This window comes from Streptomyces sp. NPDC030809 (assembly GCF_055572195.1).
The window spans coordinates 1-56,870 of the sequence record NZ_JBVIDV010000029.1; the positions used below are offsets into that span (position 1 = coordinate 1).

The following is a 56,870-nucleotide window of genomic DNA, read 5'->3' on the forward strand; positions in this document are numbered from 1 at the left end:
CTGCGCTCCAGAGCATGGGAAGCCCTCCGACTGCGTCGGAGGGCTAGGGCCGCTTCGCGGCCCTAGCAGAGATGCCAAGCGCTGCGCGTTTGGCAAGGGAACGGCCTCCGCTGTGCTCCGGCCGGCCTTCGGCCGGTTGCTCCTCCGCTGCGCTCCAGAGCACGCGAAGACCGCCTTGCTTCGCTCGGCGGGGCAGGGCCGCGAAGCGGCCCTAGTTGTATTGCCCTGTGAGGTTGGGGACGCGGGTGGCGGGTGGTTTGCCTGCGAGCGCGGTGTGTCCGCGGTGGTGATTGTAGGTGTGCAGCCACTGCGGGAACGCGTCGCGTCGTTCTTGTTCTGACTGGTAGGGGCGGGCGTAGGCCCACTCGTCCAGGAGGGTGCGGTTGAGGCGTTCGACCTTGCCGTTGGTCTGGGGCCGGTAGGGTCGGGTTCGCTTGTGGGTGATCCCGGCCGCTGCCAGCAGGTCGCGCCAGGCGTGGGACTTGTAGCAGGAGCCGTTGTCGGTCAGGACGCGCTCGACGGTGATCCCGACGCCGGCGTAGTAGGCCTGGGCCCGCTGCCAGAACGCGGTGGCGGTTTCCTTCTTCTCGTCGGGCAGGATCTCGCTGTAGGCCAGGCGGGAGTGGTCGTCGACGGCGGTGTGGATGTACTGGTAGCCTACACCGGTCTTCGTCTTGCGGCCCGCTTGCCGACCGAGGGTCTTGTGGCCGCCTCCGTCGGGGATGTTGCCGAGCTTCTTGATGTCGACGTGGACCAGTTCGCCGGGCCGGTCGCGTTCGTAGCGGCGTATGGCGGTCCCGGTGGCCCGGTCCAGATGCGTGAGTCGGGCCAGGCCGAATCGGGCCAGGACGCGGTGGACGGTCGAGGGCACCAGGCCCAGCAGATGCGCGATGCGGGCAGGTCCCCACCGCCGCGCGAGGCGAACCTTGATGATCCGGCGCTCGGTCCGTGTCGGTGTCCGTCGGGGGCTGTGGTGCGGGCGGGAGGAGCGGTCGTTCATCCCGGCCTCACCCATGGCCCGGTAGCGGGCCGCCCACCGCTGGGCCGTGGTCGGTGAGACCTGGAAGCGTTCGGCGGCCCGCCGCAGCGGCCAGCCGTCCTCGACCACGCAGCGGGCCAGCCGCAGCCGTCCGGTCTCGGTCAGGGGTGCATTACGGTGGGGCACGAGGGCCTTTCTGGTCGCCGGTGCAGATGTCGCAATCCACACCAGGCCAGAAGGCCCTCGCCCATTTCAAGATCCCTCAGCCGAGGCCTACATCACCCGCCCACAACCTCCCGGGACAGAACAACTAGTGAGCCATGCGCTGCGCGCTTGGCAGTTGAAACCGCCTCCGCTGCGCTCCAGCGCTGGAGACTGCCTCGCTGCGCTCGGCTGGGTTCGGCAAAGCCGAACCCAGCGGCTTCTGAGCATCTGCGCGCTCAGCAGAGAACCGCTTCGCTACGCTCCGCGGGGCTCGGCTTCGCCGAGCCAGTGAGCTCCCCAGCGCTGTGCGCTGGAGAGTCGGTTCCTCCTCGCTGCGCTCGGGCATGGGAGCACTTCGAGCTCGTCCGATTGCAGTGCTTCAAACTGGGCTCGGATGAACTCTGGAAGGACGCATCCACGACCGCCCACCGGGCTGCTGCTGTCGTATCGCGGAACCCCGAGCCCGAAGCCACAAAACGGGCCACGCGCCCAAAAGTTGTGAAGATGAGACAACACCCAGCGGCCTGGGGTGCAAGCACAACCGCACCCAGCTCAGCCACTGGACCCCTGGCAGCCCGTTTCTGACGGATCACCACGCAGAACGGTTCGGCGTGATCTGATCAGAGCATGGCTGACGAGCACTGCGTGACGCGGGCCCACATCGAACTATGGAACGAGCGAGTGCTACCGGACGGGCTGATACCCGTCAGCTACAGCACTGTTCTCCGCGGCTCGATACTGCCCATCACCATCTGGCTAGGAATCGCGGCCTTCGTGTCCTTCGTCTACAACCCAATCGTCGCTGCAGGCGAAGGAGGCCTCTTCCTCCTGTTCTTCCTGCTCGGCTTCACACTCCGACGAAGGTCCGGACACTCCGCAAAGTGCAGCCTGTACGGCGCCACAGGCGGGGTGCTCGACAAATCACTGGCAGGGTTCTGAAGGCCGCACAACAGCACGAGTCGGGCCCGAGGTCGGCCCCGCAGACCCTCCCTCCGACCCAATGACCAGCCGGACAGATCCCAGTGCTGTGACCGTGAACGTTCACCGGGTTGCTCGTTGTGCTGGTTGGAAGTGACGACGAGGACTTCCTCGTGGCGACGGCCACCACCCGCCCCACCAAACTCGGCAAACTCTTCACCCGCTGGTCGATCCGCAAGCTCGCCGATCACCTGCGCAGGAACATATCCCGGCCCGTCCGGATCGACCGCGAAGCCCTGCGCTGCTTACTGGCCCGCCACGGGATCTCCTTCCAGCACCCGAAAACCTGGAGGGAGTCCCCGGACCCGGACTTCGACGCCAAGCTCGCCCGCATCGAGTACGCGATGAACGAGCGGCCCGACTGCACGTTCGCCTTCGACGAGTTCGGGCCGCTGGGTATCCGCCCGACCCCCGGCTCCTGCTGGGCCGAGCGAGGCCGCCCCGACCGGCTGCCGGCCACGTTCCGCCGCACCCACCGGATCACCTACTTCCACGGCTGCTACTCCGTCGGGGACGCCCAGATGTGGGGCGTCAACCACAGATGCAAGGGCATCGACCACACCTGGGCTGCCATGCGAACGATCCGAGCCGCCCGTCCGGACGGCGCCCCGATCTACGTGATCCTGGACAACCTCTCCGCCCACACGAACTGGCGGATGAAACGCTGGGCGGCCAGGAACGAGGTCGAGCTGTGCTTCACCCAAACCTACGCGTCCTGGGCCAGCCCCATCGAGGCCCACTTCGGCCCCCTGCGGCGGTTCACCCGCGCCAACTCCCACCACCCCAACCACACTGTCCAGACCCGGGCCCTGCACGCCTGCCTGCGCTGGCGCAACCAGAACGCCCGCCATCCCGATGTCCTGGCCGCCCAACGACGAGAGCGAGCCCGCATCCGAAGCGAGAAAGGCGTCCGCTGGGGCGGCAGACCACTACCAGGCGCAGCCTGACGACGTTCCCGCTCACAGCCCTTAGCTGGTCCAAGGCAGGCGGACGGCTTCGAGTTCGATGTCTGCGAGCAGCGCCTCGACGAGCGGGCGGGGGCCACAGACCTTGGTGCCCCAGAGGTCGTAGTCGGTGCAGACGACCCAGGAGCGGTCCGCGGCCCACAGGTTGGAGGGGGTGTACAGGATGTCCGGGTTGTCGAAAAGGGCCTGGGCGTCGCCCAGGCGGCCGGAGCGGACATGCCCGTTTTCGAGATCCTGCACGATGATCGGGTTGTAGTACGCCAGGCAGGGGGTGTCCCCTCCCTGGGGGCTGTGCACGGTCAGGAACCGGATCAGCTGGTCCCATGTCGGCCTGTCGAGACTGCCCTCGGCGGGCCACTCGATGGAGCCGGGCCGGATGCCCGCCGCTTTCGCGGAGGGGAAGCAACGAAAACAGGGGTACAAGCCCTGTGGCACGACCGGATCACCGATGCGGGCGGCCAGCTCCACCCAGCGCAGCCGCTCCCAACCTGGGCCGGGGTGCTCGTCCCGGCTCTGGCTGTCGTTGACCGAATCCCCGGCGGTTCCCCTGCGCTCATACATGCCGCCGAGCACCCAGGCGGCGTCGGGCCGCCCGGGTGCCTCGTAGCCGGTGAGGCCGTCGTCCTGCGCAAGCCCGGCGAGCCAGTCAGTCTCGGACGCAGGCGCGAGGGGCCACAAGGCGAGGATGTTATCAAGCATCCGGCCAGGCTACGGGCCCGGGTTTGACCAGCTCCGGCGACCCGGTGAACCTTCCCGGTCACAGCACTAGGGTCTGTTGCGAAAGTGGATCCTGTTCGTTCATGATCACGTCTCGTGGGACGTGGAGATCTGACGAACGGCCAGTGGGTTCGGCTTGAGCCGCTGCTGCCACAGGGCATCAAGCCGAGCCGGCCGCAGGTGTGGACGCGCCGTCAGCTGATAGACGGCATACGGTGGCGGACCCGCACCGGCGCCCCCTGGCGGGACGTGCCGGAACGCTACGGACCCTGGGACCGGGTCTATGACCTGCTCCGGCGCTGGCAGCGGGACGGAACGTGGGCCGGGATCCTCACCCGGCTCCAGGCCGAGGCGGACGCCAAGGGCCTGATCACCTGGGAGGTCAACGTCGACTCCACCGTCTGCCGGGCCCACCAGCACGCCGCCGGGGCGGCGAAAAGGGGGATCTCCAAAAGGAACCGCCCGGCGGTGTCTTCGTCGAGCCGGCCGACCACAGCCTCGGACGGTCCCGAGGCCGCCTGACCAGCAAAATCCACCTCGCCGTCGAGCAAGGGCAGAAGCCGTTGTCGGTGGTGATCACCGCCGGGCAGCGGGGCGACTCCCCGCAGTTCGAGCCGGTCCTGGAAGCGATTCGACTGCCCAGGCTCGGGTTCTGCAGGCCGCGCATACGCCCGGACCGTGTGCGGGCCGACAAGGCCTACGACTCTCGTAGTAACCGCTCCTACCTGCGCAGACGCGGAATCAAAGCCACGATCCCCGTGCCCGCGGACCGTGTCCGCAACCGACTGGCGCGTGGTTCACGCGGCGGGCGGCCGCCGAAGTTCGACCGGGACGATTACAAGCAGCGGCATGCGGTCGAGTGCGGGATCAACCGCCTCAAGCGCCACCGTGCCGTGGCCACCAGGTACGACAAACTCGCGGTCCGCTACGAAGCAACCGTGCTGGTCGCAGCCATCAACGAATGGCTCTGACCTCCGTAAATGCTTCGGCGGCACCAACTGTCGCGAAGTAGCGTGCCCGCATGGGGATCAGCGTTCAGGTTCGGACATTCACAGGCGCGGTCGAAGCCACGTGCATGCATCCATCCATCGCTGACCTGTGCAGGCGGGCCGCGAGCCAAGGCCTGCCCCTGCTCGGATACGTCGATCCCTGCGACGACACCGTGTTCAACCGGTCACAGCTCAGGGGCCTCATCCCCGAACTCCGGGCTTTGGCGGACGGCTCAGCCGCCGAAGAGGCCGAGGCGGTGCACGAAATCCTTGCTCTGACTGCTCGAGTCGAACGCAAGACTCACCGGTATCTCGTCTTCAACGGCGACTGACGACACCACTAATTCATTAGTAATTAGAGGTCCTGGATCTCTAATGGGCCCGGGGCGGCGTTGTCCAGCCTGGGGCAGGACGTGTGTGGTCCGGTCGGTGCCGTGGTGACCCCTACGACACCTCCGACCGTCGAGGTCTGTTGAAAGACTGGTGGCGCTGGGCGCCGGCCGGTCCTCGCACGTTCTGCCCCCACGGGCCCGTCAGGTTCGGGATCCTCGATGGATGAGCTGCCGCACGGTGACGCGTTCTTCCTCACGAGCCTTGAGCTCTGGACACGGCGTGCGCCCGTGCGGTCTGGCGGTGCCGCGCACGGCTGATGAGGTGGCGGAGCTTGGAGTCCTGGAATTAGTGCGCCGTGCGGTCCCGCGTGCTCGTGTTCGAGAACGGCGCCGGCGAAGGGGCGGGATCCATGGACGTGTTCTGCGGGATTGACTGGGCGGAGGGGCATCACGACGTCGCGCTCGTCGACGGCACCGGCAAGCTGCTGGCCAAGTGCCGCATCGGCGATGACCTGGACGGCTACCGTCTGCTGCTGGACCTCCTGGCCGAGCACGGCGACACCGCCGAGGCGCCGATCCCGGTGGCGATCGAGACCAGCCGCGGCTTGCTGGTCGCCACGCTGAGGCAGGGTCCCCGGAAGATCTACGCGGTCAACCCGATGGCGGCCTCCCGCTACCGCGACCGGCACGGAGTCAGCCGCAAGAAATCCGATCCCGGCGACGCCCTCGTGCTCGCCAACATCATCCGCACGGACATGCCGATGCACCGACCGCTGGCCGCGGACACCGACCTGGCCCAGGCGGTGGCTGTCCTGGCCCGATCCCAGCAGGACGCGGTCTGGCGCCGGCAGCAGCGATGCAACCAGCTGCGGTCGCTGCTGCGTGAGTACTTCCCGGCGTTCTTGGAGGCGTTTAAGGACAAGCAGGGTGGTCTGGCCCGCGCCGACGCCCGTCGGATCCTGGCGGTGGCACCGACGCCCGCACTGGCCGCCAAGCTGCCGATCTGGCGCCTGACGGCCATGATGAAGCGGGCCGGCCGCCGCAGGAACATCGAGGCCGACGGTCGCCCCACACTGGAAGGAAGCACTGAACCGGTTCTCACTTTCTTCGAGGACCGGCTCAGCATCCAATGACACCAGACGACTTACACAAGATCGCTGACACGTCCCCGCCCAGTGGGCTCACGCGGAGCTCCAGGCCGTTCCGGGCGATCGCGACCGGCAGGGTGGGGTCATTCGGGGCGGCTGAAGCGCCTGGTGGCGTAGAGGAGGGCGAGGACGCCGGCGGTGAGGAGGGCAGCGGCTTCGAGGAGGAGCGGCGGCTGGTGGCCGAACCATTCGATGCCGGCGGCGGTCGTCGGGTGGGGTACGCGTACAGCGATGGAGCGGTGCAGCACGTCCACGCCGTAGGCGAGGGGGTTGAGGGAGGCCAGCCCGCGTGCCCAGCCGGGGAGGTCGTCGAGGGGGAAGAAGCCGCCGGAGAGGAAGAGCATTGGCATCATCACCAGGCCGAGGAGCATGTGGAAGAGCTCGGCGCGGCCGAGGCTGACGGCCAGGGCCAGCGCGAGGGCGGTGATGGTGAAGGAGGCCAGGATCATGCCGGCGAGGAGCAGGGCCAGCAGCAGCGGGTCGTAGGGCAGGCCGACCGCGCCGGCCAGGGCGAGGAGGACGGCGCCCTGGACTGTGGCGACCACGGTGCCGCCCGCGCAGTTGCCCAGGAGCAGGGTGGCGCGGCTGACCGGGGCCATCAGCAGTTCCCGGAGGTATCCGGTCTGCCGGTCGGTGATGAGGCGGATGCCGACCATGATGGCGGGGCTCTGGACGGTCATCATCAGCATGCCGGGGAAGAGGTACACCTGGTAGCCCACGCCGAGCGTGGCGCTGGGGATCAGGGTGGCCAGACCGCCTCCGAGGATGAACAGGTACAGCACCGGCTGGATCAGCATCAGCACGGTGTGGGTGCGCTGCGATGACAGGCGCAGCAGGTCGCGGTGGACCAGGGCGTGGATCGCGCGCAGTTCCCGGCGCAGGCGGGCCGGGGGTGCCGGATGCGGGTCGGCGTGGCCGTCGGGGTTTCCCGGCGCGGTGACGGCGGGGGCGGTCACAGGTCCTCACCCGCCGTCTCGGGTCCTGCGGTGTGGATGCTGCGGCCGGTGTGGTGGAAGAAGACATCGTCGAGGGTCGGCGGGGTCGCGGAGGCGGCCCGGACGGGGATGCCCTCAGCATCGAGAGCCGCGCACAGGCGGGGGATCCAGGAGCTGCCGTCGGGCAGGCGCAGGCTGATCCCGTCTGCGCCGAGGGCCGTACGGGTGCCCGGTGGTGCGGTACGGCGCACGACGCGGTCGGCGGCCGGGTCGTCGTGGGTTCGCAGGACGACCCGGTCGTTGCCGATCGCGGCCTTCAGGGCGGTGGGCGTCCCCTGCGCGACCAGGCGGCCGCCGTCGATGATGGCGAGGCGGTCGCAGTTCTCGGCCTCGTCCAGGTAGTGGGTGGTGATGAAGAACGTGGTTCCCTGCCGCTCGCGCAACCGGCGCAGGTAGTCCCAGACCTGGGCGCGCGCGTGGGGGTCGAGTCCGGTGGTCGGCTCGTCGAGGAAGAGGACCCGCGGCTCGTGGAGCAGGCCCCGGGCGAGTTCGAGTCGGCGGCGCATGCCGCCGGAGAGGGTGCGGACCGGGGCCCGCCGCCGGTCGCCGAGGCCGATGGCATCGAGGGTCTCGATGGTACGCCGGAGGGAGTTGCGGCGGCTCATGCCGTACAGCCGGGCGTGGACGCACAGGTTCTGTTGCACCGTCAGCTCCATGTCAAGTGCGCTGTGCTGGAAGAGCATGCCGACCTGACGGCGGACCTGGCCCGGGTGGGTCAGGACGTCGACGTCCGCCACCGTGGCCGTGCCAGCGGTGGGGCGGGCCAGGGCGCACAGGAGGGAGATCGTGGTGGACTTCCCCGCGCCGTTGGGGCCGAGGAACGCGAAGGTCTCGCCCTGGTGCACGTCGAGGTCCAGGCCGCGCACGGCGGGAGTGACGCTGCCGTCCGGGCCGGGGTAGCTCTTCACCAGGCCCCGGGTGCTGATGGCGTACGGCCCGGGCGCTCCGGGCTGCGCGCCGTCCGAGGCCGTGGCGGAGGTCGGAAGGAGGGCCCGTGCGGGGGCATCGGCACCGGCGTGCGGCTGCATGGTCACTCAGGTCCTCGTCTGCTGGGAGTCGTCCACGGACTTGGGCGCGTGATACGTGAGGGGCGGTGTGGTGCTCGGGGGCGGGTGCTTCGTGCCCCGCGGAGGCGGGGCCGGACGCTCCGGCCGGTGGCTGCCGCGGGGGTGGCCACCGGCCGGAGGTCGACCGGGATTCCTCGTGCTGCCCTGATCGGATGGCGACGCGGCCGCAGGCGCACTGGGTGTTGCCGGCCTACGGGTGACCGGCGTTCAGTGCCTTGTCAGCAGCGGAGCGGTTGACGAGGCCGCCGGGCGGTGTCGGATCCGAGGGGGCTGCGGCCTGGTCAGGCGCAGCTGATGCCGACGCAGACGGTGTTGAGGAGCGTGAGCAGGCCGACACACGCACACGTGTCGGCGAACGCGGCTCCGTCGGCGCCGATCGGGTCGGTCTCCGGAAGGGCGTGCAGGTGAGCCAGCAGTTCGAGGTCGTGGTTCTTCATGACTGTCTCCTTGCTCTTCGTGGTGTCGACAGGGGTTCCTGTCAGCCCGGCCGCTGGATCATCCAGAGACGGGAGTCCGTGTGGCGGGTCCGCAGGAGGAACGCCAGGATTCCTGCGGACCCGTCGCTCCAGCCCGTCGAGACGTCCCCGTACTCGTTGGGGAAGACGACGTGGCCGTCGCGGCGGATCTGTTCGGTGGTGATGAGGCGGGCCAGGACCTCGGCCGAGGTGCGGTGGGCGGGATCCCCGGTGGCGGCGGCCATGTCGAGGAGGAAGTCGCCGTTGCCCGCCAGGCCGTGGCATTGGGCGAGGGGGGCACGACAGGCGCGTTCCATGACGGCCCTTGCCGCACCCAGGGCGAGGTCGCCGTAGCGGTCGTCGCCGGTGGCCTGCCACAGCCGGAGCAGGAAGGAGCCGATTCCCGCCGAACCGTGGCACCAGTACGGGGCGGTGGGCACGTCACCGGCTCGGGACGGCCACTGTGCCGCCTCGCCGACCGTCAGGGCGGCGGCCGCCAGTGCGTCGCCCGCCGCCAGGGCCAGGTCCCGGTATTCCCGACGGCCCGTGACGGCTGAAGCGGTGAGCAGGAAGCATCCGATGCCGGCCGTCCCGTGGGCGAAGCCGAGATAGCGCTCCCCGACGCTCCCGGTGACCACTTCGGGAGGCGCGGGCCAGCTGACTCCGGACGGTTCGGGCGTCGCAGCGGCGGCCAGCGCGTCGGCCGCCTCGACGACGCGTTCGGCGAAACGCTGGTCACCGGTGCGGTACCAGAGGTGGGCGGCGGCCAGCCCGCTCCCCGCCCGGCCGTGGGTGATGTCGTGGTGGGGCGCCGGTTCCTGGGGGGCCAGCGCCAGGGCCGTCGCATGCTCGACGAGCACGCGGTCGTCGAGGACACGGCCGGCCTCGTACAGCGCCCACGCGGTCCCCCGGCCACCGAAGTGCAGTCCGGCCCGGGTGGAGTGGGTGTCCGTCCGGGCCGCTATCCAGCGTCCTGCGGTGGAGAGCACCTGAGGCAGACGCTGGTCGCCGGTGAGCTCGAAGTACCGGGTCAGGGCCGCGAGGACACCGGCGGCACCCTGCTGCACCGTGCAGGGGTCGCTCTCCCCCGCCATGGTGGACACCGGCCACAGCCGGCGTTCGTCCCGCGGGGTCATGGAGCCGATGAGGTGGTCCACGATCCCCGCCACCGCACCCTGCGTCGCGTCGGCCACGGGGGTCCGGCCGGCCGGGCCCGCGGCGGGCCTGCCGGGAAGTCCCCGCACTGCCCGGCGAAGGGCCGTGCCGGCCCGGCCGGGGTCCCAGCGTTCGGCGGGATCGTCACTCATCAGGCCGAGGACCATCTCGGGCAGACCGTCGGGCAGGCGCAGGACTTCGTCGCAGGCGGCCAGCCACTCGGCGAGCCGCTCCTGCGCGGTCTGGACCGCGGGCTCCTCGGGCAGCAGGCTGGGGACCTTTCCGGTGAGGACGAAGCACACGACGGCACCCAGGCTGTAGTAGTCGGCCGTCGGTGAGACCGGCGCGCCCGCCAGCCGCTCGGGGGCGCTGAAGCCGGGTGTCCCCACCGTGGTCGGGAGCGGGACGTCGTCCTTCAGGACGGCGAGCTCCAGGTCGATGAGGCGCAGTTCGCCGTCCGGCCGGACCATGATGTTGCCGGGCGTGAAGTCCCGCAGGACGCAGCCCTGGGCGTGGGCCGCGGCGAGCAGGTCCACCAGACGTCCTGCCTGGGCCAGGGCTTCGGCGCGGTAGCGCTCGCCGCCGATGTCGCGGAAGCGCTCGGCGACCCAGTTGCGCAGCGGGACACCCTGGATCTCTTCCTCGGCCAGGAACAGGTGTCCGCCGTGCTCGAACACGGCGAGCAGCCGCGGAGCCAGCCCCGTGCCCTCGAGGAACTCCAGAACCCGGGCCTCGACGCGCAACCAGTCCCGCACGTCGGATCCGGAGGCGTCGGCTTCCACATGGGGCCGGGCCTCCTTGATGACCACCGGCTTGTCCGAGGTGACGTCCGTCCCCCGGTAGACGCCGCCCTTGTTCGTGTGGCGGATCGCCTCCCGTACGGAGAAGCGGCCGCCCAGCAGCACCGGGCCCGTCGCGGCCGCCTCGGGCGGGGCGGCCACGGCGGCGGGGAAGGGGCTCACCGCCCAGGACGGAGGGGAGTATCGCCCGGTGCGCACGTCTTCCACGGGATGGCCGTCCGGGTCCTCGATATACCACACGAGCAGGCCCGAGTCCGACAAGCGCTGCCGACCGACGAAAGCCCCGTAGCGGTAGTGCACCAGGCTGTCCACGGCGTAGGACTGGTCCGACAGGATCCGAGGGCCGGCGAGTCCCTTCGTGGCCCGGTGCAGGTCCAGTGCGATCGCGGCTGCTTCGGCATCCGAGGTGGGGTAGACGGTGATGAACTTGCCCGAGCTGCCCCTGGGCGTGGCCCGGGAGTTGAGCGCACCCACCTGTTCCAGAGAACGGGCGAACTTGAACACGCAATCCCGGAGCAGCAGCACGCCCAAGGACTTCGCCAACACCGCGGGAGCGGAGGCGGACGTCGCCGACACGTGCAGCTTCCAGCCCTGCATCCGCTGCACCGCGGAGGCTGGCGTGAGGCGGCACCACATCTCGTCTGTATCCACGGTCCACCGGGCGGCCTGACCTGTTGCGTCCAGCGCCCGGCCGAGCAGGTCCTGGAGATCGACTTCGCTTGCCTGGCTCGTCATGACCATCCTCTCCGCTGCGGGGACCGCAAGTCGGACTATGCCTTTGGAACGTATAGACCGGGTGTGCCCACGTCACCTGGCGCATGGAGCGCACTGAGTCGTCCACAGCGCCGGATGGCTTCGAACGGCGCGCACAACGGAGTGCGCGCGGGCGCATCCGGACTCGCGTCCTCATGCTTCTTCAGATTTCCTTGCGGCAGCCGTCTGCGGATGCCGACAGCGGAATCCGGCCGCAATTGAGGCCCCCTTAATTTCAGATCACAAATCACGTCTGCCTTGAATTGAGATCACCCCACCCACGCACCTGGCTCCTAAATTGACCGCAAAAATTATCCCTACCGTCGGCGGTGAACGTGACCGCCCGTGCCCCCATTGTGTTCGAAATGTTTGAACCGTTACCGAACTTTCCACCCCCCTCGTTCAGCACAGCGCGCGCCATGAGAGCGCCGGGTTCGGGCCGCACCGTGGCAGCTCCACCGGTGCAACGCTCCGGCCCCAAAGCTTCGCCGCCTAGCGGCCCGGAGTAAAGGGCCCGATTTCGCCACGCTATTGACCAGCTACGGAAGGTGAAGGGTGACTGCTTCATCAATCGCGATCACGGACCTGGGCTGCGTTCCAGCAAAATCTCCGGCGCCTGGACATTTCGCGCGGCCGGCCAGGTTCGGCCGAAAACCGCGAAGGTCGACCCTTCGGGGCTGATCGATAAGGGAACAGGCGGCCGGACGCCAGGTAAAGCAGAGACGCACAGTTCCTGGACTTTCCCTTGGGGAAAGAGGTGACCGTTGCAGCGGCTATAGGCGTTTGGGGGCTGGCGTGACGACCTGTGGCGGCGGGGCGGCCGCGGGCGGGCGGCGGGCGGGCGCGCGCGAAAAGGGGGCCGGCGGCCTACACCCGACACGGGCATGGTCAGCACCCACCGGCCCCAACCCGTCAGCACCAGGGGTGCGATTGGGGCAGTCTAGAGCCCGCACCGGACAGACAGGGGCACACCGCCCGTGATCCCCCACGGCCGCCCCGCACTCACCGAGGACGACATCGCCACCCACCGCGGGGTGTCCCTCAGGACATGGCGACGCAACGACGCCCCCGCCTTCCGCGCCCGCGTACCCATGCTCGCGCCCGGCGGCGGACTCAAGCTCTACGTCCAGGCCCAGACCCTCGCCTACTACCAAGGCGAACCCCTGCCCGCCCTCCCCACCACCCCGCACCCCCACGACCTGCTGTCGGACCGGGAAGCCGGCGAGCTTCTCGGCGTCAGCGAGAAGACCGTGCGCGCGTACGCCGCCACCGGCTACCTCCCACCGCCCATCGAGGTCTACGGGCGGAGCTGGTGGACCCGCGCCGCCATCGATGCCCGGCACACCGCCGGAGACCAGCGCACCGCCACCAGCACCGCAGCCGTCAACGCCCTCACCGCCGAACCCGAGACACCGACCGCGGCCGAGCTGGCCGCACGCGACGGCATCAGCACCCGCACCGCACGCCGCCGCCTCAACGCTGCACGCCAACACACCCCAACCACCGAGACCACCGAGGAGAACCCGTGAACGACAACGCCCGTCACCGGCCAGCCGGCGCGCAGGCCGCGATCGACCGCAGCGACGCCGCCTGGACCGCACACGACCCCGACACCGCCGCCGACGAAGTCATCACCGCCCTGCGGCAAACCAGCCCCGCAGACCGCACGTACCTCACCGACGCATTCCTGCGGAACCTGCTCTACCGGGCCTGCCGCGCCGTCTGAACCCGCCGTTTCGCTCGGTGTCCTTGGGCGGGCCCGGTGGTACTGCCCCCAGGAAGCCCCGGGCACCGGGCCTCACCCGCGCACACGGGCTACCCGAGACCCCTGGACCAACACCCCCGGCCGGGAGGCCCGCAGCTCCTCGCAGCGGATCCCGCCCGCGGGATGCCACTCCATCGCGGGTGCGGCCTTATCGCCGTGCTCGGGACACCACCGCGACGGCACGAGGCCCCCGCAGTCCTGACCGGTGCACGGGCAGCCGACGGCCGGCCTCGCGCACGGGACGGCATGCCGGACCCGGCCGGCTTCCCCGCGCAGCCCCGCCGGCCAGGACAGCTCCACCCACACCCGACCCCGACCGCCGTCATACCGGCCGGTGAGCTGGGCGCCTCCCGGGACGGCCAGTGCGGTCCGGCGGGGAACGGCAAGGCTGCGGACGGCGATACCGGCCGCCTGTTCGCCGAGCGCGGCCAGGGCGTCCGCGTCCGGATCGGTCACCCAGCCGGACGCGGACTCGGCGGCGGTCGCGTCGGTGGCGGTCGAGAGCGCCGGGTCGTCGAGGCGGATCGTGCGGGTACCGCCGCCAGTGCGGCGGACGACGAGGGGCCCGGACGGCACCACGTGTGGAACCGCGATCTTGCCGTGGGCCAGCAGCCACGCCACCACCTCCGCCCGCGCAAACAGGGGCGAGACCGTCGTGCCGCCCGCCGAGGCAAGGAAGTCGGGGTGGCGGCGCCAGTTCACCGCGGCGGCCCGGCCCACCCGCGCAATCCCGCCGAGTGCCGCCAGGGTCACCGTAGGCTGTTCCACCGGCTCCAGCGCCGCCAGGGGTGAGCGGCGGCCGGGGCCGAGACGGCGCACCGCCTCCCAGTCCACCCCGGAATGCACCACCGGCAACAGCGCCACGTCCTCGCCCCGGAACCACGGCACCCGCACCTCACCGCCCCGGCCCCGCCCGAAATCCACGACCGTGGTGCGCGCCGGGCGGAGCCAGCCCAGGCGGACGGCGTGGTCAATCTCGTGCGGCGGGCACCGAGCCGGACGGCCGCCTGGTCCGGGCCGAGGAGGTGTGCCGGTCGAGGAGCGGGCAGGTTCGCGGGGCACACGCACCCGCGTGCACACCCCGACGGCGAGCGGTGCGCCATGCGGCACATGCCGGGCGGGCAGTCACCCGATCGATTGCCCGCAGGGCGCAGGCAGAGCGCACGGCGGGAAACGCGTGAAGGAGCCCTCCCAGGCGGAGGGCCCCCTTCAGTTGTTGTGCCGGTACTGGCTACGTTCACGCCGGTCGTGAACTCTCTCGACCGTCACCCTGGTGCCCTTTGACAGGTCGGCTCGGGCTCTTCCGTGTCAGGACCGCGGACGGTGAATCGTCACGCAGGTGCCGCGCGAGGGTGCCCTGGATGCCCGCCCGTCGGCGTCGACGTAGGCGACGCAGACGCAGGCCTTGCAGATCCAGACGCCACCAGCCGTGTGGGCGTAGAACTCCATGGGTGCGCTCTTGCAGCACACGGGCGGCTTGTCCCTGCGGATCTGGTCGCCTGTCTGGATGTCGCCGAGTTCCTGGCCATGCATGGTCTGCGTCCCTTTCGTGTCGGGGGCCTGGTCATAGGCTGGTGCCGTCCTCTGTGTGGGGGGCGCCGCCTGCCAGGAATTCGGCGGCGGTACGGGCGTCGGGAGCGGTGCCGACAGGCGTCCACACACCTGTGGTCTCGTCCAGCTCCAACAGGACGCGGGGGGAGACGGGGGCGAGGTGGGCGGCGCGACCGCGGGCGGCCGGGTCGAGCGGTTCTGATCGGCGGCGGCCGGTGATCTGCCGGTCCGAGACCCGGCGCCGCTCGCGCGTGCGGGCCCAGTGCTCCAGCGATTCCTCGCGTCCGTCCATGGGCGGGTCTCTCCTATCTCCAGCGGGCGCCGGCGACGGGGGTGGCGGGGTCGTCCAGCCACGCCGTCACTCCGCTGTGGCTGACAGTGATCCCGAAGCGGTCGACGGGCGGGTGTCCTTCGCCCTCCCACCACGTGCACGCGGCCTCGATGGCGTCCCAAAGGCGGCGGGTCCCGCTTTGGTAGACGATGCCGGGGCCGTGCTCTTCCGGCCAGCGTACGGCGGCCCATGACCGGTCCGTGAGGGAGTAGAACCACGCCGTGGGGGCGGCGGCGTCGGTGTGCACGGTGTGGGCGATGTCGGGGACGGCGAGGCTGACGGCGTGGTGGGCATCGGCGAGCTGGTCGGGCTGGACGGTGGTGCCGGTGGCTGCGGGCCAGTCGGTGACGTACTCACTGTGGGTAGGCCAGATGGTCCGCTGCTGACGGGCCTTCATGAACTCCACCGGGGCGGTGAAGCGGCCGGCGGCGCTGCCGTCGGGGTGCACGGTGAGGCGGACGACGGCGTCGCGGCTGGAGTAGTGCGTGCCGTACGGGGCGACGATCACCCCGCCGGGGCGGACCTGCTGCAGCCACGCGCCGGGGATGGTGCGGACGCCGAACGTGCACAGCAGCCGGTCGAATCGGCTGCCGGGGACGCCGGCCAGGGCGTCGCCGGAGAGTGCGTCGGCGTAGAGGCCGAGGGTGCACAGCCTCTCGCGTGCGGCCGCGGCCACGGCGGGGTCCACGTCGATGGTGACGACGTTCCCGGTGCCGCAGCGGTGGGTCAGCAGACCGGCTGTCTCCCCCGTGCCGGTGCCGGCGTCCAGCACGGTCATGCCCTGCTCGGCATCGAGGACGGCGAGCAGCTGGTAGACGACGGAGGGCTGGGAGCTGGACGACGTCGGCACGGTGCCGGGGCCCGGGCCGGCGTGCCGGCCGTCGTCCCACTGGGTCACGATCGAGATGTCCGAGTCGGCGTACCCGTACCAGGCATCGGGGTCCACCGCCCGGTCCACAGCACCCGGTTGCCCGCTCGCGGGGCTGCTGTGCGGCTGCCCAGCGGGGAGGAAGGGCCACATGAGCGCGGGCAGGAAGTGCGCGCGGTCGACGGCGGCAAAGGCGGGTGCCCAGTCGGAGGTGAGGGCGCCGGATTCCATGAGGCAGCGCCCCAGCTGCGTGCGGCCGGGGCGCTCCTGGCGTGCAGTGGTGGTCATCGTCTACCGGTGCTTTCCGCCTCCGGGGGGCGTATTGGTGTCGGGGTTGGGCGGGGGCGGCGGGGGCGGGACGGAGACGGGGGCGCTCCCGCCTCCGTGGCTGCCGCCGCCTCCTGACCCGCTGTCGTTTCCGCTGCCGCTGCCGCTGTTGGCCACGGTGTTCCTCCTTCGGGTGTGTGGTGCTGGGGACCGTTCCGGCGGGGTGCCGGGCGGCTTCTCAGTAGTCCGCGATCCGTTCGGATCGGCTCCGGATCACGGTGAGGGTGTCGAGCCTTCGGGTCGTCCGGTGGGTGGTCCCCGCCGCTGGCCGGCCGCAGGACCCATTCGGTGCCGCCGCGGATGTCGGTGACGATCGCCTTGGCGCCGGTGCCGTCGACGAGCAGGTCACCGACATCCGGGCGGGGCGGTTTCACGGAGCCGCCGGCTGCAGCACGGTCAGGTCGTCGGGGTTGGCCGTCCATTCCCGGCCGGAGTAGTCCATCGGCCGCATGTGGGCGGTTCGGCCGATCGTGCGGCCGGTGGTTTTCGAGGTGCGGACCAGCACGGTGGCGACGGTGCCGGTCCGGCCGGTGCCGGGGTGGATGACCTCCCGGCCCAGCAGCCGGTGGTCGGCGTCCTCCCGCACCCACACGTTCTCCTGCTTCCTGACCACGGCGAACCTCCTTCCTGCCCTGCCGGGCGGGGACGCGCTCCTCGATGCGGCCCGCCGGGGTGGCGTGGAGCCAACCCGGTGCACCTTGGTGCTGACGTCTACTCAACTCCTCGCCATGGCGGGCGGGTAGGGCGATCGGGCAGGTTCAGCCCTGCACCGCCTAGGGCGATTTGACCTTTCCGTTACCTGACGTGCAGGGGCACGAAGCGCTAGCGTGGGACACGTGGAACCCGTTCCAAATCACGCCCTAACGGCGTGGATGAAGAGCCAGGGATACAGCTCCCGAGAGCTGGCAGAACTGGTGAACCGCGCCGTGGGCGAACTGACTGGCAAAGCCGGCGGCCTGGACGACTCCAGCATCCGCGCGTGGCGCTCCGGCCGTGTGCGCTGCCCCAAGAGCGCGCAACTCGCAGCGTTAGAGCTGGTCAGCGGCCGAACCGCGCAGGCCCTAGGGTTCGTGCGCCGAACCCGACCCCGCCGAGAGGTGCCCGTGCAACGCCGTTCCTTCATGACCGCTGTCGCCGGTGCAGCGGCCGCCTTCACCGCGCCGCCCGCAGACGCAGCCGCCCCGCGCCGGGTGGGGATGGCGGACGTCGCGCTCATTCACCAGCGGTTCGCCGACATCATCGCCTCCGACCACCGGCACGGCGGACAACGCGGCATTGAGCAGAAGGCCGCCGACCTCGCCGACGAAGCGCTCGCCCTCCAGTCGGCCGGCTCGGCCTCGGAGCGCGTGCGCACGTCCCTGTACGCGTCGGCCGCCTCGTTCCGGTCCTCCGCCATGTGGGCTGCCGTCGACGGCCGGCGGTTCGGTGACGCGCAAACGCACATGCGCGAGGCCCAAGCGCTCGCGGAACTCAGCAGCGATGCCACGATCAAGTTCCGGATCTGGTCGCATGCCGGGACGATGTACCGGCACATGGGCAATCCGGCAGATGCGGCCGCCGCGAACGACGTTGCGCGCCGGCTCTCCCTGACCCGCCGCGATCCGCTTTTCGCATCGCTCGGCCTGGCGCGCAGTGCCGCCATCCACGGCGCCGCCGGGAACCGGCCGGCGGTCGGCCGCGCGATCGGACAGGCACAAGAGGCCTTCCACCGCGCAGACCCGACCGCGCCCCGGCCCATGTGGCTGGCCGCCTTCTACGACGAAGCGGAAATCCACGCACTCGCCCTGTCCGCCTACCTGGCTTTGGGCGACTGGGCCACCGCCGAAATGCACGCCCACCACTGCCTCGCCGGCCTCCGGCCCCACATGGCCCGCTCCCGCGCCATCACCACCACCCGGCTCGCCCGCGCACAGCTCGAACAGGGTGAAGCAGGGGCGGCCGTGGCCACGGCATCAAAGGTGCCGGCCGACGCTGCCACGGGACATCTCCGGGTCGCCGCCATGCTGGCCGACTTCGGCCAGCGGCTCACACAGATCTGCCCGCAGAACAGCCACGCTGCTGCCTAGCAGGCCCACACGGTACGAGTGAAGGTGAGGAACACCCGGTGACGACGTCGGAGACCCGGATAACGCGCTACTCCGCCCTGACACCCGAACTGCGCGCGGGGATCGGCCGGCTGTACTCCCTCGTGCGCGCCGACCTCCTCGCGCACCCCAACTACCGCCTCGACGTGTTCCTCGAACGGCTGGACCGGCATGCCGCCGAACCAGGGTGGGCCGTCACCATCGCCTACGCTCCCGACGGCCAGGCCGTCGGCTACGCCTACGCCAACGCCATCGAACCCGGAGACCGGTGGTGGAAGCGGATGACCGTCCCCGTCACCCCCCGCTTCACCGCCCGGACCACGGTCGCCGTGAAAGAAATCGGCGTCGTCCCCCGATGGCGCGGAGTCGGACTGGCACGGCAACTGCACGACGCACTTCTCGCCGGACGACCCGAGCCCTACACCACGCTCATGGTGAACCCGGCCGCCGGCAACGGGAAAGTCCAGCGGCTGTACGAGGGATGGGGATACACTGAAATCGGCGCCGTCCAGCCCGGCCCGGACTCCCCGTGCCTGGTGTGCATGGGACGCACCACAACCTGACCCCCGGCCGTCCCACCGCGTAGCTCGCCTCCATGTCCGGCACCCCCGCGGCAGGGCAGCGGCCGCGCGGCGGTAGGCGTCGGGAGGGCTGCACCGGGCGGATCCCTGACCGTGGACGCACAGAGCCACGCCGCCTCGTCGAACGCGGCACGGAAATCTTCATGCCACCGTGCCAGGCCAATCGCCTGCGCGGCGGTGACCCGACCTCCTGAGCAGCCTCGGCCAACGGAGTACCGTCGCTGATCAGCCGGAGCAGCCCGAAACGGGCCCCCTAGTCAAGAAGGCCTCGGCCCACGCTCGCCCCCGGCGGCCCCAGGAGCTGCCCTTGCTTCCCGGCCGGACGCCGTGCTCACGGCTGGGGGCGTACGCGGCCGCCGCCGGTACGGGCCTTCGCCGCCCGGCACTCCTGGCAGCGGCATCCGTGAGCCCGGTAGGAGTAAGCGCGCAGCGCTCGGACCGGACGCAGCGCAGCGGAGTCCGGCACGCCCACCTGCCGGTCCGCCCCCGCCGCCCCACGCCCGGGAGGGGCGGACAGCGCAGCGCAGCGGAGCCGTCCGCCCCGGCCGGCACCGAACCCGCGGCGCCCGCCCCCACCCGGGCTGAAATGCAGTAAGGGGACCACAGCCAGCCGGCCATGGCCCCCTCACGGGACGCTCTCGTGTGCTGTCAGGAGCTGGCGTGCAGCTCCCGGGCGATCTCCAGCGCCGCGCGACGCACCGCCGGCGGATAACCGAGACGCTCCGCAGCCTGCTCGACGTCCAGGCCAGGCTTGGCGTGCATGAGTGCGACGATCCGCGCCGCGCGCTCCTGCTGCAGGCCCCGCTGCGCGGTGCCCACGGCAACGCCCAGGACCTCGACCACATGGGCGGTGGTCACGGCCGGGTCCGCGTCGAGGAGTTCGGCGATACGGCCGGGAAGCAGGTCCCGCGGGACCATGTCCCCCGACCCCTTCGGCCTGCCCGTCGGCGCCGACATCGTCCCGCGGGCAGCACCGTAAGCGCGCACCGCAGCACGCGGCCAGTGCTCCACACCACCGATCATCACGACATGATCGGCCAGGCCCGCATCGTTCTTGTAACTGTCAACACTCCGCGGCTTCACATCCAGCAGAACAGCAGCCTCCCGACGGTCCAGGAGATCCGCATCATCGTCCACCGCCGGAATCGGCGGAACGGACCTACCGTCGCGGTAGGCGACGACCTGCTCCAAGTCCCACAGCAGCACCAGCGCCCCCTCGGAACTGACCGGCTCCGGGAAGCCCTCGGCGTTGTAGGGCTTGTCCTTGCTGAAGGTCGTCCCGCGCGGATCACAGCCCCATTTCCCCACCCCGTACCCCGCCCTGCCATCCCCGCCTCCCCGTGCTCATCTCCTACCACCCCGCTCCCCCTCCCTCCCTCCCCCCTATAAGTCCGGCTACTCACCAGCTGAAATTCAGGGCCTGAGCAGGCACGATGTGCTGGAGGCCGGAATTTCGCTCCCCCGGACCTTCCCCCTGATCGTCCCCCGGATCTTCCACCCGATCTTCCGCCCGATCTTCCCCCTCATGTTTCCCTGCGGGCACCGGCCCAGGGGCAGGGTCGAACCGGGCGGCACGGGGCCCACCCGGACTACGCCAACACGCTCTGCAGGACGCGCCGGGGCCGGCCGGGCAGCGTCTGGAGCAGCCGCTCGGCGGGTGCGTACCAGGCCCTTCTGGAACTGTGGTGGTAGCGCTTCACTGTGGAGGTTGTCGAGGGTCAGGGGGTGGAGGCGGTCCGGCGCCGTCGGATGCTTGCTTCCATGGCGTGCGGGGCGGTGACGGTGCAGTCCGCGGGCACGGTTCGGATGGCCAGGGTCACGCCGCTGGTGATCTGGCAGCGGCGGCCGATGGTGACGCCGGGGCCGATGCTGATGTTGTTGCCCGTCTGGGTGCCGTCACCGATGACTGCGCCGAAGCGGGTGGTGCCGGACCGGTAAAGGCCATTGCCCGTCCGCATGATCACCTCCCGGTCGAGTGTGCGCATGTCCGGGGACTGTAAATCGTTCGGTGTAACTCCCGATCATGGAGGATGCATCGATGACCAGCAAGAACGTGACCGAGGCGGAGACCGTCGAGCCATCTGAGCCACTGCCGTCGAAGGCGGTGGACGACCGGCTGATCGACGAGTTGGTCTCCCGCGCCCAGGCGGAGGGCCTGCAATTGACGGGCGAGGACGGACTGCTCCAGCAGCTGACGAAGCGGCTGCTGGAGTCTGCCCTGGAGGGCGAGATCACCGACCACCTCGGCTATGACAAGCACGATCCGGCCGGGAAGAACGGCGGCAACTCCCGCAACGGCACCCGCGCGAAGACCGTGCTGACGGATGTCGGTCCGGTCGAGATATCCGTGCCCCGGGACCGGGACGGATCGTTCGAGCCGAAGATCGTGAAGAAGCGGCAGAAACGCCTGACCGGCGTGGACGAGATGGTCATCTCGCTGTCCGCGAAGGGCCTGATCACCGGCGAGGTCCAGGCCCACCTGGCCGAGGTCTATGGCGCGGAGGTCTCCCGCCAGACGATCTCCACGATCACCGCCAAGGTGCTCGAGGGCATGGTCGAGTGGCAGAACCGGCCGCTCGACGCGGTCTATCCGGTGGTTTTCATCGACGCGATCCTCGTGAAGATCCGCGTCGGCGCCGTCGCCAACCGGCCATCTACGTCGCCCAGCCCGCCCTTTTCCCGCCGCCCCGTTCGGCCTTACACCCTCGCGGCCGCCAGAGGCCGGCGACGGCGCCCGTTCTTCGCCCCGAGGCAGTGCTGTCCGTGAGGGTGAACAACGGCGGCCATGGCTCGGCCTCGGCTCTGCCAGTCGTTGGGGACCATGTAGGGGTGGGAACCGAATACGCCAGGAAGGGGCCGCATCGCCGGTGCTGGCGTGCTTGCCGCCCGCACCGGCGTCTGGATCGCACGCCACCTCCGCGCGGTGGTTGGCATCCGGCTGGCTGCGGCTCCGGAACCAGCTACGCGTTCTGGGTCAGGAGACCGGCGTCGATGACCTCAGCGATCAGGGCGGCGCCGCGACTGTTCTGGTGGATGTGGTCGGTCGTGAGCACGAGGTTGCGGCGCCGCGAGATCGTGTCGAGGTTGCGGCGAAGCACGGCGTGTTGGACGAGGACGCCGAGGCCCGCTGCGGGGGTCACCTCCCGGTAGGGAATCGGCGGTGGGTCCGCTTGGCGCAGTTCCTCGATCTGGCGTTCGTGGAGTGGAAGGTAAGTCACCTCGTTGGTGGTGGCGACTTCGGCGATCATCCGGCTGTACCGCTGCGATGCCTGTGCCGCTGCTCCGTCGAGTTGTTGGCCGAGTACCGGTAGCGACAGCAGACCGATCGTCGCGTCGGTCTCCGCTCGCAGTCGTTCGACGACGGCTCCCAGGCACTGTTGGAACCAGCCGGCTGACGGGCGTTCGGGGAGCTGTTTGCGCTTCATGGCCTGCTCGACGGGGTAGCCGGCAAGGCTCGCTCGGGCGTCGTTGGTCCCGATCAACACGGTGATGGCGTCGGGCGGGTTCGCGATCACGGCGTCGAGGCGCTGCAAGAGGTTGTGGGCGAAGTCGCCGTTGGCGCCGAAGCGGGCAAGCTGCAGATCACCGGGAGGGTGGCGCCGTCCGAGGAGGTCCAGGTAGTCGACGCTGATCAGCGCGCGGGTGAGGCTGTCGCCGAGGCACGCGATGCGTGTCGTCACGGCGCTTCCTCCGGGCTGGGCGTGGCGACGCGTTCGGTCGGGTGGGTGTCGGTGCGAGGACGGTGGTCGGTGCCGAGGCCGGCGGTGATGGTCAGGATGGACGTCGGCCCCTCCATGTCGACCGCGTGCCATACCCCGGCCGGGTTGATGGTGGCCTCGCCGGGCCCGAGCAGAACGCGGTCGGGCACGCCGTCCAGGTCGCGGGTGACCGTCACCGACCCGCTGAGGCAGACGACCAGTTCGTCGCCAGCGGGGTGGCTCTCCCAATGGTCGCCGAGGCCGTCGCCGTCGAAGATCATAACCATCCGGCCCTCGGCGCCGTCTGCCGCAACCGCGGCGCTGTAGGCCTGGAGCGCCTCCGGGTACCAGGCGAAGCCCTCGACGGGTTTCGCTGTCGATCCCAGTCCGAGGTGCACGGGGGTGGTCCGCAGGTCGATGGCGTTGTGTTCGTTGACGAGTCTCATGCCGACGATCGTCACACCGCAGCGATCGGGGGTCTTGAAGGAATGGGAACACAAGCCGACGCCACGGTCGGCCGGTCGGCGACTACCCGCTCCCGAGGAGGACCTCGCTGCGACGCCAGGCCGTCGGCGTTCGGCCCGTGAACTCGCTCCAGTCCCGCACGAGGTGGGCCTGGTCGGCGTAGCCGGAGATGGTCGCCACATCGGCCCACGGGAGCCGCTCCCGCGCCGTCGCCAGGTCGTGCGCGTGCTCGAAGCGGAGAACGCGGGCGAAGGTTTTCGGCGACAGGCCCAGCTCGCCGCGGAACCGTTCGGTGAGGTGCCGGCGGCTCCAGCCCAGTTCCGCGGCGACGGCACCGACTTGGACGCAGCCCCGTGCGGCGACGAGGCGGCGCCAGGCCTCGGCCACCTCGGGCTGCATCCGGCGCACACGGTCACTGCCGGCGCCACGACCGACAGCTCGCAGGAGCAACTCGTCCAGTACGGTGAACCGCGCCGCCCATGTCGATGCCGCTCGGAGCCGGTCGGCCAGTTCGACGCCAAGCGCTCCGAGAAGCTCGTCCAGTGGGACCAGTCGGTGGGCGAGCACAGCGGCGGGCATGCCGTAGATGGCCCGAGCCCCGAGCGGTGTCAGCGCCACCTTCACACCTTGCTGGCGTCCGTCGTGGTGGATCGCGACGGACCGGCCCATCAGACCGCCGGCCACACTCCCGAATCGGGTGACCGGTGACCCGTCGCCAACGCCCGCCGCCACCTCCAAAGGGTCTGACAGGCTGATCACCGCAGTGAGAACGCGACTCGGCGGGCCGCAGTGGACCCCTGCAGCCAGCCCGCGGAGGTCGAAACCGACATACGAGTCGACGTACCGCCGCAAGGCGGGCGCCGGACGTGCACCAATCCCGGTGGCCATGCGCCCCTCCATCCTCCTCGGAGTACGAGCCGGCGAGTCCGGCAAGATCACCAACCGGACCGCCGTGCCGCTTGCCCGTCCGGTCCGCGTCCACCACGCACGGCACGTCCTCGGCCAGCCCCAGCACGCCACGCAGATGAGCCGGCGCCGACCCGGGAACCTGGTCCGGCCTCGGGAATTATCCCAGGTACGAACCGCGGGTACGCGGTGCGGTCGATCAACGTCACTGACACCCCGAAGAACCCGCCCCCGGACGCCGACACACCGTCGCCGACCAGAACACCATGCACGCCTGACAGCGGTTCTACCCCCGCTTCCCCCGCATCCTCTTCATCCTCACCCGCACCCCCAAGACCACCGTGGGCCGACGCATCGAAGACGTCAGACAGATGGCAGCCGCCCACACCCTCGTCGCACACTTCGCCAGCCAAGTACCCCTCGGCGCAGCCACCCTCGAAGACATCGAAACCGCCGGACCCACCGCACCGGTACGGACACCACTCACCGGACCCACCCAACGTCGGCCATGGACAGCGCTGTAGCCGGGGCATACCCGGGCGCTCAAACCCGGGGCCGAGGCAACGTGCGCAGGTACGCCCCGCGTCCCGAGTCGACAGAGCCGATGGCCCGCCGACCGTCAGCCGCCCGGGCCACCGCATCAGCCCCCACACGACTCCCGCCCAACACCGGACCGCTCGACAAACCGTCCGGAACATCCCCACAAACGCGGGGGCGACGTCCGGGGCCGTCGTGGGCTCTTCACCTCCCGGGGAGCATCCCCGGGAGGTGAAGAGGAGCGGATTCCCACCTGCAGTTCTGACAGCCCCGCCCGCTCGCCCGCTCGCTCCAGAACCCGGCTGGCGCTCCTCCGCCATACTCTGCCGAACGCTCCACTCCTCACAACCCAGGCGTTAAAGTGGTGCCGCGTTGGGACCTACGTGCTCAGAGGTGGGTGCCCAGCAGTCCCCGAGCCATGGGGGTGATCCGCAAGAAGGTGGATCGGTGGTGAGGACCACCATCTGTTCCCCGCGTATGCGGGGTTTCTCAACCAAGAAGGTGGACCGGTTCTTGCCAACTAGGCAACGGGGACTTCCGGCAAACCACCCACCGCCAGTGGGGTGTCCCCGTAGGCTGCTGACCGTTGGCGCGGCATGCGCTGACGGGAGCACGAAGGCCGGCCCTCAGCCATCCGCAGCAACGGATGGAGTGCCTGAGAGCCGGCCTCGTCTCCTTCACCCGTCGCGAAGAAGAGGAAGGTAGGAGCCATTGTTGCGCACATCCGTGCCTAATGCACCTAGCGAGTTGTCCCATCAGGGATTGCTCACTGTGCTTGCGGCTCTCATCACGGCAGCTCCGGCGACCCCGAGCCCGTACGCTCCTGGGATCTGGGCTGTGCTGGTCGTGGTGGTGGTGATCTGGGTGCTCGTGCCGTCGGCAGGCCCCTGGCGTGTGAACGCGGCGCAGTTCGGCCCCGGAGCAAGGGGCTAAGTAAGGCCCGGCAGGCGGCGTCCCAGGGCCTCGGGACCGGGACGCCGCCCACGCCCGGATGGCGTTGACCCTCACCTCGGCGACGGTCGGCCTCGCCCCCGGTCCGGGTTCGTGACGCGAGCCCGGATCGGGGGGGCTCCGTTCCGGGCGACGTGCCGCCAGGCCCATACCACGTTCCCCTCGCCGGATGGCGGAATCATCAATTCCCGTACATCGAGGAGCAGTCGGCATGTTCGCTGGGCATGTGACACAGGGTTCAGCAGGGGGCGGCCAAGCGTTCGCCGGTCTGTCGGCAGCAGCTCGTTCGGCGTGGGCGAAGCACGATCGCAAGACGGACAGTCACATGCCCCTGTGGCGTCACATGGCGGACAGTGCTGCCGTTGCAGCCCAGTTGTGGGAGCTCTGGCTGCCGGATTCGCTGAGGTCTTTGATCAGTGCGGATCTCCCCGGTGAGGAAGCGGACGCTGAGCGGCTGGCGCGGTTCCTCGCCGGTGTCCATGATGTCGGGAAGGCAACTGGTGCGTTCGCTTGTCAGGTGCCGTCGCTGGCCGACCGCATGCGCGACTTCGGTCTGGAGATGCCGTCGCGGACGGCGTTCGGGTCGGACCGGCGGATGGCGCCGCACGGCCTTGCCGGACAGCTTCTGCTTCAGGAGTGGCTGGGTGAGCGCTTCGGCTTCGAGGCGCGGGCAGCCGGGCAATTCGCCGTGGTCATCGGGGGCCACCACGGGGCCCCTCCGGACACGCAGCAGATTCACGATCTGCAGCTGCGTCCCCACCTTCTCCGGCCCGGAGGGCGGAGTGGGGCGAGGTGGCGCGAGGTCCAGTTCGAGCTCATGGACAGGTGTGCGGATCTGGCGCAGGTGACGGATCTCTTGCCGCAGTGGCGCCGAGTGCGGCTGTCGCAGCCGGTGCAAGTGGCCCTCACCGGCCTCGTGATCATGGCGGACTGGTTGGCGAGTGCTTCGGAGTTGTTCCCGTACGCCCCCGAGTCCTGGGCGCCTTGGGGTGTGGAAGGTGAGCGCGGCCGTCTTAGGGCGGCTTGGGAAGGGCTGGACCTTCCGGGCCGCTGGCGGGCGGAACTTCCCCAGGTCTCTGCCGAAGAGTTCTTCGCTGCGCGGTTTCCCGACCTGGCCGGCTCGGGCATTCGGGGCGTGCAGGCGGAAGCCGTGGGGGTGGCGCGGAGCATGCCGTCCGCCGGGCTGGTGGTGATCGAGGCGCCGATGGGTGAAGGGAAGACGGAAGCGGCGTTTGCGGTCGCCGAGATTCTGGCGGCCAGGTCGGGTGCGGGGGGCGTGTTGGTGGCGTTGCCCACCCGTGCCACCGCCGATGCCATGTTCCCTCGTCTGCTCGCCTGGCTGACCGGGGTGCTCGGGGATGGTGGTGGGGCTCATTCTGTGGTCCTCGCGCACGCGAAGGCGGCCCTCAACGAGGTGTGGTCGGGTTTCCTGGCCCGGGGGAACCGCGTGCTGGAGGCTGTGGACCGCGATGCGGACTCGTGTGAATCGATCCCCCAGTCAGCGGATGGGCGGGGTGGGCGGGAGATGCCTGCCGAGTTGCACGCTCACCAGTGGCTGCGGGGCCGCAAGAAGAAGCTCCTCGCCTCGTTCGCCGTCGGCACCATCGATCAGGTGCTTTTTGCGGGGCTCAAGACGCGGCATCTGGCGCTGCGGCATCTGGCGGTGGCCGGCAAGGTGGTCGTCATCGACGAGGTGCATGCCTACGACGCGTACATGGGTCGCTATCTTGAGCGGGTCCTGGAGTGGCTCGCCGCTTACCGGGTGCCGGTCGTGCTGCTGTCGGCCACCCTTCCCTGTGAGCGCAGGAGGGCCCTGGCCGCTGCTTATGCCGGGGTGTCGTGCGCCGAGGTGGAGGCGGCCGCGGATGCCTACCCTCTGATCACCGGGGTCTCCCCTGACGGTCCTGCGGTGATCGTGCGTCCGAAGGCAGCATCCGAGCGCCGTACGGAAGTCGTTGTGGAGCGGCTCGACGACGATCTCGATGCCCTTGCTGACCGGCTCGAGGCCGAGTTGTCGGACGGCGGCTGTGCGCTGGTGGTGCGCAATACGGTCGCCCGGGTTCTGGAGGCGGCGGAGGTGTTGCGGCAGCGGTGCGGGGCTGCCGCGGTGAGCGTCGTTCACTCTCGCTTTCTTGCGGCTGACCGGGCGGCCAAAGATGCGGATCTGCTGGCGCGGTTCGGGCCGAGTGGCGAGCGAAGGCCGCACCGTCACATCGTGGTTGCCAGTCAGGTGGTGGAGAGTTCGCTGGATGTGGATTTTGATCTGCTGGTCACCGACTTGGCTCCTGTGGACTTGATGCTGCAGCGTATGGGCCGTCTGCATCGTCACGCCCGTCCGCGTCCCAGCCGCCTGATGCGTCCGCGCTGCCTGGTCACGGGCGTCGACTGGAGTGCCGAGCCGCCGGCGCCCGTCGCAGGATCTCGCGCCGTCTATCAGGGCGAGTTCACCTTGTTGCGGGCGCTGGCGGTGCTCGAACCGCATCTGGACGGCCGTCTTGTGGAGCTCCCGGCTCACATCAGCGGGCTGGTGCAGCGTGCATACGGTCCGGGCCCGGTCGGTCCCGGCAGCTGGGCGGGGAAGATGGCCGAGGCTGAGACGGAGCACCGCATTCTCGTGGCCAGGAAGGAGGAAAAGGCGGAAGGGTTCCTGCTCGGACCGGTCCGGCGTCCCGGGAGGCCGGTGTACGGGTGGCTGGAAGCGCATGCCGGTGATGCGGACGACAGCCCGGCGGGGCGTGCGCAGGTGCGTGACAGCGAGGAGACGCTGGAGGTCTTGGTCATCCAGCGTCGTGCCGACGGCGTGCTGACGACGGTTCCCTGGCTGCCCGACGGGCCGCCCGATGAGTACGGCCGGCCGCAGCGGCGCGGCGGTTTGGAACTGCCGGTCGACTTCCCTCCCAGTAGGCAGGCGGCCGAGGCCGTGGCTGCGAGCGCCCTTGCCCTCCCCAGGCAGTTCAGCACGCCGGGGATGGTCGATCGGACCATTGCCGATCTGGAGCGTTTCAGGGTCCCGGCCTGGCAGGTGAAGGAGTGCCCCTGGCTCGCGGGTGAGCTGATCCTCGTCCTCGACGCCGAGTGTCAGGCCCACGTGGCAGGGTTTCGGCTGTCCTACTGCAACTCCGACGGCCTGCAGGTGGTCAGGGCCGACGCATCCGCGTCTGCTTCCGAGCAGGCGGGGAAGGAAAAGGACCCTTCACGTGGCAGAAGCCGTGGTGACGAAGAGTACGAGGTCGAGTCCAGGGAACGGTCGGTTACCGCTGTGGCGGGCGAGCGGGATGCTGCCCCGCACGACGGGACGACGGCCATGACCTCACCGGCGGGCATCACCGCAGCACCCGGCGAGAGCCAGGGTTCCGAAAGGCAAGGTCCTGCATCCTTCGATCTGGTGTCCCTGCCGTGGATCCCAGTGCAGCGCCACGACGGGACCGTCTGCGAGGTCTCACTCGCCGGACTGTTCCTGCAGGCTGAACAATTCCGGCGCATCGTCGGCGACATCCCCACCCAGGAGCCAGCACTGCTGCGCCTGCTCCTGGCCATCCTCCACGATGCGATCGACGGCCCCCAGGAGCTGGAGGACTGGGAAGATCTCTGGAATTCTCCAGCCCCTTTCGATGCCGTCGCCGGGTACCTGCAGCAGCACCGGTGCGCGTTCGACCTGCTCCACCCCGAGCGTCCCTTCTTTCAGGTGGCAGGCCTGCGGACGGCGAAGAACGAGGTCTTCCCCCTCAGCCGGATCGTTGCGGACGTACCCGTCGGGGCTCCGTTCTTCACCTTGCGGCAGTCGGGAGTGCCCCGGCTCTCGTACGCGGAGGCGGCGCGCTGGCTGGTGCACTGCCATGCCTATGACACCTCCGGGATCAAGTCGGCCATGGTCGGTGATGAGAAGCGGGCCAAGGCCGGCAAGGTCTACCCGCTGGGGGTCGGGTCTCTCGGCAACCTGGGCGGGGTCTTTGCAGAAGGTGCGAATCTCAGAGAAACCCTGCTGCTCAACCTGATCGCGTTCGAAGAGGCGTACACGGACCGCGACCGCCGAAGCAAGGACCGGCCTGTGTGGCGGGGTGAACTGCTGGGGCCCGGGCAGCGGGAGGCCGAACCCGTTCCTCTCGGGCTTCGCGATCTCTACACGTGGCAGTCCCGCAGAGTCCGCCTCCATGCGGAAGCCGGTGCCATCACCGGGGTCGTCCTCGGCTACGGCGATCCGCTCGTCATGGACTCCCCCTGGCAGCTGGAACCGATGTCCGCCTGGCGTCGCAGCCCCGTTCAGGAAAAGAAGCAAGGGCGTACGCCGGTGTATACGCCGGTGCGGCACGATCCGAGCCGCACCGCCTGGCGGGGCCTGAGCGCCCTGGTGCCGGCCAGGCAGCAGGAGGGCGAGGCGGCGCGCAGGGGCGAGCCTGCAGAGAGGTTGCGCTCGGGTGTCGCCCGCTGGTTCACCACTGCCTTGGCCCATGCCGAGGTGCCGCCCGGGACGTTGGTACGGCTGCGTTTGGTCGGGGCCGTCTACGGAACCCAGCAGTCGGTCATCGACGAGATCGTGGACGACTCCCTGGTCCTGCCGGTGATCACGCTGCACAGGGAGAACCCGCACCACGGTGCGGCGGCGGTTGACGCCGCTCACGAAGCCGAGCGCGCCGTGACGGCCCTGGGGCACCTTGCGGGCCACTTGGCCAAGGCAGCCGGAGCGATCCCGCAGGCACGCGATGCGGAGGCCCGGGACCTCGGCTTCGGAGCATTGGACGGTCCCTACCGGGCCTGGCTGCGGAACCTGCTGGGCTACGCCGATCTGCAGGCGGCCCGCAGCCAGTGGCGCAGCACGGTCAGGCACGTCGTCCTGCGGCTTGGCCGCCAGCTCGTCTCCTCGGCAGGACCGGCTGCAGCCGAGGGAAGGGTCGTCGACTTGCCCGGGCTGGGTGAACGGCTGATGGATGCAGGGCGGGCTGAGCAGATGTTCCGCGCCCGCCTGGACAAGGTCCTGGGCAGTGACCCGCCCGGCCCCGGACCGTCCTGACCCCCACCCGCCCGGTCGCGTCGGAATGCCTGCGAGGCAACGACGTCAGCGAACTGCCGGGCGTGGCCGAACTTTCCGACGCCTTGGAGATGCACCGTGACAGCCGAGACGACTGGGGCACGAAACACCAGTGCCCCGACGGCCGCAGGCAGGCGTGCCCTGCACCGCCCGTACACCCTCCCCCGCCAGGTGACGATCCGCACCGTCGCGCGCCTGTACGCCGGCTACCGGGACGACGTCCCGTCTGCGGTGTCAACGGTGGCCAGGCTGCGCCGCGCAGCCGGCACCGAGCCCTACGCCTCGCCCGGCGCGTGGGGTCTGGACCACTTCGAAGCATTGCTGCAGGCGCGCGACGAGCAGCGCAGACAGGAGGAGCAACGGGCGGCCGGTGTTCCTTCCTCGGCTGTCAGGAACACTTCGCGGGCGTGGAGCCTCTCGCGGCTTCAGGAGGAGCGCGAAGAGACAGCCGTGCACCTCGCCGTCACGCTCTGGGCGCTGCACCAGCAGTCCATCCGTGAGGACTCGATGCACACCCCCGGCTGGACCCTGGGGCGGGCGGTGCGCCGTCTGGCCCAGGGCAAGACAGGCACCGAGGATCCTCCCTCCACCTCGGATGAGACGAGCGGAGCGGCTGCGGCCGGCGCGGGCAGCCCTGAGGAAGACGCGGCAGGCCGAGCGTACGACCCGGTGGAGGAAGCCAGCGAAACCGTCCGCAAGCGCTTCGTGCGCATCGGCGCTTCGACCGACACCGAAGTGCTGTCCGGGCGGTTGCGCGAGATGGTCGTTCTGCTTCGCAATGCCCGGATCCCCCTGGACTACGGGCTCCTCGCCGAGCAGCTCTACCACTGGCAGAGCGAGGCCCGCCGCGACGACATCAGGCAGGCCTGGGGGCGGGAATTCCACCGCCTCTACAAGCCGTATGGCAGGGCGCCTGCCGGCGAAAGCGGCACAGGAGGAACCGCTCCCTGACAACGGCGCAGTCGACGGGCCGTACGAGCACGCTCTGGACTGATGCTGCCACCCGTAGGACACCGCACGGTGCGTTCGGGCCGGTGCACCAGCGTGACAGCGCGGCGCGCGGTCGGCATGCGCGGCCCCGATCACGCGCCGGTTTTTCCTCGGCCGGCGCGGCAAGCCCTCCGGGGGTGGCGGCAGTACGGCAGGTCCGCAGCGTCGATGGGTGCTCAGCCGGCCGCAGAGGCCAAGCCCCCTGCTTCCCCAGCACAGCCCTACTCCACGAGATCGGAATTCATGGTGACCCGCACGATCCTCGACATTCACATCCTGCAGACCGTTCCGCCCAGCAATCTCAACCGCGATGACACGGGCACTCCCAAGTCCGCGTTCTACGGCGGTGTCCGCCGGGCGAGGGTCTCCAGCCAGGCGTGGAAGCGCGCCACCCGCCGCGTCTTCGGTGAGATCCTGCCCCCCGAAGAGCTGGGGGTTCGCACGAAGAAGGTGGCCGAGGCCCTGGCCGAGCGGATCCTCCTCCAGGACAAGACCCTGGAGCCCGCCGCCGCGGTCGGGCTCGCCGCCGAAATCCTGAAGAGTGCCACGGGATCGGCCATCGAAGCCCCCGCTCGCAAGGCCAGGAGCGAGGACGCCGACGCACCCACCTCGAAGTACCTGATGTTCCTCAGCTCGCGCCAACTGGACGCCCTGGCGGCCCTGGCCATCGAGGGCAGCGCCGGCGGCCACGTGAACGCGCTCAAAGAACACCTGAAGGACAAGACGAACAAGGCCCGCGCACGCGAGGCCGTCGACACCCGTCACTCGGTGGACATCGCGCTCTTCGGCCGGATGGTCGCCGACTCGGCCGACCTCAACGTGGAGGCCGCGACCCAAGTGGCCCACGCCCTGAGCGTCCACCGGTCTGACATCGAGTCCGACTACTACACGGCCGTGGACGACCTCAGCCGCGCGGACGAGCCGGGCGCCGGCATGATCGGCAGCATCGACTTCAACTCCGCCACCCTGTACCGGTATGCCTGCGTGGACGTCAACGACCTCCACCGCAACCTCGGTCTCGGCCTGCGGGACGGAGAGGCCCCCAGCACACCCGCGGCGAAGGCCGCCGCCGCCTTCCTGGAGGCGTTCATCACCTCCCTGCCCACCGGGAAGATCAACACCTTCGGCAACCACACCCTCCCCGACGCTGTGATCGTCAAGATCCGCGACCGCTGGCCCATCAGCTTCGTCGGGGCCTTCGAAGAGCCCGTGCCCAAGAGCGCCGAAGGCGGATTCCTGCGCGAAGCGTGCGCCCGCCTCGCCGCGCACGCGCCCGAACTGGAGCAGCAGTACGGCCTGGCCGGCAAGACCGACAGCAGCTGGGTGTTCCGCGTGGGCGAGGCAACCGAGGCGCTCGCCCCTCTCGGGTCGCGCGTACCGCTGCCGAACCTGATCAGCGAAGTGCAGGAGGCACTCGCCGAGCGCCTGGAGTCCCCCGCATGACCGTCCTGCTGCTGCGCCTCGCCGGGCCCCTTCAGTCCTGGGGCTCAGCAGCCAGATTCAGCCGCCGCAGCACCGAGCCGGCACCCACCAAGAGCGGAGTCCTCGGCCTGCTGGCAGCAGCACTGGGCCGACCCCGCAGCGCCGACCTCTCGGATCTCGCCGCGCTGCGCTTCGGCGTGCGCATCGACCAGCCCGGATCGCGGCTGCGCGACTTCCAGACCGCGCACCATGCGGACTCCGGCAAGGCCATGCCGCTCTCGGAGCGCTTCTACCTCACCGACGCCGTGTTCGTGGCCGGCGTGGAGGGCAGCAGCGACCTGGTCTGGAGACTGCACCGCGCTATCGAGCAGCCGAAGTTCCTGCCGTACCTGGGCCGCCGCTCCTGCCCGCCCTCCCGCCCCGTCCAGATGGGCGAGCCGCTTGAAGTCCCGCTGGAGCGGGCGCTGAGGGAGGCTCCCTGGCAGGCGTCACGCTGGTACGTCCAGCAGCAGGAGCACACGGCCAAGCACCTCGCAGGCGTCCCCGCGCCCCAAGAGCTGGACCTCCTGATCGACTGTCCTGCGTCCGAGGAACCCGACCAGCAGCTCCGTGACATCCCCGTGAGCTTCGACGCCAGCCACCGGGTGTACGGACTTCGCGGCATCAGGTCGGGCAAGGTCAGTGCACCGCGCCGACGCCAAGACGCTGCACCCGTCCCCTTGCACGACCCCACCGCCGCACTCCGACCCGACCCTGCAGCCGCTCGCCCCACCTCGGCCGACGACTTCCCCGGGACACTCTGATGTATCTGACCCGTCTGCCCATCAACTCCGCCAGGCCCGAGGCACGCCGGCTCCTCGGCTCACCCCATCGCCTCCACGGCGCCGTCAACATGGCCTTTCCTGAACTGCCCGCCCGTACTGGCCAGGGCCCCCGCGTGCTGTGGCGCACCGACACGAACGCCGCCGGCCGCACCGACTTGTTCATCGTCAGCCCCGCCCGCCCGGACTTGACCCACCTCGTCGAACAGGCAGGCTGGCCGACGCTGGAACAGCCCGGCTGGACCACCTTCGCCTACGGCGCATTCCTCGACGGCCTTGCAGCGGGCGACACCTGGAACTTCCGGCTCACCGCGAACCCCGTGCACCACATCCGCAAGCCCGACGACCCTCCGGGCACCGAGACAAAGAGGGCCGCCCACGTCTCTCCCCGGCACCAGCTCGCGTGGCTGCTGAAGAGGCAGGAGCCTGCGGGCTTCGAAGTTCTCAAGAAGCCCGCCGAGCAGCAGCTGACCGAACGGGGCGACGAATACCAGATCGTCCTGCACAACCGACGGCCGGAGCAGTTCGGCAAGCGCAATGCTGCAGGGCCCGGACACCAGGTCACCTTCACCCGCGTCACCTACGACGGCCTGCTGCGCATCACTGACCTGCCGGCCTTCCGCCGCACCCTGACCCAGGGTCTGGGCAAGGCAAAGGCGTACGGCTGCGGCCTGATGACCCTGGCACCGGTGCGGTGACCCCATGAGCAGCGCAGGCAAGCGGAGGGCATCCACCCCGAGTGAACTGCCCCGCGTCGGGGACCGCATCTCATTCGTCTACCTCGAGCGGTGCACGGTCCACCGCGAAGACAACGCCATCACCGCCACGGATGCCGAAGGCGTCACCCACATCCCCTCGGCAACCATCGGCACCCTCCTGCTGGGCCCCGGCACCCGCATCACCCACCAGGCCATGTCGATTCTTGGAGACAGCGGAGCCGGCGTCGCATGGGTCGGCGAGCAAGGCGTCCGCTACTACGCAGGCGGGCGTGCCCTGACACGTTCCTCCGGGCTGGCCGAGGCACAGGCGGCAGCCTGGGCCAACCGCCGTACCCGCATCCAGGTGGCGCGTGCCATGTACCGGCTGCGCTTCCCGGACGAAGACCCGTCCGAACGCACCCGCACGGAACTCCTCAACATGGAAGGCCGTCGGCTCAAAGCCTGCTACCGCAACGAATCCACCCGCACGGGCGTTCCCTGGAAGCGACGCGAGTACGACCGGCACGATTTCACCGCCGGCGACGCCCCCAACCAGGCAGTCACCGCAGCCGCCCAATGCATGTACGGCATCGCCCACGCCGTGGTGCTGGCCTTGGGATGCTCACCGGCACTGGGATTCGTACACTCCGGAAACCAACGCTCGTTCGTGATGGACGTAGCCGACTTCTACAAGACAGAAGTGGCCATCCCCGCAGCATTCGACGCGGCAGCCGACGGCATCGACGACATCGCCTCCCGCACCCGCAGGGCCCTGCGAGACAGGATCAACCAGACACACCTCCTCGACCGGTGCGTCAAAGACATCAAAGACGTACTCGGCTACGACGGAACCCGGGACACCGAAAACACCGACCGGGTCACCCTCCAGTCCGATGGAGACACGCACGTCACCGGTGGCCGCAACTACGGCGACGAGCCGATCTGGTGACCGTCATCGTCCTCGCCAACTGCCCACCCGGCCTCCGCGGCCTCCTCACCCGATGGCTCCTGGAAATCTCCCCCGGAGTCTTCCTCGGAGCCCCAACAGCACGAATCCGCAAACACCTGTGGAACGAAGTCCGACAGTACGCCGACCGAGGCCGGGCCCTACTGGCCTACCAAACCGACAACGAACAAGGCTTCGCCTTCGAAACCTTCAGCCACGCCTGGCACCCGACAGACCACGAAGGCCTCACCCTCCTCCGCCGCCCCAACCCGACCCTCACCCAGACCCCGACACCCCCCACCCAAGGCTGGAGCAAAGCCGCAAAGCGACGCCGCTACGGAAATCGATAACCCATGGAACCCAGACACAGCCAACGCAAATTGCACAATATGCGGCTCTTGCCGGAATCCAAGCTAGTGAACAAAAACAGCACTTTCCACCGGTAAACCCGCAGCTCACGCCCTCCGGTCCCCGCGCACGCGGGGGTGTTCCCTCCACCTTCGCCACTCTGCGGAACATCGTCGCCCGGTCCCCGCGCACGCGGGGGTGTTCCCTCCGCGATCGTCGCCACGCACTGGCCTTCGGGCCGGTCCCCGCGCACGCGGGGGTGTTCCCCACGCGTCCTCATAGGAGCCGGTGATCGTGCAACCGGTCCCCGCGCACGCGGGGGTGTTCCCGCGGCGAAGGAGCAGCAGGAATACCTCGATCGCCGGTCCCCGCGCACGCGGGGGTGTTCCCACCCCGCGCCACCGGTTGGCGACCACCCGGGACCGGTCCCCGCGCACGCGGGGGTGTTCCCGGTGGCGGCTGGGTCGCGGACGTCGGCACTGCCCGGTCCCCGCGCACGCGGGGGTGTTCCCACGGTCGGGCTCCTCGTGCGGGTCGTGCGGTTCCGGTCCCCGCGCACGCGGGGGTGTTCCCGCCAGCGCCGACATCAGCGCCATGCCGAACCCCCGGTCCCCGCGCACGCGGGGGTGTTCCCTACGGCCGTCAGCCCCCGTGATCTTCTCCTGGCCGGTCCCCGCGCACGCGGGGGTGTTCCCGCGTCGGGGACGGGAACAAGGTCCCGGCCCCGCCGGTCCCCGCGCACGCGGGGGTGTTCCCGCGTCCTGGACGGCGCTGCGGAGGGCTTTGAACCGGTCCCCGCGCACGCGGGGGTGTTCCCCAGCCCACCGCTTGCCTTCGGTGCCACCGCGCCCGGTCCCCGCGCACGCGGGGGTGTCCCGTCCCCGAGGCTCCGCTCCGCCCCCACTACGACCGGTCCCCGCGCACGCGGGGGTGTTCCCCTCGGCCCTCACCGCCCGAGCGGAGAGTGCCTCCGGTCCCCGCGCACGCGGGGGTGTTCCCGTCACCGGGGCGAATCTCCTGGCGGGCGCAGTCCGGTCCCCGCGCACGCGGGGGTGTTCCCTTCGTCAACGTCGAGTGGCGCGGCCGCTGGCACCGGTCCCCGCGCACGCGGGGGTGTTCCCTCCCTGTTCGGCGGGACGGGATGCGGAACCCTCCGGTCCCCGCGCACGCGGGGGTGTTCCCTGGAATCCGCCCAAATCCGGCACCGTGGCGGGCCGGTCCCCGCGCACGCGGGGGTGTTCCCGGGGCCGACCTGCCCGAGGCCCACCCGATCCTCCGGTCCCCGCGCACGCGGGGGTGTTCCCGCGACCGCGGTGACGCTGAAGGCGGGGTCGACCCGGTCCCCGCGCACGCGGGGGTGTTCCCACGATCGGGTTCGGGCGGCACAGGTCGATGGCCCGGTCCCCGCGCACGCGGGGGTGTTCCCGGAACCCAGGTAGGCGGAGACCGCCCCACCAGCCGGTCCCCGCGCACGCGGGGGTGTTCCCACCGCCGGCCTCGGCCGCACCCGCTTGCCCGGCCGGTCCCCGCGCACGCGGGGGTGTTCCCTTCTCTTCCCGGGCCAACCACCTCTACGACCTCCGGTCCCCGCGCACGCGGGGGTCTTCCCGTCCTGAAGGAGACCGGGAACCTGGGCAAGGACCGGTCCCCGCGCACGCGGGGGTGTTCCCCACGACATGGAGCTTTGACGATGACGGACAAGCCGGTCCCCGCGCACGCGGGGGTGTTCCGGCGTACTCCGGCCACGTTGATCCGGCGGTGATCCGGTCCCCGCGCACGCGGGGGTGTTCCGGTCGACGAGGAGGCCGAGGCCGGCACCTTCGACCGGTCCCCGCGCACGCGGGGGTGTTCCCATCGGCAGCTGGGTGCCGCCGTTCATCTCGGGCCGGTCCCCGCGCACGCGGGGGTGTTCCCGAGGCGCACGGACCTACCTGGGGACCGATGTGCCGGTCCCCGCGCACGCGGGGGTGTTCCCCGTACGGGGCGCCGGTCAGCGCGGAGTAGTAGCCGGTCCCCGCGCACGCGGGGGTGTTCCCACCCGGCGCCGGACCGGCACCCCGCCCACCGACCGGTCCCCGCGCACGCGGGGGTGTTCCCGCCGAGCCAGTCGACAGGAAGGCGAAGGAGAACCGGTCCCCGCGCACGCGGGGGTGTTCCCGCAGGGGGTTGCGGGCCTTGGCACTGAGCCGGCCGGTCCCCGCGCACGCGGGGGTGTTCCCGGCATGGTGATGCCGAGGGCCGGGACGGACATCCGATCCCCGCGCACACGGGGGTGTTCCCTTGGAGGGCAAGTTGTGGAGCAACCTGGTGGGCCGATCCCCGCGCACGCGGGGGTGTTCCCGTCAGCACCGCTACCGCAGACCGTGCGATGAGCCGATCCCCGCGCACGCGGGGGTGTTCCCAAGCGCCGCAAGCACCTGACACCGGTCCTGACCTGGTCCCCGCGCACGCGGGGGTGTTCCCAACATCGAGCTCACCCTCGGCGCAGTCCTGGACTGGTCCCCGCGCACGCGGGGGTGTTCCCTTCGGGCCCTGGGAGCCGGGCCGGACCAGCACGCCGGTCCCCGCGCACGCGGGGGTGTTCCAAGTGGCGTCGCGCCATCACCGCGGCCGTCGTCCTGGTCCCCGCGCACGCGGGGGTGTTCCCTGGACACCGCCGAGGACGAAAGCGCGACGCTGCTGGTCCCCGCGCACGCGGGGGTGTTCCCGAGGAAGCAAAGCGAAAGCTCCGCGAACGCGGCTGGTCCCCGCGCACGTGGGGGTGTTCCCGTGATCGTGGGCCCGGGTTCGGGCGGAGTGGTCCGGTCCCCGCGCACGCGGGGGTGTTCCCCCTGCGCTGGTCGTCTCCGCCGTCGTACGCAGCCGGTCCCCGCGCACGCGGGGGTGTTCCCCCGTACCAGGCGCGGTGCAGGAGGTAGTGGCCCCGGTCCCCGCGCACGCGGGGGTGTTCCCTGGTCAAGGTGGTCGTGCCTGCCCCGGTCGACTCTACTGGTGGACAGGCCGCAGCATGGTGGCGTAGACCGGGGAGTCCGGGAATGGCTGTTGGTCGCCGACTTTCGTGTAGCCCCATGCTTCGTAGACGGCCTGTACAGAGCCGTCGCCAGCTGCTGGGTTGACCAGGAGTGTCACTCGCTCCTCCTGACGCTGTGACAGCCATGCTTCGTGGAGCTGCCAGGCGACGCCCGTGCCGCGCCAGGGCTTGCGCACCACGATCTCGTTCAGCGCTACCGTCCGCCGGCCGTCCTCAGCGGTGAACGCATCGGGCAGCGGGTTCTTCATCGATGACCACCAGCCGGTGTTTGCGGCGAGTGCAACGCCGAAGCAGAACCCTACGGGCTGATGGTCCTCGTCGTACCCGATCACGGCGGACCATCCCGGGCGTGAGGAGTACGCGGTCAGGCGGTCGTTGAATCGCTCGCGCGAGTAGAAGTCGCCGGTCAGGCCGAAGTCGTGGTGGCGTACCTCGATGTGGATGTCGAGCACGTCTTCACGGATGATCGGCAGCTGGGCCGCAGTCACCTGCCTGATCTCGACTGTCACGGCTGCAGTCCTCTCATGTTGATGAAGCGGTCGGTCCACTCCGCCGCACAATAGGCGTCCGCAGCCACGGCGCGCAGCTCGCGGTGGAATGTCCTGAACAACGTGCGAGTTCGCGCTGAGAGTGATTCGTTGCCTGGTTCGGGCAGGGCGTCGAGTGCGGTGGCGCAGCCGAGCTCAATCTCGCCTTGGCGGAGCTGGGTGAGTGCGAGGGCTGCGGAGTAGTAGCTTCGGTTGCGCCGTAATTCTGGGCGGAGTTGTGTGAGTGCTGCGTGGAGGTGGGCTTCGCCTTCCTCGTGGCGTCCGCCTTGGCCGAGGATCAGACCGGAAAGCCCTTTGAGTTCTGCCTCGTCGTAGAAGGCGATCCAGGGTGGTCTTGTTGTCGCGGGGTCGGCTTTGGCGAGGGCTGTGCGGGCATGGTCGAGGGAGCGCAGGGCGCTGGTGTGTTCGCGCGCGGCGGCCTGGGCTCCGGCGAGTCGGACGAGTGCCAGGGAGCCGTAGAGCGGGTCCCGTCGGCATGCCGGTGAGCTTCGGGCCGTTTCCGCTGCGGCGAGTGCCTTGTTCGTGGCGCCGTGCTGCTGAGCGGCGAGCAGGACCTGGTGGCTCCAGAGTCGGAGTTCGACGATCGGGTCCTGTGCCAGCCGAGCGTAGCTGAGGGCCCGCTCGAAGTGCTGTTCGGCGCGTTGGGTCTCGTGTGCGTCGTAGGCAGCCCACAGGGCCGTGCCCGTGAAGGCTGCTGCGCTGGCGTAGAGCCTTCGCTGGACTCGGGTGGTTGCCGTGCCGGCTTGGATTCGCTCCAGGGCATGGTAGGCGAACCCCAAGGCGCGTGTCTCCAGTGTGAGCGTGCCGCCGGCGGCGTTGTCTGCGGCGACGAGTTCGGCGAAGCGTCGCTCGAGTGCGTCGACATCGGTCATGCCGACACGGGGTCGTGCGATGGCGGGTGGGACGGGCAGCAGGGTGGAGGCGGCCAGGGCTGCGGCACCTGCGGCGAGGGTGCGTCGGTTCAACGGATCCTCCGATGTGGGTGCCTGGTCGGTGCGTCCGGAGGGCGAGCTGCGTGAGGGGATGAACCCGAGTTCCTGAGCGCTCACGCCGAATTCCGCTTCGAGGGCGAGGCGCTGCCGTTCGTGCGGCCACCGCGTTTTCCCTCCGAGCCAGTTTCGGATGTGGCGGGCTTGAAGGGTCCCGGGGCGTCCTGTGAGTCGTTCGATGTGGGTGTTCAGGCGGTCGAGCGGTCCATCAACCACCCGACACAGTGGCGCCGCCTGACCATGCACACCGACAAACCCGCCATCACCTACCAGGCCGCACTCCACCTCGCAGCCACCCTCATCTGGCTCCGCAGACGACCACAGAGACACGCCTGAGACGACGCCGTGGAGGCCCTGGCCACCAGGCCGCCGACGGCACACCCCCGGTGCGCCCGAGGGGAGGTACTTTCCGTCTTCCGCGTCCGCGGCTGACGGCGCCCCTGTAGCGTGGCGCCGCCCGCACGGACCGGCACTCCACCCCGACCGGGGGACGCGTATGAACTCCGCGACCCTGACTCCCGGGACGGGTTCGGCTTCCGCCGCCCCGGCCCGGAGAAGCCGGTACGAACGCCGACAGCCCCCGGGGCTGGAACCGGCTGCCGCCGTACACCTTGCGCCGCGCGCGACGTACGCCCCCACGCAGAACGAGACCCCGTATGACCGGCGCCTGGCTGCCTCCCGAGCCGTACGTCAAGACCGTCGCGAACGCCACCAGCTACGCGCCGCGGTCGACGCGGAGACCTGGCAGTGGCCGAGCGGCAACATGAACCACGGCGAGACGCCGTGGAGTGCGCGGTGCGGGAGTGCTTCGAGGAGACGGGTATCACCTTCGAGGGGCCGCGGAAGCTCCTCGCCGTGCACTTCATCACCCACGGCGCGCACCGGCCGCTGAACAAGTTCGGCGTGGTCTTCGACGGCGGGCGCCTCACCGAGGACCAGATCGTCAGCATCGCCCTCGACCCGACGGAGCACACCGAGCTCCGCGTCCCCACCCTCGGGGAATGGGAGCGGACCATGCGCCCCACCGGCTTCACCCGCCTCAAGGCGACGGACACCGCCCGCCGCACGGGGACCGTCGCGTACCTGGAGTGGTAGCCCCACGGCTGCGCCCGCTCCCCGGGGCCGGCCCGGCCGGGTGCGCCGCGACGACCGCGTCCCGCCGCCGCCCCCACCCGCCGCTCAGGCGGCGAGGGCGCGGACCACCGACCACAGCAGGCGCGTGTTCTCCGGGGCCGCGCCGCCCGGGAAGGCGTACCGGCGGCGGGTGTAGCCGTACGCGAAGCCCTGCCGGGGGTCGGCCAGGGCGAGGGAACCCGCGGCGCCGCTGTGGCCGAAGGCGCCCGCGCCGAGCGCCGGGAAGTTGGGGCCGTAGCTCTGGAAGCCGAGACCGAACGCCTTGGCCGTGCCGCTGACGAGGTCCTTGCCCTCCGAGTGGATCCGGGCGAACTCGGCGGCCGTGTCCGGCTTCAGCAGGGGCTCCTGCCCGTCCAGGCCGAAGGCGGCGGCCGCGTACATGCCCGCCAGGCCGCGCGCCGAGCCGAGCCCGCCCGCCGACGCCTGGCCGCCGGCCCGCACGGCACGCGAGTTGGGGAAGTCGTACAGGTCGACGTTGCCGGGGGCGTGCTTGTTGAAGGCGATCCCGCCCAGGCCGTACGGGCTCGCGGCGGCCGCCTCGATCTCGGCCGCCTGCTGCGGCGTCGGCAGCATCGGCAGCGTGCTCAGGAACCGCGGCTCCTCGGACTCCGGCAGCCCCAGCCACAGGTCCAGCCCGTACGGGGCCCGGACCCGCTCCTCGAACCAGGCCTGCAGCGTGCGCCCGGTGGCCCGGAACACCACCTCGCCGACCAGGGCGCCGATCACGATGGCGTGGTAGCCGAAGAACCGTCCCGGCTGCCAGAACGGGCGCTGCCCCGCCAGCCGGGCCGCGATCGCCCGGTCGTCGGCCAGCTCCTCCATCGTGAACCCGGCGTCCAGGCCGATCACTCCGGCCCGGTGGGCCAGCAACTCGCGCAGCGTGACACCGCCCTTGCCCTCCGCGGCGAAGTCCGGCCAGTACGAGGCGACGGTCCGGTCCAGGTCCAGCAGGCCGTCCTGCACCAGCAGCGCCGTCACCAGGTACGCCGCGCCCTTGGTGGACGAGAACACGCCGAGCAGGGACTCGGCGCCCACCCCTTCCGACCACAGGTCGACCACCCGCTCGCCACCCCGGTACACCGCCAGCTGAGCCCCGGGCGCGTGCTCCTCGCCCGCGAGGAAGGCGGCGAACTCCGCCTGTACCCCCTCGAAACCGGCGACCACCGTTCCGTGGACTGCCATGCTCCATCCCCCTTCCGAACCCCATGTCCATGTCGTGGTCGGGACAACCCGCGACCCGTCCTCCCCATTCCCGGGAGGACGCGCTGGCGGACGGCTGCTCAGATGGCGGTGGAGCGGGAGGTCGCGCGCCACCGGTCCAGCTCCCGCCATACCAGGTCCAGCTTCGCCTCGACGCGCTCGACCGCGTCCGCGCCCAGCGGGAGGCGCAGCGGCGGCTCGGCGGCCTCGGTGACGTCGACGACGGCCTGGGCCGCCTTGACCGTGTCGCCCGGCTGGAGGCCGTCGTTCGCGGCCAGCGCCTCGCGCACCGGCCCCACGCCGACGGCGTAGTCGGCGATGGCCGCCGGTTCGACGCGGAGGCTGGAGCCGCTGAGGAAGTCGGTGCGGAACCCGCCCGGCTCGACGATCGTGACGCGGACGCCGAGTGAGGCCAGCTCCCCGTGCAGCGCCTCGGTGATGCCCTCCAGGGCGAACTTCGACGCGCCGTAAAGGCCCACCGCCGGGGCGGTGGCGAAGCCGCCCCCGGAGCCGATGTTCACGACGCGTCCCGACCGCTGGGCGCGCAGCGTCGGCAGGGTCGCCCGCAGCGTGTTGAGGACGCCGAACACGTTGACGTCGAAGAGGTCCCGGGCGGCCGGTCGGAGGTCTCCTCAATCGCGCCCACGAGTCCGTAGCCGGCGTTGTTGACCACGACGTCTATCCGGCCGAACTCCGCCAGACCAGCCTCCACCGCGGCCGCCCCCTACACGCGAAACACGCGTACGCTCCAACCATGACTAACTTCTCCCACCAGCCCTGCAAGGCAAACAGATTGCAAACCGCCTAGAAACCCGCAGGTCGCGAAGTGTGCTCCCCGCCGACGCGGGGGTGTTCCGCGGAGCAGCAGCAGCGCGGAGCGGGTCGAGCTGTGGTCCCCACCGACGCGGGGGTGTTCCGTGGGAGGGCGAGCCGTACAAACCGGGAGCCGGGGTGGTCCACGCCGACGCGGGGGTGTTCCGGTTCCGCGGTCCCCGCCGACGCGGGGGTGCCCCAGCCAGTCGGCCGCCCGGCACAGGCGTGGCCGGCCCGGTTCCACCTGGCTCCTGGGCTGCACCAGGTCGACACGACGCTCGTTTGCTTCTCCACCGCTGCCCGCGCCGGCGGTGACGGGCCCGCGGCCGAGGACCTGCTGCGTGTGGGGGAGGTCCGGCGGACGGTCGTGCAGAGGTTGACGTACTGCGGGCTCGCGGAGCTGGCCGGTGATGCGGCGGTAGTGGTCTCCGAGCTGGTCACGAACGCCGTCCTGCACAACACCGGCGGCGCGGACGTCGTGGTCCAGATGGCCTTACGGGACGGCCGCCTCGTGCTCGCCGTGGCGGACGGCGTACCCGCCGACCGCACGGTGCGGCGGGCGGATCCCTGGGGCGAGAACGGCCGCGGGCTTGCCATCGTCGATGCCATCGCCCAGGAGCACCACGGCCGGTGGGGCATCACCCCCGACGCGACCGGCACCTGGTGCGAGCTTCCCCTCCGCACCGAGACGGGGAACGTGTGATGTCGACGTTCGGATGCTCCGACAGGCTCCGGCTCGAGAGCCCCGAGCCGCGGACGTTCCCGCCGGGCCGTATTGCCGAGCCGGCGGATCGCCACGAGACCCCCTGCACCGATCGGGCGGCTGCCGCCGTGTGGGGGCCACCCCGCACGGCGCGGGACTGGGACCGGCTCTACGACGAACCCCAACAACTGCCCGGTCTGCCGGTGTCGGGCGAGGAGTTGACGCTCCTGCGCAAGCACGTGATCCCCGCCGGTGCGCGCACGGCCGTCGACCTGGGCTGCGGCTGGGGCATCCTCGCAGCCCAGCTTGCCCGGACGGGACTGAGCGTCACCGGCTACGACTGGTCCCCCGCGGCGATCTGCGCCGCACGCGAACTCGTCAACCCGAACATCCGGCTCTCCTTCGAAGAACACGACCTCGCCGGTGGCCCTGCCCCCCAAGTGGCCGAGGGCAGCATCGACTTGGTGGTCTGCCGGCTGGTGCTGCCCTACCTCGACCGCCGGCGCCTGATCGGGCTGGCCAGGCGGTGGCTGACGCCCGGCAGCGGAGTGCTGTACGCCGTCGCAGCCACCACTGCAACCGCCTCCGCGCACACCGTCTCCGAAGACGAACTCCGCGCGCTGCGCCTCGGCTGGAAGGACAACCGCAGCTGGCACCTCGGCCCCAGCGGCACCCACACCGCGCTCGCCCTGCGCGGCCCCGAGTGACCGCACCACGGCGGACCCCTGACTGCCCTCGCCGTCACCACCGCCTGCCCGGACTTCGCCCTCCGCATCCGCACCTTCGAGCTCCTGCGCGGCATGATCCCGTCCGCGGCGGTACCGGCCGGGCGCTGACCGCCCGCGTCGCCCGCGTCCACCGGGTCCCCCCGCGTCCGGGACCGCCGTACCGCATCGCCACCCGGCGTGATCTGCTGCGCGCCTTCCCGGGGCCGGACGAGGACGGCCCGGGCCGCGGCCCGGCCGTCTGTGGGCCGAAGGGCCCGGTGCGGCCGTCCGGAGGTCCCGGGGCCCGGGGACGCCGCAGGTACCAGTGGCACTGCTGCAGGGCCCGGACGGCTCTCCCCCGGGCGGCCGCCGGCGTACAGGCTGGGAGCCGATCGAGGAGGAGTTCCCATGAGCCGTCTCAAGACCAGCCCGGCAGTCGACGTCCAGGTCCGCAACCGGGGCCCGGTGCCCGAGGGTGCGGACGTCTACGCCGAGAAGAAGATGCTCGCGGCGATCGACCACGTACGCGAACCGGTGCTCGCCGTGCGGGTGAAGCTCACCCAGGCCGCCGGAACGTCGGTGAACCGTCCGGCCACGGCTCAGGCCGTGGTGGACGTCAACGGCCGGCCCGTACGCGCCCACGTGGCCGCGAGCACCGTGTTCGAAGCGGTGGACCTCCTGCAGGAGCGCCTGGCCGCCCGGCTCGCCCGGCCGCGGCGGTCCGGGGCGGGCGGCTTCCACGGCAGCGGTCCGCACCCGCGGGCCGGGCGGGAGGGCGCAGGGCACGACCACCGTCCGCACCGCCGTGAGCTTCCCGCCGAGGAGCGCCGCATCGTGCGGCACAAGTCCTTCAGCCTGGGCCACCAGACGCCCGAGGACGCCGTGATCGACCTCGACGGCATGGACCACGACTTCTGGCTCTTCACGGACCTGGCCTCCGGACGCGACAGCATCGTCTACCGCGACGTCCGCACCGGGCGGTACCGCATGGCCTCGCTGGCGCCCCTGGGCCAGGAACGGGAGGTCGGCGGTCTGCTCGCGGTGAGCACGGTTCCGGTGCCGACGAGCAGTGTGGCCGAGGCCGTTGCACGGCTGCACCTCACCGGGTTGCCCTTCGTCTTCTTCCACGACACGGCCACCGGCCGGGGCGCCGTCCTCTACCACCGCTACGACGGCCACTACGGGCTGATCACTCCGTCCCGGTAGCCCGTTCCGGCAGCCCGTCCCGGGCGACACCGCCGGCGGCCCGCAGAACGCGGTCGATGCCGCGCTGCCCCCGACCGGTCCCCGCCCGTCCGCGCCCGCCCACCTGCACCGACGCCTCACTCCTCAACTCCTCACCCGGAGGGAACATGTCACGCACCGTCATCGCCGCCGTGGACGGTTCGGCCGAAGCGCAGGCCGCCGCGGAGTGGGCCGCCCGCGAGGCGGGGATGCGCCGCCTGCCCCTGCACCTCCTGCACGTCCGGCAGGACTGGTCACCGGCTTCCGTCCACGCCCCGTTCACCGGCCTGGACACCGCGTCCGGTGCGGAGGCGGGCGGCACCCGGCAGGACGCCCAGCGTCTCCCCCGCGACGCAGCCGACCGGCTGCGGGAGGGACACCCCGGCCTGGAGATCACCGCCGAGGAGGTGACCGGCCGCCCTGCGGAGGTGCTGCTCACCGCTGCGGGCAAGGCGGAGGTCCTGGTCATGGGTTCACGCGGGCTGGGCAGCCTGGCCGGCTTCCTGGCCGGATCGGTGTCCCTCGCCGTCCTCGCGCGCGCCGAACGCCCGGTCGTCCTCGTACGGGCCGGGGAGCGGGCCGAGGAGCGGGCCGAGGACGAACGGCGGCCCGCAGGCGGAGACGACGGGGACCGCGCCGGGCGCTGCCGCGACGTGGTGCTCGGCCTCGACCTCTCCCGGCCGTGCGACGAACTGCTCACGTACGCCTTCGAAGCGGCCGAGGCACGGGCGGCCACCCTGCGGGTCGTGCACGGCTGGAGCGCGCCGCTCGCCGACGGGTACGACCCCGCGGCGGCCGACCCCGGCCACGGCGTCGCGCTGGGGCTCCGGGCGGCGGGCGCGCTCACCGACGCGCTGCGTCCGTGGCGGGGCACGTTCCCGCGGGTCGGGGTCGAGGAGCAGTGCAGGGTGGGCCGGCCCGCGGCCCACCTGGTGGAAGCGTCGGACGACGCCTCGCTGCTGATCGTCGGACGGCGCATACGGCGGGCGGCGATCGGAACGCACCTCGGCCCGGTCGCGCACGCGGTGCTGCACCACGCCAGGACGCCCGTGGCGGTCGTCCCCCACCTGTGACCCTCGGCGGCGCCGTCGCCCCTCGGCACCAGGAGCCCTCGTCGCGCAACTGCGCGGCGAGGGCTCCTGGTCGTGCGGTGACCGCAGTGGCCGGCGGGCGGTGCGTCATGCGGGACGGAACGTACGGCGGCGGGCGGGGCTCGGCGTCCTACTCGGCCCGGTGCGTGCCGGGTCACGGCGTCTTCCCCGGGTGGGAGTCGTGGTCGGACATGCGGGTGGCGGCGAGCAGGGCGAGCATCCCGACCACCATCATGATCAGCCCGACCACCGACCGGTCGACGCCGTCCCACTGCCAGTCCACCGCGAAGACGAGGATCGCCCCCAGGCCGATGGATGTGATGGCTCCGATGGCCAGCAGTCCGGGCACGAGACCCACCTCCTTGAGCGGCTGCGGGCACCCTGCCCCGCCGGATCCCACTGTGGTGGATCGGAGGGGGAGGGCCCAGGGGCCGGTCGGCCCCCTCCGGCAGAGCCATGAGGCCCGCGTCGTGCACGGCGCACGGAGGCGGCCGCCGCCTTGAGGATCCGGAGTCGACAACTCCCTTTGATATGGCATGAGTTGAGCCTCCGCGCCCCATTGCTCCTGGGTGCGCCCTTCCCTACATTGCCCCGTGCGGAAGGACCGCGACGACATGGAACCGGGCCGGTGCAGGCCGGCTGGAGGGGGCACCCATGGCCGGAAAGTCTTCCAAGGACCAGACTCCGGGCGGCCGCCGGGGCAGCAGCCGCCGTACGTTTCTCACCGGGCTGGGTGCCGGCGCAGCCGCGCTGGCCCTCCCGGCCGCCGCTCTCGGCTCCGGTGCGGCCCGCGCATCGAGCCTCTCCCCCGCCCCCGACCCGAACTTCAGCCGGCTCTTCCCCTCGCTCCCGGCGTTCGCGCCGAACACGGCGGCGGTGCAGGCGGCACTGATGGACATCGGCAAGGCGGGCGGTGTCCTGGACGCGGCCGACAACCTGGCCGCAGGCCCGATCGCGCTGATCACGAACCCGGCCCTGTCGGTGAACAACCCCGACAACCCGGTGCACACGGCGGGGACGACGTTCTTCGGCCAGTTCCTGGACCACGACATGTCCTTCGACACCTCCTCCTCGCCGGGCGTGACGACCGACCCCGAGATCACACCCAACGGCCGGATACCCGTCTTCGACCTGGACTCCCTGTACGGCGGCGGCCCGTCGGTGACCCCGTCGCTGTACGAGCCGGGCACCGCGAAGTTCAAGGTCGAGACGGGCGGCCTGTTCGAGGACGTGCCGCGCACCCCGGGGGGCACCGCGATCATCGGGGACCCGCGCAACGACGAGAACCTGATCGTTTCGGGGATGCACGCGGCGTTCCTGAAGTTCCACAACGCGGTGGTGGACAAGCTGCTGCTGGACGGCGTACTGCCCGGCCTGGTGTTCACGGAGGCGCGGAAGCTGGTGCGGTGGCACTACCAGTGGATCATCCTGCACGAGTTCCTGCCGCAGGTGGTGGGACAGGACACGGTCGACGACGTGCGCCTGCACGGGCGCGACTTCTTCCGGCCGTCGCGGGCCACGATGCCGGTGGAGTTCCAGACCGGGGTGTACCGGTTCGGGCACTCGATGGTCCGCCCGTCGTACCGGGCGAACCTGGCCGGCGACAACGGCAACCCGTTCTTCGGGTTCATCTTCGACCCCGCAGCCGGCGGATCGGATCCCGCCGACCTGCGGGGCGGAGCACGAGCGGCGCGGCGGTTCATCGGGTGGCAGACGTTCTTCGATTTCGGCGACGGGCAGGTGAAGCGGAACAAGCGGATCGACACCCGCCTGTCGACCCCGCTGTTCAACCTGCCGCTGGTGACGCTGCCCGGCCCGGGGCCGACCTCGCTGGCGCAGCGGAACCTGCTGCGGCACCTGACGTGGTCGCTGCCGTCAGGGCAGGCCGTCGCGAACTACATGCACCTGCCGGTGCTGAGCCCGTCGGACTTCCCCGAGCTGTCCGGGTACGGGCTGGGCCTGGATGCGAACACGCCGCTGTTCTACTACATCCTGCGCGAGGCGGCGCTCCAGCAGAACGGCCTGCGGCTGGGGGCCGTGGGCGGGCGGATCGTGGCGGAGGTGGTCATCGGGCTCCTCCAGCTGGACTCGGAGTCGTTCCTGACCCAGCTCGTGCCGTGGCTGCCGGTGCTGCCGCGCCGGTCCCCGGGGACCTTCGACATGGTGGACCTGCTCACGTTCGCCGGGGTGGATCCGACGAGCCGCGGCCAGTAGCCGGGGGCCGGGCCCCGTCCTCACCTCCGCGGGGCGGGGCCCGCACCAGGCGCACCACGGACGGCCACCACACGCCGGCCATTAGTTCAGGTGGAGCAACGGGCGCCCGCTACGGCTCCTCGGTCTGCCCGGTCTGCCCGGTCTCCTCGTTCTCCTCGTTCTCCTCGTTCTGATCATTCTGCTCGGGTTCCGCCGTGTCGTTCAGTGCCTCGGCGACGTTCCTGCTGGGGGGCATGGTCGTGCAGTCCCCGACCGCGGCCGCTGCCCCCGGTGCGGGCACGTACGACACCACCGAGGAGGGGGAGAACGCGGTCATGCGCGTACCGCTCGAAGGCGGCGGCCGGCTCGTGGTCGAGATGACGCGGGAAGAGGCCGACGCCCTCGAGGCGACGAGGGAGACGACGGCATTGCGTCGGATGCGCCGGGCCATGTCGGGTGTCGTCCATCCCGCAGAGCGGAGGGTGCCGCGGAAGACGCCGGGGCCCATCGCCGCGCCGGCGCTCGGGAAGTGGCAGTGGATCCTCCGGCCACAGCGCGACCAGCGGGGACGGCTGCGGCGTGGCTGCGGTGCCGGACCGATCAGAAGGCACCGCTTCCCCATCATCGCCCCTGCCCTGACCAGGTGTCGACCGGACCGCCGTGCCGGCCAGCCCCTCGACACCGGCAGCCTCCCGGCCGCCCTCGGCAGCCTCCGGCCCCGCCCTCATCCGGTGGACCGATGAGGGCGGTCCGCGCCGCCGTGAGTGCCGCCCTCAGTTCTCGGCCAGCACGATCATGTGGTCCCCCTCGCCCAGCGTCAGCGGCCGGGACCGGCACGGGTTGAGGTGGGCGCCGTAGCGCGGGGGCCGGTCGTCGCGTCCGGCGAGCCGGTAGCCGATGGCGGTCTCCCCGCGGCTGGGCGCGGCTTCGACGACGGTGGCGAAGTTCGCCTCGGCACCCGGCACGAGGTAGTCGCCGGCGGGGCTTGAGATAGATCTCCGAGCCCGCCGGGTCGAACAACTCATCCCGGACCCCGTGCAGTTCGGCGTTCTCCGCGAGCTGCGTCAGCAGGAGGCAGATCAGCTTGGTGCTGTGACCTGACGGCCTCGACGGGGTTCAAGTCAGGTGCGCAGGGCGGGAGGCGGACGCTGGTGAGCCAGTCGTGCTCGGCCTCGTACCGCTTCAGCCCGGCGGCCAGGTGGGTGTTCAGGTTGTCCCAGACCACCACGATCGGGCCGCCCAGCTGGATGTGTGCCCGCACCAGCAGGTCGCGGTAGTCCTGCCAGGAGAAGCTCTTGCGTGCACCTTTGAGGAGGAGATGAGCGCGGGACCGGTGGATGAGACGGCTCTTCTCACCGGGTTTGTAGCAGCACAGGGCGGCGACCGAGGTCCGGCGGCGGGACCTGCCGCGGACGCGGATGACTGGGGTCTGTCCGCGCCGACCCCAGGTGCGGGCCCGGGGCGGAGTCATCGAGAAGCCGGCTTCGTCCTCGAAGACGATCCAGGCCCCGAGTGCCGCCGCGAGGCTTTTGCCCTCGGCCACACCTCCTTCTTCCAGAGCTCCACCGCGTGCTCGTCGCGTTCGAGGGCTCTGCGGGTGGGTGCCTGCCAGGACCAGCCGTGGCGTTTCAGCAGCCGCCAGACGGTTGCCACCGACAGACTCACCTGCAGTTGCCGGATCACCGTCTGGACCCGGGCCAGGGTCCAGCGTTCATCGTCGAAGCGGTGCGCCAACGGGCCCCTGCCGAGTTCCGTCTCGAGCACGGCGAACTGGGCGTCGGTGACGGTCGGGGAATTCGCGGGGCCCGCCGAGCGCAAGGCCTCCATGCCGCCCTCGCGCCAGGCACGGCGCCAGCGTTCCGCTGACCGCACACTCACCCGCAGCTGTTTCGCGATCACCGTGGTCTTCTCGCCCGCCGCGAACCTCTCGCCGGCGTGAAGCCGGATCCCCCTCACGAAACGCCCGACGCTCAGCAGCCAGGGCCCCCACCCGCCGAATACCCCACCTCACCGGCATCCCGCAGGGATCATGAACCGTCACCACCCGACAACAACCCGAAAACGTCAGTACCAAAGCCCTACCAGTAGGCGGTCGTGCGGTGCGCCGGTAGTCTCCGCGGGTGTTGTTGACTCAGTACGTCTACTTTGCGATCTCCAGCGTGGGCACCACGGCCGACGAGATCACCCAGCTGCTTGGCGTGGAACCGGACGAGGTCACGGTGCGGGGCAGCCTGGAGACCTCACCCCACACCATCCCGTTCTGTCACTGCTGGAAGGTTTTCTGCCCCGATCCCGGCCTGCCAGTCGATGAGCAGATCAACCAGATCATCGGCAGGCTCCGGCCCTGCATGCAGGCGCTCACCAGTCTGACAACCCGTCTCGCAACCGAGGAGGGCCCAGGCCGCACGATTCTGCAGATCCACCGCTACTTCAACCTGCATGACGAGCACCCCTCCGACTCGCCGGACGAAACGAACCTCTTCGGCTGGCACCTGGACCGCACGGTGGTGGACTTCCTCGCCGCAACCGGCGCAACTCTGGATGTCGGCGAATACGACATAACGCCCAGCGATGACTGACACCGCCCCCTTCAAATCGGGGCCACTCCAGACCGGCAGCCACTCCATACCAAGCCGTTGACACCAACCAACCTCCCCACGTACCGGCGCGCAAGGCCCTGGAACTCACGGTCACCCTGGTGCGCCGGCGTGAGCCACCGGCCGGAGCGTGACGTTTCAGCACCCTGGCCGTTGGATTTGTCGATGCACCGAGCCGCCCCCGGCTCCCCGGGCGTCCGGGCCCCGATTCCTCCCCTGGAGCCCGGCACCCGCTGCCAGGGACGCCTTCATGCCCCACACCCCGGCCGCGTCCACCACCTCCACCGCGCAGCACACTCCAGGCGGCTGCCCGCCCCGACCGAGGTGCCAGCGCCCGCCGAGGACGTACAGGCCCTCGGTGGACGGTCCGGCTTCTTGATCGTTCTCAGCCCTTGCGCATGTTCGTGCGGGAGATCGGGCTGCTCCCTACGGGTGGTAAGGGCGGGTCGGCACTTTAGGGCGGGCTCTGTCCGGAAAGGCCATGGCTGGGCAGGTCTCCGGCAGGCGGGGATGTGCCAGAGCGACAGGAGTGGTGCATGTCGATGAGGAACAGGCGGACATCTGCGGTGCGGGTGGTCGCGCGTGCCGTGGCGGTGAGTGTGGTGGGGCTGTCGCCGGTGCTGTGGGCGGGGGCGGCGCATGCGGCGCTGCCGCCCGGCTGCACCGGTACCGCGACGGCCGGCGACGACGTGATCAGCTGCCCGAACGGGGTACCGGCCGGACAGGTGGTCAACACTCTCGGCGGGAACGACCAGATCACCGTGACCGGGAGGGTCGCCGGCACGATCAACGCCGGAGCCGGGCAGGACACCGTCGACATCACCGGCACGCCCGCCAGCTCGCTCGTGGACAGGGACGCGGTGACGGGCACCGTCCGTGGCGGGAGCGGCAACGACACCCTCACCATCACCGGGGCCCCCGGCACCGGCGCCGCCCAGATCTCTGGCGGTATGGCCGTGAGCGGGGAGGGTCGGGTCTACGGTGACGAGGGCGACGACGTGCTGACCCTCAGCGGCGGGAACGGCAGCCAGGAAGTGGGAGGCACCTCGGTTGGTGCAGGGCCAGGTGTTGCCGGACAGGTCCGGGGCGGGGCCGGAGCGGACCGCATCACCGTCCGCGGCGGAAACGGAGGCCCCGGCGGACACGGCGGGGACGGTGTGGCCAGCCTGGGCTCGGACTTCGGAATCGGAGCTGTGCACGGCGGGGACCCCGGACTGCTCGACGCCGCCGACGGCGCGGACATCATCACCATCACCGGCGGCAACGGCGGCGACGGCGCCAGCGGCAGCAACAACGGCACCTCCGGAACCGGCGGAACGGCTGTGTCGGGGGTGGTATCCGGCGGAGCCCGCGCCGACCACATCACCCTCACCGGCGGCAACGGCGGCAACAACACCGGCACCGGCAGCGCCGGACATGCCGGCACCGGCGTCCAGCCATTCAGAGACCTATTCAGCCGCCAATTCACGGGAGGTGTCGTCACCGGCGGCGACCCCGGACCGGTACCGCTGAACTTCGAGGGCGGCGACACCATCACCATCACCGGCGGCAACGGCGGAAGAAACTCCAGCACCGTCTTCCCCAACCTGCCCGGCGGGAACGCACTGAACAGCGGGAAGGTGTACGGAGACCGCGGAGACGACCACATCACCCTCACCGGCGGCAACGGCTCCGACTCCAGCCCCGCAGGAGCAGCAGCCGCCCAAATGATCAGTGAACCCCCCGTCATCCGGAGCACGATCGAAGGAGGCGCCGGCTCGGACCGCATCGACCTCAACCGCGGCGCGGAAGGCCAGAACAGCACCGCAGTGACGCACACCGACGTGCACGGCGGCGGGCAGATCCTCGGCGGTTTCATTGACGGCGGTGACACCATCACCGTCGGAACCCCCGACCACCCCGAACGCGGCCAGACCAGCCAAGCCGCCTTCAACGGCGAGGCCGGCAACGACACCATCACCCTCCACGGCACCGCCGACGACGTCACCGGCGACGGCGTCACCGTCGACGGCGGCACCGGCCCTGACACCTGCGGCAAGGAAAGCAGCAACGCCACCTTCACCGACTGCACCACACTCATCCCCTAACCCACCCCCGCCCGCCGGACACCCGCGCGGGCACCCCGCAACACGCCACCACACACAACCGAGGGCCCTCCCACCGCATACGGAAAGGCCCTCATCACGGCGCCGTCGACGGCCGGGCGCCCGCCTGAAGACCGTCACCCCCGGGGGGTGACCCGGCACGGCGAGGACATCGGCCGGTGGCCGGCCGCCCAACAACGGGACTGGAACCGGCTCAACGCCGAGCAGCACACCCGGCTCGGGAAGCTGGGCGTCACCGCGGCGCGGGCCGTACCGGCCCGCAGCACGGCACGCGAAGAAGAAGCCGACCACCGCGTCGGGCCGGGGCGCGGCGGCCTTCGAGGCGGGCGTCCAGGCCCTTGGCGCAGTACCTCGCGCGGGAAGGCGGCGGGGCTCCGGGGCGCTCCCGCGTCGAGCGCCTGTCGGACGGGAGTGAGCACCGCACGGGGGTGTGGCCGGCCGGCCAGCGCCAGCGGCGCGCCCGGCTCGACGCCGGCCAGCTCGAAGCGCTCGCCGACCTCGGGGTGGAGTGGGCCCGGTAGTGGAACGCTGGTCAGCTCATCGTGCCACCGCCGGGGTTCCGTGCAGAGCCCCGGCGGCGTGTCACGCAGGCGTGAGACGTACGGTCACGCGATGCCCTTGAGGATCTTGGCGAAGAGGCCCTCGTGGCCCGGACGGACCTCGTTCTTGTTGAACACGTTCCCCGTCCCGAGCGTGTGGGCAGGGAGCTGGGAGGCGTACACATCGCCCGACGCACCGGGGAATCCGTACCCAGGAAAGCCGAGCCCCGGGTAGCCGAGCACGGCCGAAACGGGACCGGGGACCGGAAGCGGAACGGGACCAGCCGCATGAGCGGCAGCCGGAACGGACACAACCGCCACACCCGCGAGCGCCGCAGTTACAAGTACCTGCTTGATTGCCTTCATGCCCTGACAAACGATCACCCGCCCCTCCCGTCACCCAGCCACCACCGTCTGACGCTGCACTTCCTTCGAGGCCGAGGTGGGCGGCCTGCCCGGACGGGCCCACGAGCAGCTCCCCACCAACCAGAAGCAGCGCCGCGACCGGCTCGACGCCGAGCAGCTCGAAGCCCTCGCCGGGCTCGGGGTGGAGTGGGCCGGCCGGTGATTGCCCGGCAATCACATGGACGAGGAGGACCACACACCGCTCGGCGAGCCGAGAGCTTGGGAGACCGGGGTCAGTGGCGCAGTTTCAGCAGGCGGCGCAGCAGAGCGTTGGTGGCCAGGAGCGCGCCCGCGATCTGGAGGAGGAACCCGGCCGCGGTGGACGCGGCGAGGTACAGCTGGAAGACCGGGTCGCCGCCCGAGGGGGCGACATCGACCACCCAGTAGGCGAGCCGTCCGGTCGCGAACAGGGCGATACCCGTCAGCAGATGGCGCCAGCCGCGAGCGGAGAGCCACACCGGCCCCCACCCCTTCCCGTGTTCGCCTCGTCACTTGTTGTGCGCACGTGAGCGTACCCAGGATGCTGTGCGGCGTCCCCCCACGGGCAGGCCGACGGCAGCCAGTCAGGTCGGCCGGTCCCGGCCCGCGAAAAGACGGTCGGCCACCCAGTGCGGGCACTCGGGCCGGTGCCAGGTCACCCGCAGGCCCGCCTCGATCACCTGCGCGGACCGCACCGCCGATGGGCCCGCGGCCGCCCGGCACCAGGTGCATACCGTCGTCGTCACCGGAATCCGCTCCACCCGCGCCCCCCAACCCGCCCGGCCCTGGCCTGCCCACCCCCACACCTACCACCCGGGCACGGCCAGACCCAGACCAACGCCCCATCCCGGGCCGACGAGCCCGCCCCTCTCGGGGCTGTCACGGCGCGCCGCGGCGGTAAGGGTGCCGGCATGCCGCACACCGCCGAGGCCCTGGCCCACGCCGTCGCGCGGCCCAGTAGGGGTAGCCTCTGTTGCTGGATCAGTGCCGGCGTGTGGCCGGTAGACGCCTGGTGTTGGGCGGTGGCGTCGGCGAAGGCAGTCAGGGTGCCCCGGTCGGGGACGGCGTCGGCGTCGTAGACCAGGACGAAGGTGTGGTGGGCGTGGGTGTCCTCGCGCCAGCCGAGCGGCCCGAGTACCTCGGGCAGGTGATCGACGGCGTAGTTGAGCTGCCCCGGCTTTCGGCCCCCGACGTCAGGCTGGTGCAAGTGCACCAGCGGCAGTCCGTGCCTGCGGTCGGCGGTCAGGGCGGTCACGACGTCGGCGGTGCTCGGTTCGGCATCGAACAGCTTGGTCAGCACCGTCAGGCGTTCCTCGCGCGGGGCGGCGTTCACGGTCTCGGCGACGGTCTGGCAGCGCGCTGCGGGGAACATGCCTCGCAGCTGGGCTGCCGCCAGTGTGGGCGGGGCGGCGAGCTCCGGCAGGCGTCCGCGGTGGTGGTCGCGGGCTGTGTGCTCGCGTTCGGTGGTGATGGCCGCGACGGCGGCGCGGCCTGCGGGGTAGTCGAGGCTGGTGAACGCGGCGATCGACTCGGCGGCGACGGCCTGTTCACGGAGCATGGGCAGCAGCACCACCAGCCACGGCGCCTGCGGGTCCACGTCGGCGGGGCGGTGCGCGGGAGCGTCCAGCAGCCAACGCGCACTCGCCTCGACCGCGATGGCGGCCCAGAGAGCACGGGCCAGCAGTCCCGTCACGAGGGCCGGCACAACGACGTCCAACCACACGTCGGCGGCGCTCACGCTTCCTCCAGCATCCGGTAGA

At 70.8% G+C, this 56,870-nt stretch carries 52 protein-coding genes, 5 pseudogenes and 1 CRISPR repeat array (1 of these 58 running past the window's edge); of the genes and pseudogenes, 28 read left to right on the plus strand and 29 right to left on the minus strand.

What is annotated here, in order from left to right:
• Positions 1–211: 211 nt before the first annotated feature.
• On the minus strand, positions 212–1,165 hold the full coding sequence (locus ACZ407_RS30080; RefSeq protein ID WP_468133779.1) for an IS481 family transposase: 954 nt from the start codon (positions 1,163–1,165) through the stop codon (positions 212–214).
• A 645-nt stretch (positions 1,166–1,810) separates the two neighbouring features.
• Between ACZ407_RS30080 and ACZ407_RS30085 the strand changes: the two genes are divergently transcribed.
• Both ACZ407_RS30085 and ACZ407_RS30090 read left to right on the plus strand, forming a co-directional pair.
• The gene (locus ACZ407_RS30085; protein ID WP_468133781.1) at positions 1,811–2,122 is read left to right on the plus strand and encodes a hypothetical protein; all 312 of its coding nucleotides are present in this window, start codon (positions 1,811–1,813) and stop codon (positions 2,120–2,122) included.
• Positions 2,123–2,244: 122 nt separating this feature from the next.
• Positions 2,245–3,108 (plus strand): annotated as a pseudogene (locus ACZ407_RS30090) (IS630 family transposase); the annotation flags it as partial.
• A gap of 21 nt (positions 3,109–3,129) precedes the next feature.
• Here ACZ407_RS30090 and ACZ407_RS30095 read toward each other — a convergent pair.
• On the minus strand, positions 3,130–3,825 hold the full coding sequence (locus ACZ407_RS30095) for a hypothetical protein (protein ID WP_468133783.1): 696 nt from the start codon (positions 3,823–3,825) through the stop codon (positions 3,130–3,132).
• A gap of 114 nt (positions 3,826–3,939) precedes the next feature.
• On the opposite strand from ACZ407_RS30095, the gene ACZ407_RS30100 reads away from it, so the two are divergent.
• From ACZ407_RS30100 to ACZ407_RS30110, 3 genes and pseudogenes are all read left to right on the plus strand, one after another.
• Positions 3,940–4,814 (plus strand): IS5 family transposase gene (locus ACZ407_RS30100; protein ID WP_468133785.1). Its coding sequence is split into 2 segments (ribosomal slippage): positions 3,940–4,333 and positions 4,333–4,814, totalling 876 coding nucleotides; the frame shifts between segments, so codons are not numbered across the junction.
• Positions 4,815–4,864: 50 nt separating this feature from the next.
• Entirely contained in the window at positions 4,865–5,164 is a 300-nt protein-coding gene (locus ACZ407_RS30105) for a hypothetical protein (RefSeq protein WP_468133787.1), read from the plus strand.
• Between the two features lie 410 nt (positions 5,165–5,574).
• Positions 5,575–6,210: pseudogene (locus ACZ407_RS30110) on the plus strand (IS110 family transposase); the annotation flags it as partial.
• Between the two features lie 185 nt (positions 6,211–6,395).
• Here the strand turns inward: ACZ407_RS30110 and ACZ407_RS30115 are convergent.
• The 4 genes from ACZ407_RS30115 to lanL form a co-directional block, all read right to left on the minus strand.
• Entirely contained in the window at positions 6,396–7,268 is an 873-nt protein-coding gene (locus tag ACZ407_RS30115) for an ABC transporter permease (protein WP_468133789.1), read from the minus strand.
• Complete coding sequence (locus tag ACZ407_RS30120) at positions 7,265–8,335, minus strand: ATP-binding cassette domain-containing protein (RefSeq protein WP_468133941.1); 1,071 nt, start codon at positions 8,333–8,335, stop codon at positions 7,265–7,267. Before ACZ407_RS30120 ends, ACZ407_RS30115 begins: the two co-directional genes overlap by 4 nt.
• Before the next feature lie 320 nt (positions 8,336–8,655).
• Positions 8,656–8,811: a VenA family class IV lanthipeptide gene (locus tag ACZ407_RS30125; protein WP_468133791.1), complete on the minus strand. Its 156-nt coding sequence runs from the start codon at positions 8,809–8,811 to the stop codon at positions 8,656–8,658.
• A gap of 41 nt (positions 8,812–8,852) precedes the next feature.
• Positions 8,853–11,519, minus strand: a complete 2,667-nt coding sequence (gene lanL, locus ACZ407_RS30130; protein ID WP_468133793.1) for a class IV lanthionine synthetase LanL — start codon at positions 11,517–11,519, stop codon at positions 8,853–8,855.
• A gap of 995 nt (positions 11,520–12,514) precedes the next feature.
• Between lanL and ACZ407_RS30135 the strand changes: the two genes are divergently transcribed.
• Positions 12,515–13,066: a helix-turn-helix transcriptional regulator gene (locus tag ACZ407_RS30135; RefSeq protein ID WP_468133795.1), complete on the plus strand. Its 552-nt coding sequence runs from the start codon at positions 12,515–12,517 to the stop codon at positions 13,064–13,066.
• Positions 13,063–13,263, plus strand: coding sequence for a hypothetical protein (locus ACZ407_RS30140; RefSeq protein ID WP_468133797.1), 201 nt, complete (start codon positions 13,063–13,065; stop codon positions 13,261–13,263). Before ACZ407_RS30135 ends, ACZ407_RS30140 begins: the two co-directional genes overlap by 4 nt.
• Positions 13,264–13,335: 72 nt before the next feature.
• Here ACZ407_RS30140 and ACZ407_RS30145 read toward each other — a convergent pair whose 3' ends face one another.
• From ACZ407_RS30145 to ACZ407_RS30165, 5 genes are all read right to left on the minus strand, one after another.
• Complete coding sequence (locus tag ACZ407_RS30145; protein ID WP_468133799.1) at positions 13,336–14,190, minus strand: hypothetical protein; 855 nt, start codon at positions 14,188–14,190, stop codon at positions 13,336–13,338.
• 420 nt (positions 14,191–14,610) lie between these two features.
• Positions 14,611–14,835, minus strand: coding sequence for a hypothetical protein (locus tag ACZ407_RS30150; RefSeq protein WP_468133801.1), 225 nt, complete (start codon positions 14,833–14,835; stop codon positions 14,611–14,613).
• A gap of 31 nt (positions 14,836–14,866) precedes the next feature.
• Positions 14,867–15,145 (minus strand): DUF6087 family protein, encoded by a 279-nt coding sequence (locus ACZ407_RS30155; protein ID WP_468133803.1) that lies wholly within the window; start codon positions 15,143–15,145, stop codon positions 14,867–14,869.
• A 13-nt stretch (positions 15,146–15,158) separates the two neighbouring features.
• Positions 15,159–16,340, minus strand: a complete 1,182-nt coding sequence (locus tag ACZ407_RS30160; RefSeq protein ID WP_468133805.1) for a methyltransferase domain-containing protein — start codon at positions 16,338–16,340, stop codon at positions 15,159–15,161.
• Between the two features lie 409 nt (positions 16,341–16,749).
• Positions 16,750–16,992 carry a hypothetical protein gene (locus ACZ407_RS30165; protein ID WP_468133807.1) on the minus strand — a complete coding sequence of 81 codons (243 nt, stop codon included), beginning with the start codon at positions 16,990–16,992 and terminating at the stop codon, positions 16,750–16,752.
• A gap of 223 nt (positions 16,993–17,215) precedes the next feature.
• Here ACZ407_RS30165 and ACZ407_RS30170 point away from each other — a divergent pair, with 223 nt between their 5' ends.
• Both ACZ407_RS30170 and ACZ407_RS30175 read left to right on the plus strand, forming a co-directional pair.
• Positions 17,216–18,445, plus strand: a complete 1,230-nt coding sequence (locus ACZ407_RS30170; protein WP_468133809.1) for an XRE family transcriptional regulator — start codon at positions 17,216–17,218, stop codon at positions 18,443–18,445.
• Between the two features lie 38 nt (positions 18,446–18,483).
• Positions 18,484–19,026, plus strand: a complete 543-nt coding sequence (locus ACZ407_RS30175; RefSeq protein ID WP_468133811.1) for a GNAT family N-acetyltransferase — start codon at positions 18,484–18,486, stop codon at positions 19,024–19,026.
• A 666-nt stretch (positions 19,027–19,692) separates the two neighbouring features.
• Here ACZ407_RS30175 and ACZ407_RS30180 read toward each other — a convergent pair.
• Both ACZ407_RS30180 and ACZ407_RS30185 read right to left on the minus strand, forming a co-directional pair.
• Positions 19,693–20,352: a hypothetical protein gene (locus ACZ407_RS30180; RefSeq protein ID WP_468133813.1), complete on the minus strand. Its 660-nt coding sequence runs from the start codon at positions 20,350–20,352 to the stop codon at positions 19,693–19,695.
• Positions 20,353–20,762: 410 nt separating this feature from the next.
• Positions 20,763–21,029, minus strand: coding sequence for a hypothetical protein (locus ACZ407_RS30185; RefSeq protein WP_468133815.1), 267 nt, complete (start codon positions 21,027–21,029; stop codon positions 20,763–20,765).
• A gap of 53 nt (positions 21,030–21,082) precedes the next feature.
• Between ACZ407_RS30185 and ACZ407_RS30190 the strand changes: the two are divergent.
• A pseudogene (locus tag ACZ407_RS30190) lies at positions 21,083–21,697 on the plus strand (transposase); the annotation flags it as partial.
• A gap of 307 nt (positions 21,698–22,004) precedes the next feature.
• On the opposite strand, the gene ACZ407_RS30195 reads toward ACZ407_RS30190, so the two are convergent.
• The 3 genes from ACZ407_RS30195 to ACZ407_RS30205 form a co-directional block, all read right to left on the minus strand.
• Positions 22,005–22,724 (minus strand): SGNH/GDSL hydrolase family protein, encoded by a 720-nt coding sequence (locus ACZ407_RS30195; protein WP_468133817.1) that lies wholly within the window; start codon positions 22,722–22,724, stop codon positions 22,005–22,007.
• A complete protein-coding gene (locus ACZ407_RS30200; protein ID WP_468133819.1) occupies positions 22,721–23,188 on the minus strand; it encodes a cupin domain-containing protein in 468 nt (155 codons plus the stop codon). Before ACZ407_RS30200 ends, ACZ407_RS30195 begins: the two co-directional genes overlap by 4 nt.
• Positions 23,189–23,270: 82 nt before the next feature.
• The gene (locus ACZ407_RS30205) at positions 23,271–24,107 is read right to left on the minus strand and encodes an AraC family transcriptional regulator (RefSeq protein ID WP_468133821.1); all 837 of its coding nucleotides are present in this window, start codon (positions 24,105–24,107) and stop codon (positions 23,271–23,273) included.
• Positions 24,108–25,812: 1,705 nt separating this feature from the next.
• Here ACZ407_RS30205 and casA point away from each other — a divergent pair.
• The 7 genes from casA (at position 25,813) to cas2e (ending at position 35,854) form a co-directional block, all read left to right on the plus strand.
• Complete coding sequence (gene casA / locus ACZ407_RS30210) at positions 25,813–30,609, plus strand: type I-E CRISPR-associated protein Cse1/CasA (RefSeq protein ID WP_468133823.1); 4,797 nt, start codon at positions 25,813–25,815, stop codon at positions 30,607–30,609.
• A gap of 189 nt (positions 30,610–30,798) precedes the next feature.
• Entirely contained in the window at positions 30,799–31,578 is a 780-nt protein-coding gene (casB, locus tag ACZ407_RS30215) for a type I-E CRISPR-associated protein Cse2/CasB (protein ID WP_468133825.1), read from the plus strand.
• 285 nt (positions 31,579–31,863) lie between these two features.
• Positions 31,864–33,060: a type I-E CRISPR-associated protein Cas7/Cse4/CasC gene (cas7e, locus tag ACZ407_RS30220; protein WP_468133943.1), complete on the plus strand. Its 1,197-nt coding sequence runs from the start codon at positions 31,864–31,866 to the stop codon at positions 33,058–33,060.
• Entirely contained in the window at positions 33,057–33,842 is a 786-nt protein-coding gene (cas5e, locus tag ACZ407_RS30225; protein WP_468133826.1) for a type I-E CRISPR-associated protein Cas5/CasD, read from the plus strand. The genes cas7e and cas5e overlap by 4 nt, the downstream gene beginning before the upstream one ends.
• Positions 33,842–34,558 carry a type I-E CRISPR-associated protein Cas6/Cse3/CasE gene (cas6e, locus tag ACZ407_RS30230; protein WP_468133828.1) on the plus strand — a complete coding sequence of 239 codons (717 nt, stop codon included), beginning with the start codon at positions 33,842–33,844 and terminating at the stop codon, positions 34,556–34,558. Before cas5e ends, cas6e begins: the two co-directional genes overlap by 1 nt.
• A 4-nt stretch (positions 34,559–34,562) precedes the next feature.
• The gene (gene cas1e / locus ACZ407_RS30235) at positions 34,563–35,507 is read left to right on the plus strand and encodes a type I-E CRISPR-associated endonuclease Cas1e (RefSeq protein ID WP_468133830.1); all 945 of its coding nucleotides are present in this window, start codon (positions 34,563–34,565) and stop codon (positions 35,505–35,507) included.
• Positions 35,504–35,854, plus strand: coding sequence for a type I-E CRISPR-associated endoribonuclease Cas2e (cas2e, locus tag ACZ407_RS30240; protein WP_468133832.1), 351 nt, complete (start codon positions 35,504–35,506; stop codon positions 35,852–35,854). The genes cas1e and cas2e overlap by 4 nt, the downstream gene beginning before the upstream one ends.
• 114 nt (positions 35,855–35,968) lie before the next feature.
• Positions 35,969–38,804: a CRISPR direct-repeat array (repeat unit 29 nt; unit sequence CCGGTCCCCGCGCACGCGGGGGTGTTCCC).
• Between the two features lie 33 nt (positions 38,805–38,837).
• Here cas2e and ACZ407_RS30245 read toward each other — a convergent pair.
• Both ACZ407_RS30245 and ACZ407_RS30250 read right to left on the minus strand, forming a co-directional pair.
• The gene (locus ACZ407_RS30245) at positions 38,838–39,392 is read right to left on the minus strand and encodes a GNAT family N-acetyltransferase (RefSeq protein ID WP_468133834.1); all 555 of its coding nucleotides are present in this window, start codon (positions 39,390–39,392) and stop codon (positions 38,838–38,840) included.
• Positions 39,389–40,303, minus strand: a complete 915-nt coding sequence (locus ACZ407_RS30250) for a hypothetical protein (RefSeq protein WP_468133836.1) — start codon at positions 40,301–40,303, stop codon at positions 39,389–39,391. The genes ACZ407_RS30245 and ACZ407_RS30250 overlap by 4 nt, the downstream gene beginning before the upstream one ends.
• A 900-nt stretch (positions 40,304–41,203) precedes the next feature.
• On the opposite strand from ACZ407_RS30250, the gene ACZ407_RS30255 reads away from it, so the two are divergent.
• A complete protein-coding gene (locus ACZ407_RS30255; protein WP_468133838.1) occupies positions 41,204–41,515 on the plus strand; it encodes an NUDIX hydrolase in 312 nt (103 codons plus the stop codon).
• Positions 41,516–41,599: 84 nt separating this feature from the next.
• On the opposite strand, the gene ACZ407_RS30260 is transcribed toward ACZ407_RS30255, so the two are convergent.
• Both ACZ407_RS30260 and ACZ407_RS30265 read right to left on the minus strand, forming a co-directional pair.
• On the minus strand, positions 41,600–42,736 hold the full coding sequence (locus tag ACZ407_RS30260; RefSeq protein ID WP_468133840.1) for a serine hydrolase domain-containing protein: 1,137 nt from the start codon (positions 42,734–42,736) through the stop codon (positions 41,600–41,602).
• A 98-nt stretch (positions 42,737–42,834) separates the two neighbouring features.
• Positions 42,835–43,344: an SDR family NAD(P)-dependent oxidoreductase gene (locus ACZ407_RS30265; protein WP_468133842.1), complete on the minus strand. Its 510-nt coding sequence runs from the start codon at positions 43,342–43,344 to the stop codon at positions 42,835–42,837.
• Between the two features lie 566 nt (positions 43,345–43,910).
• Here ACZ407_RS30265 and ACZ407_RS30270 point away from each other — a divergent pair.
• From ACZ407_RS30270 to ACZ407_RS30285, 4 genes are all read left to right on the plus strand, one after another.
• The gene (locus tag ACZ407_RS30270) at positions 43,911–44,270 is read left to right on the plus strand and encodes an ATP-binding protein (protein ID WP_468133844.1); all 360 of its coding nucleotides are present in this window, start codon (positions 43,911–43,913) and stop codon (positions 44,268–44,270) included.
• A gap of 128 nt (positions 44,271–44,398) precedes the next feature.
• Complete coding sequence (locus tag ACZ407_RS30275; RefSeq protein ID WP_468133846.1) at positions 44,399–44,977, plus strand: class I SAM-dependent methyltransferase; 579 nt, start codon at positions 44,399–44,401, stop codon at positions 44,975–44,977.
• A gap of 408 nt (positions 44,978–45,385) precedes the next feature.
• Positions 45,386–46,183, plus strand: coding sequence for a sigma 54 modulation/S30EA ribosomal C-terminal domain-containing protein (locus ACZ407_RS30280; RefSeq protein ID WP_468133848.1), 798 nt, complete (start codon positions 45,386–45,388; stop codon positions 46,181–46,183).
• A 146-nt stretch (positions 46,184–46,329) separates the two neighbouring features.
• Positions 46,330–47,274: a universal stress protein gene (locus ACZ407_RS30285; protein WP_468133850.1), complete on the plus strand. Its 945-nt coding sequence runs from the start codon at positions 46,330–46,332 to the stop codon at positions 47,272–47,274.
• 172 nt (positions 47,275–47,446) lie between these two features.
• Here the strand turns inward: ACZ407_RS30285 and ACZ407_RS30290 are convergent, their stop codons facing one another.
• Complete coding sequence (locus tag ACZ407_RS30290; RefSeq protein ID WP_468133852.1) at positions 47,447–47,641, minus strand: hypothetical protein; 195 nt, start codon at positions 47,639–47,641, stop codon at positions 47,447–47,449.
• 305 nt (positions 47,642–47,946) lie between these two features.
• On the opposite strand from ACZ407_RS30290, the gene ACZ407_RS30295 reads away from it, so the two are divergent.
• Entirely contained in the window at positions 47,947–49,506 is a 1,560-nt protein-coding gene (locus ACZ407_RS30295; RefSeq protein WP_468133854.1) for a peroxidase family protein, read from the plus strand.
• A gap of 109 nt (positions 49,507–49,615) precedes the next feature.
• Here ACZ407_RS30295 and ACZ407_RS30300 read toward each other — a convergent pair whose 3' ends face one another.
• Complete coding sequence (locus ACZ407_RS30300) at positions 49,616–49,822, minus strand: hypothetical protein (RefSeq protein ID WP_468133949.1); 207 nt, start codon at positions 49,820–49,822, stop codon at positions 49,616–49,618.
• Here ACZ407_RS30300 and ACZ407_RS30305 point away from each other — a divergent pair.
• Positions 49,740–49,913: pseudogene (locus ACZ407_RS30305) on the plus strand (DUF3117 domain-containing protein); the annotation flags it as partial. The gene ACZ407_RS30300 and the pseudogene ACZ407_RS30305 sit on opposite strands and share 83 nt — an antisense overlap.
• Before the next feature lie 345 nt (positions 49,914–50,258).
• On the opposite strand, the gene ACZ407_RS30310 reads toward ACZ407_RS30305, so the two are convergent.
• Entirely contained in the window at positions 50,259–50,450 is a 192-nt protein-coding gene (locus ACZ407_RS30310) for a hypothetical protein (protein ID WP_468133856.1), read from the minus strand.
• Positions 50,451–50,578: 128 nt separating this feature from the next.
• Positions 50,579–51,502 (minus strand): annotated as a pseudogene (locus tag ACZ407_RS30315) (IS630 family transposase); the annotation flags it as partial.
• Between the two features lie 103 nt (positions 51,503–51,605).
• Here ACZ407_RS30315 and ACZ407_RS30320 point away from each other — a divergent pair.
• From ACZ407_RS30320 to ACZ407_RS30330, 3 genes are all read left to right on the plus strand, one after another.
• Positions 51,606–52,064, plus strand: a complete 459-nt coding sequence (locus tag ACZ407_RS30320; RefSeq protein WP_468133858.1) for a DUF4279 domain-containing protein — start codon at positions 51,606–51,608, stop codon at positions 52,062–52,064.
• Positions 52,065–52,618: 554 nt separating this feature from the next.
• Positions 52,619–54,169, plus strand: a complete 1,551-nt coding sequence (locus ACZ407_RS30325; RefSeq protein WP_468133860.1) for a hypothetical protein — start codon at positions 52,619–52,621, stop codon at positions 54,167–54,169.
• 356 nt (positions 54,170–54,525) lie between these two features.
• Positions 54,526–54,708, plus strand: coding sequence for a hypothetical protein (locus ACZ407_RS30330; protein WP_468133862.1), 183 nt, complete (start codon positions 54,526–54,528; stop codon positions 54,706–54,708).
• An 84-nt stretch (positions 54,709–54,792) separates the two neighbouring features.
• Here the strand turns inward: ACZ407_RS30330 and ACZ407_RS30335 are convergent, their stop codons facing one another.
• Positions 54,793–54,969, minus strand: a complete 177-nt coding sequence (locus tag ACZ407_RS30335; RefSeq protein WP_468133864.1) for a hypothetical protein — start codon at positions 54,967–54,969, stop codon at positions 54,793–54,795.
• A gap of 199 nt (positions 54,970–55,168) precedes the next feature.
• Here ACZ407_RS30335 and ACZ407_RS30340 point away from each other — a divergent pair, with 199 nt between their 5' ends.
• Positions 55,169–55,294: a hypothetical protein gene (locus ACZ407_RS30340; RefSeq protein WP_468133866.1), complete on the plus strand. Its 126-nt coding sequence runs from the start codon at positions 55,169–55,171 to the stop codon at positions 55,292–55,294.
• A gap of 70 nt (positions 55,295–55,364) precedes the next feature.
• Here the strand turns inward: ACZ407_RS30340 and ACZ407_RS30345 are convergent, their stop codons facing one another.
• From ACZ407_RS30345 to ACZ407_RS30360, 4 genes are all read right to left on the minus strand, one after another.
• The gene (locus tag ACZ407_RS30345) at positions 55,365–55,589 is read right to left on the minus strand and encodes a hypothetical protein (protein ID WP_468133867.1); all 225 of its coding nucleotides are present in this window, start codon (positions 55,587–55,589) and stop codon (positions 55,365–55,367) included.
• Positions 55,590–55,694: 105 nt separating this feature from the next.
• Positions 55,695–55,856, minus strand: coding sequence for a hypothetical protein (locus ACZ407_RS30350; RefSeq protein WP_468133869.1), 162 nt, complete (start codon positions 55,854–55,856; stop codon positions 55,695–55,697).
• A complete protein-coding gene (locus ACZ407_RS30355) occupies positions 55,853–56,683 on the minus strand; it encodes a hypothetical protein (RefSeq protein ID WP_468133871.1) in 831 nt (276 codons plus the stop codon). The genes ACZ407_RS30350 and ACZ407_RS30355 overlap by 4 nt, the downstream gene beginning before the upstream one ends.
• Positions 56,658–56,870 carry the end of a glycosyltransferase family 4 protein gene (locus ACZ407_RS30360; RefSeq protein ID WP_468133873.1) on the minus strand. 993 nt of this gene lie beyond the right edge of the window, so only the last 213 of its 1,206 coding nucleotides appear in the window; its start codon lies beyond the right edge, outside the window; the stop codon is at positions 56,658–56,660. Before ACZ407_RS30360 ends, ACZ407_RS30355 begins: the two co-directional genes overlap by 26 nt.

Coding starts and splice junctions, on each gene's coding strand:
- ACZ407_RS30125 (WP_468133791.1), bottom strand. CDS start 8,811: ATGAAGAACCACGACCTCGAACTGCTGGCTCACCTGCACGCCCTTCCG.
- ACZ407_RS30120 (WP_468133941.1), bottom strand. CDS start 8,335: ATGCAGCCGCACGCCGGTGCCGATGCCCCCGCACGGGCCCTCCTTCCG.
- ACZ407_RS30185 (WP_468133815.1), bottom strand. CDS start 21,029: ATGCGCACACTCGACCGGGAGGTGATCATGCGGACGGGCAATGGCCTT.
- ACZ407_RS30160 (WP_468133805.1), bottom strand. CDS start 16,340: ATGACCACCACTGCACGCCAGGAGCGCCCCGGCCGCACGCAGCTGGGG.
- ACZ407_RS30285 (WP_468133850.1), top strand. CDS start 46,330: ATGTCACGCACCGTCATCGCCGCCGTGGACGGTTCGGCCGAAGCGCAG.
- ACZ407_RS30085 (WP_468133781.1), top strand. CDS start 1,811: ATGGCTGACGAGCACTGCGTGACGCGGGCCCACATCGAACTATGGAAC.
- lanL (WP_468133793.1), bottom strand. CDS start 11,519: ATGACGAGCCAGGCAAGCGAAGTCGATCTCCAGGACCTGCTCGGCCGG.
- ACZ407_RS30105 (WP_468133787.1), top strand. CDS start 4,865: ATGGGGATCAGCGTTCAGGTTCGGACATTCACAGGCGCGGTCGAAGCC.
- ACZ407_RS30300 (WP_468133949.1), bottom strand. CDS start 49,822: ATGACCGCGTTCTCCCCCTCCTCGGTGGTGTCGTACGTGCCCGCACCG.
- ACZ407_RS30150 (WP_468133801.1), bottom strand. CDS start 14,835: ATGCATGGCCAGGAACTCGGCGACATCCAGACAGGCGACCAGATCCGC.
- ACZ407_RS30325 (WP_468133860.1), top strand. CDS start 52,619: ATGTCGATGAGGAACAGGCGGACATCTGCGGTGCGGGTGGTCGCGCGT.
- ACZ407_RS30200 (WP_468133819.1), bottom strand. CDS start 23,188: ATGAGACTCGTCAACGAACACAACGCCATCGACCTGCGGACCACCCCC.
- ACZ407_RS30095 (WP_468133783.1), bottom strand. CDS start 3,825: ATGCTTGATAACATCCTCGCCTTGTGGCCCCTCGCGCCTGCGTCCGAG.
- cas1e (WP_468133830.1), top strand. CDS start 34,563: ATGAGCAGCGCAGGCAAGCGGAGGGCATCCACCCCGAGTGAACTGCCC.
- cas5e (WP_468133826.1), top strand. CDS start 33,057: ATGACCGTCCTGCTGCTGCGCCTCGCCGGGCCCCTTCAGTCCTGGGGC.
- cas6e (WP_468133828.1), top strand. CDS start 33,842: ATGTATCTGACCCGTCTGCCCATCAACTCCGCCAGGCCCGAGGCACGC.
- ACZ407_RS30155 (WP_468133803.1), bottom strand. CDS start 15,145: ATGGACGGACGCGAGGAATCGCTGGAGCACTGGGCCCGCACGCGCGAG.
- ACZ407_RS30205 (WP_468133821.1), bottom strand. CDS start 24,107: ATGGAGGGGCGCATGGCCACCGGGATTGGTGCACGTCCGGCGCCCGCC.
- casA (WP_468133823.1), top strand. CDS start 25,813: ATGTTCGCTGGGCATGTGACACAGGGTTCAGCAGGGGGCGGCCAAGCG.
- ACZ407_RS30295 (WP_468133854.1), top strand. CDS start 47,947: ATGGCCGGAAAGTCTTCCAAGGACCAGACTCCGGGCGGCCGCCGGGGC.
- ACZ407_RS30250 (WP_468133836.1), bottom strand. CDS start 40,303: ATGACCGATGTCGACGCACTCGAGCGACGCTTCGCCGAACTCGTCGCC.
- ACZ407_RS30280 (WP_468133848.1), top strand. CDS start 45,386: ATGAGCCGTCTCAAGACCAGCCCGGCAGTCGACGTCCAGGTCCGCAAC.
- ACZ407_RS30260 (WP_468133840.1), bottom strand. CDS start 42,736: ATGGCAGTCCACGGAACGGTGGTCGCCGGTTTCGAGGGGGTACAGGCG.